Origin of the sequence: Fluviicola sp. (genome assembly GCF_039596355.1) — a bacterium.
Taxonomy (GTDB): Bacteria; Bacteroidota; Bacteroidia; order Flavobacteriales_D; family Crocinitomicaceae; genus Fluviicola.
In genome coordinates this window covers 57,672-115,342 of sequence record NZ_JBCNJW010000004.1, presented here as the reverse complement: position 1 = coordinate 115,342, position 57,671 = coordinate 57,672, and the positions used below count along the sequence as shown (strand labels likewise).

Here is a 57,671-nt window from a genome sequence, read left to right as displayed (position 1 = left end):
CGGGCAGATTTTGTACCGCATTGCGGAAATGCTCGAAGGACGAAAAGCGCAGTTTGTAGAAGAGTTGGTAAAGCAGGGAAGTACGGAAGCAAAAGCGAAGCAGGAAGTGGAACTGTCTATTGACCGCTGTGTGTATTATGCCGGCTGGTGCGATAAGTACCAGCAGGTTTTCAGTTCGGTGAACCCGGTGGCAAGCAGTCATTTCAATTTTTCAGCTTTGGAACCGATGGGAGTTGTCGGAATTATTGCCTCGCAAACAAACAGCTTGATTGGTTTGGTTTCAACAATTTTACCGGTCATTGCGGGAGGAAATACCTGTGTGGTTCTGGCATCTGAAAAACTGCCGTTATGTGCAATCACTTTTGCGGAAGTATTGGCAACATCCGATCTTCCGGGCGGGGTAGTGAATATTCTGACCGGAACTGAGAAAGAATTGCTCGATCAATTCCACAGTCACATGGATGTAAACGCAGTAGTTTATGCCGGTGGAAATGCAGAAAACGCAACAATCATTGAAGCGGGTGCCGATTGCAATGTAAAACGGGTATTTGTTTATGAGAAGGATTTCACAAAAGAAGCCGATGAAAGTCCGTATTACATCACAGACCTGCAGGAATTGAAAACAACCTGGCACCCGATTGAGCAGATCGGCGGAGCTACAAGTAGTTACTAAACCGCAACGAGTGAAGTTTTCAGACGGACATTTGTGTTCTGCAGATTTTTTGAAGTAACCTTTTTGGAAAGATCATCATATAGCAGAAAACAACAGGCATGATTAGACCCGTTTTACTACTTTTTTCTCTTTTGTTGATTCTTGACAGTTTCGGCCAGGATCAAAAATTCGTCAGGTTATTGGGGAATGATTTTGAGCCTATTCAGGCAAGGAAGAGTATTCCGTATATGGAACCCGACCCATCATATAAAACAATCCCAAGCACAACGATTCTTCACGATACTTCGGGGTTGGTGTATCTTAATGAATACCTGCTTTTCAGAAATTACATCCCTGCTCAGAAAGCAGGGGCAAGTTACCTGAAAACAACGTTTGTAAGCAATGCGGAATACCAGGAGTTTCAGAATTGGGTGAGAGATTCGAATGCAAGGGAAAAGATTTATCAGGGGATACCATCAGACGAAGAAGCATTGAAATACCTGGAAACGGATGTGAAGGAGATTCGCAAAAGAACAGGTTCTGAATTAAGTCCTTATCGCAATGAGCGGGCATATCCGTTCAATTGGAAAAAGCAGTTCAACTATACCGATCCTGAATTGATGCCGTTGTTGGCGGATATGTATTTGCCTAAGCCGGAACGATTTTATGGAAAAAGAGAGTTTGATAAAAGAAAATTCACTTATTTCTATCTTGTTCCATTAAAAGAAAGTGATTCTCCGCTGAGGCTTTATACCGTTTTGATTGATCACCCGGCGTTTTGGGCCAATCAATCGGTTTCCTGTAATGATGAGTTTGCTGTTTTGGGGCAAGGGTATGACTGCTTACTTCCCGCTTCTCCCGTAATTGGGCTAACCGGAATGCAGGCTCATGCATTTTGTCGCTGGAAAGAAGTGCAATTGCAGCAGCAGCTGGATCAACAACATATTCCTTACCGGGTTCGGGTGACACTTCCTATGATCCATGAACTCACAGAAATGCCGTCCGGATTAACTGTTCCGGAAAGGAATTATACCACTCAATGGAAAATCCGCGTTCAGGATTACCGTGCTTTTGTAGAAGCTGTTCGTGATTCCGTTTTGATAGAAGCACTGTATGCTGAACTGAGCATTTCTTCACCAGGAGAAGCCGCAAAATTGCTTCGTTCTCAAACCAGTTATTTCGACGAGTATCATTTGGTCTGCAAGGAATTCGATCCGAAAGACACAGCAATGAACCGGGATTATTTTTCATTGAAGCAGGATAAGAATCTGGTGAAAAAATATTCCGGTCTGCTAAAAGCTATTGAAAGCAGGGTGAAAGAAAGGCTCGATTGGTATGTTTATTTCCGAATGGATATTGCAGAAAAAGCCATTGTTGGAACTCCGGAAGTTCGAGAGGTGAGAGCAGGGGAAGGTTATCAATCGGAACCAAAACGACTCGAGATATTGGAGATAAATGACTTAACCGGCGAACCTGTCGGAATGGATATGGAACTTGAGTGGAGCAATCAATTGGGGAATGGAGCCGGAGTAAGAGATCATGAAAACTATTCCCGTTTTATTTTGCGTGATTCGATCCGCACCACTCCGTCTATTCCGATCGAAACACAAAAACCGGAGGATGTGATGAAAGGGATTACCTATGCACAGGCGTTGGCTTATTATCATTGGAAATGCCCGGTTTGGAAAGCAAAAACTTCGGACAACTGGCAGTATTATATTTATCCGGATGAAACACAATTCGGTAAAATTCAGCAGGGAGAGCAGTTGATTATTCCGGAACACCGGTTGAGTTATCCTTCTCCCGTTTTTCGCTATGTAGTTACATTTATTCCATTCAATCAATAATGAAAGACAATTTCTCATCCAATTCTGAAAATTACGCGCAATACCGGCCTTCCTACCCGGATGAGGTCTTTGCGTTTCTCCAAACAATTCTCCCGGATAGCAAGCGCGCCTGGGATTGTGCGACCGGAAACGGACAGATTGCCAAAAAATTGGTCGATTTGTTTGATGCGGTTGAAGCGACAGATTTAAGCGAAAATCAATTGAAAAATGCGGTTTCTCATCCGAAAATCCGCTATTCGAAACAACTGGCGGAAGCAACGAATTTCCCGGATGCCTCTTTTGATTGTGTCACGGTTGGTCAGGCAATCCATTGGTTTGATTTCGAAAAATTCTACCGGGAAGTGCGCCGGGTTTTGAAGCCGGACGGTTTATTGGTGGTGCTTGGTTACGGAAATATCCGGGTCGAAAACGAGGCTGTTCAAAACGTTATTGGAAAATTGTATTCGGAAATCCTGGATGGGTATTGGGATCCGGAACGGCATTTTATCGATGAGAACTACCAAACAATTCCATTTCCCTTTGAAGAAATCGCCCACCCGGAATTTGAGATCCGGAATACCTGGAGCCGTGAACAACTTTTGGGCTATTTGAATACCTGGTCGGCGGTCAAGCATTATTCAGACAAACACAAAATGAATCCGATCGATCTGATCCTTCCCGAATTCCCGGATTTTGATTCCGTAAATAGTGTGTTTCCCGTTCTAATACGGCCAGGGAAAAGGTGAGTTAATTATTACCCGGGTAAGTGGTGGATATCCTTGCACTTATCTCCTTTACTTCTTCATTTCGGAGCTTGTTTTTTCATTTTGAAAAATTTTCACATATTTTTTCATTTTGAAATATACGGCTCAATCCCTTGCTACATCTGCGTTTCCGCTATTTACACCTCGTTGTGGCACAGCCCTTGCCTTTGGTTAAGCGAACCAAAAATAGATGAGTTATGGAAAAGATGAAATTAAAGAACCTGTTCCTGATCGGGACGATCGCAGCAGGTTTGATGGCAGCAACGCCTTCTTTTGCCGGAAATACGGAAGGTTCAATTGAAGGTAACCGATTCCTGCATCGACGGGAATACAAAGACATGAAAGCAACCATGTCGCGGATTGAAAAAGATCGTGAGCGAATTGCGTTCCACAAGGCCGAATTCAAGAAAAACAAAGAAGCCAAACTGGTCATCGAATCGCACATGAGTAAAAAGGAAATCCGGAAAGCAAAAGCAGACTTGAAACGAGACAAAAAATATCTGCGCATCGATAAACGAGATTTGCAATCCGACCAAAACGTAGCAATCCGACAATCAAACCTGGAACGCAAAGAAGCGAAAAAAGAATTGCGTGCCGCGAAAAAAGAGTTGCGTAAAGATACCCGTCAGGGAAACACAGCAGATTTGAAAAAAGACGCTGCCCGAGTAGAGTATCTGACTCTCAAAAAAGAATTGAAAACAAAACAATCTGAGGCTTTGAAAGATGATGTATATGCATTCTTCATCTACCTCGACGACGAAATTAGTGACGTTGTTTAATAGTAGCAGATTAGACACATAAATGGGGGCTGTAAGATAGGGGACAGCCCCTTTTTTATTTCCAAAAAGTTCAAAAGTTGAATCCTTTGAACCGTTTTTTTCTATTTCTTCACCCGCTTCAACGTAAACGGTTCCACATGGATCAAATCACTTTTGTAGTATTTGTCAATTTTGGAATCATCGATCGTTACCACAAATGTTTCGGTCAGTTCTCCGGATTCCTCATCCAGGCTGGTATCCGTTGTCACATTTGAAAAGAAAGACTTCAATTGCTCAGCAGTTACGCCCGATTTCGCATTCATGGAATGAAACTCAAAATCCTTTCCTTTTGCAACCACTTTGAATACATTCAGTACAGGCGCTTTTCCCATGCACAGGTAGTATTGTTTGCCTAGTTTGGTAACAGAAATAGAATCATTGATCTTCATATGTGAATCACCGTCCGGGTTCGATACGATCAGTTCATCGGCTTTAATCTGGATGGTTGTCTTCATATCTGCACCTTCCATCATTCCCTGGAAACTTTCCGGGTAAACCAATTCATACGAACCGATCATGGATTTTGGGAACGACTTTTCTGCCTTTCCGGGAGCATTGGTGGAAGTGACAATGGTACAGGAATTCAAAAAGATCAGAAGACCTGTGATGTACAGCGCTATTTTCATCAGACAATTTTTTGTGAAAGTTACTATTAAAAATTAGTTGAAACGGGAAAATTCAAAAACCATGCCTTGAAAACCATGCCGGGAAATGATCCGTTTTGAATGATCGGGAAGGATTCCACCCTTGATAATTGATAACTACCAGTTTCATAATTAAAAAAAACTCCGACCCGCATCAACGAATCAGAGTTCTCAATTATCTTAAAAGAAATGTGTATTATCCTACCAAAGCCTGGTATCCTGCAGCATCCAGCAACGCCTCTACTTCAGCAGGGTTTGAAATTTTTACTTTGATCATCCAACCGTCTCCGTAAGGATCTGTGTTTACTGCTTCCGGGTTAGACTCCAAACCTTCGTTAAACTCAATGATTTCTCCTGAAAGCGGCATAAACAAATCAGAAACTGTTTTTACAGCCTCTACGGAACCGAAAACTTCTTCCTGATCCAAAGTTTCACCTACCGTTTCAATCTCGACGTAAACGATATCACCCAACTCACCCTGAGCAAAGTCTGTAATACCGATTGTTGCAACATCACCTTCAACACTTACCCACTCGTGGTCTTTTGTGTATTTTAAATTAGCTGGAATATTCATCTTGTTTTTCGTTTAAAGTCTTTTTCCTTTTCTCAGTGCAAATGTAATTTTTTTTAAGTTTTAAAAAAGAATCCGCAGTTCTTTATAGGATTTTAATCCTACTTTTCACATGTTAGCCATTTTATCTGAAACTTCATACTTCTTTCTTTTCAATTATCCATTTTCATTTTTCAATTAACTTTGCGCTATGGTAAACAGTGACCAACTTAAAGAAATTAATCAGCGCATTGACGCGATTGCGAGTTATCTGAAAATTCCGGAAAAGCAACTGGAATTGCGTGAATCCGAGCTGAAAACGCAGGATCCGGGGTTTTGGGACGATCCCAAAAAAGCCGAAGCACAGATGAAAACGATCCGCGGATTGAAATTCTGGATCGAATCATATAACACCCTGAAATCTCAGTCTGACGACCTCGAAGTACTGATGGATTTCGTGCGCGAAGGCGCTGCGGAAGAATCCGAATGCGACGAAGCATACAAAAACCTGCTCGCGACCATCGAAGAAGTGGAGTTGAAAAACATGCTTTCCGGTGAAGAAGATGCATTGAGCGCCGTGCTTCAGATTACTGCAGGAGCCGGTGGAACGGAAGCCTGCGACTGGGCGGGAATGCTTATGCGCATGTACCTGATGTGGGCTGAGAAAAGTGGTTACAAAGTAAAAGAACTGAACTTCCAGGAAGGCGATGTAGCCGGAATCAAAACCGTTACGCTGGAAATCGAAGGAGAATTTGCATTCGGTTACCTGAAAGGAGAAAACGGAATTCACCGCCTGGTGCGTGTGAGTCCCTACAACTCCCAGGGAAAACGCATGACATCTTTTGCATCGGTATACGTTTACCCGTCGGTGGATGACACGATTGAAATCTACGTCAACCCGGCAGACATTACCTTCGAAACCTTCCGTTCCGGTGGTGCGGGTGGACAGAACGTCAACAAGGTCGAAACGGCCGTTCGTTTGCGACACGCTCCGTCCGGAATTATCATCGAAAACTCCGAGTCGCGCTCCCAGCTGGCGAACAAAGAAAAAGCCATGCAGTTGCTGCGCTCCCAGTTATACGAGATCGAATTGCGTAAACGTGCCGAATCACGGGAACAAATCGAAGCAGGTAAGAAGAAAATCGAGTGGGGATCACAAATCCGAAGCTACGTCCTGGATGATCGCCGCGTGAAAGACCACCGGACTGATTACACCGTAAACGATCCGGATAAAGTACTCGACGGGGATTTGCTTCCTTTCCTGAAGTCGTATTTGATGATGTACGGAAACTAATAAAGACTATAGACTCAGGAGGCAAGACAAAAGACTTGAATTCACCTTACAGTCAGAATTTGTCTTGACTCTTTCGTCTTAATAGTCTGATGTCCTAAAAGAAAATGAAAACAATCATATACCACAATAACCGTTGTTCCAAAAGCCGTGAAGGGCTGTGTATTCTGGAAGAAAGCGGCGCAGATGTTGAAATCCGGGATTATTTGCATGTTCCTCCGACTTACGAGGAATTGGACGAATTGTTGAAATTACTGAAAGCAAAACCGCTCGACATCATCCGCCAGAAAGAAGAAATCTTCAAGGAAAAATATGCCGGAAAAACGCGTACGCGGAAACAGTGGATCCAGGCCATGATCAAATACCCGGTTCTCATCGAACGGCCGATTGTCGTGAAAGGCGATCAGGCAGTTGTTGGCAGGCCTCCGAGTCTGATCAAAGACCTGCTTTCCAACAACGATTAATCTTTGATAATCCGTTCTTCGCTGATTCCAGAAGCGGTTTTTACGCGATAAATACTCCTGGTTGATCCTGCTGAATGCAAAAAACGGGGTTCGCAGGTTGAGTGCGAACCCGTTTCTCACTTCGTAAAAAATCAGTAAACCTGAACGGTATGTGAATAGTTGGAACGAGGTGTTTGTATTCTCAGGATGTAAGAACCGGCCTGAACAGACTCGAGGTTCAAACTTGCCTGGTTATTGTCAATGGTCTGATAGAAGACTATTTTTCCGCTTAGGTCGATCAGAACTGCCTGTGCATTTCCGGTAATTGTTTCCGGAATCACCACATTCAGAAGGGTTTCTACCGGGTTCGGGTAGCAGCGAAGTTCTCCCTGGCTTTGAGAAACGATTCCGGCACTGTTTTGTCCTGAAAGAGTCACCAGCAGGGAATCTTTCACATTCGGATTTTCATCAGAAACCGCTTTCGCCCAAACGGTTCCGTTTGTCTGTGCAGTGACCAAGCCGGTCGTTGAAATCATGGCAGACCCCGTTCCGTTTACGAGACTCCACGTTACGTTTTGGTTCGTTGTATTGGATGGAGTGATTACCGCTTCCATCTGCAACGTACCTGCATTGGTGGTAATAACCGCTGCAACGTTGTTTAGTGTCTGAACATCCAAATCCATGATCAGGACAACCTGCCCGGAAATAGTGATTTCCATGGAATCCGCTAATGCTGTATTCGCGACAGAAACCGCTTTTGCCCAAACGGTTCCGTTTGTCTGTGCAGTGACCAAACCGGTTGAAGAAATCGTTGCGCTTCCGCTTGCTGGAACGATAGACCAGGTTACTGCCTGACTCACTGTGGAAGGCTGAATGGTTGCAACCATTTGAAGCGTACCAGCCTGCGTTGTGATGTTTGCTGCAACGTTGTTTTGAGTATTTACTTCAATGCCGGATGCAGTAATAGTTGAATAAATACAACGAAGCGGCATTCCCCCGTCACGTCCACCGTAGTTTGACAACGCCACGTTCGGGCTGATGTATACTGTTTCACCCCATCCGCTTACACTGGAAGCAGTTCCGGACCAAAGGTAAGCCCGCGTTCCGTCAACGAACATCCCGCTGTAATCTCTCATTCCGGATCCAACGATTTTCAGGTTACTTGCAAAAGCTGAATTCAGGTTCGTGATATTTTCTGCACTCATCATCGTTGTCAATTCCACCGTTGTAGGTAGTCTCCAGCCTGCGCCCATTGCTTTACACGGGTCACATCCGTTGGTAGCAGAAACGTCTGCAGGAGTACTTCCTGCCCAGGTATCGGTGCTTGTTCCGTTATACCACCAGTTGTTTCCGTTTGAGTATCCGGCAGAGTAGAAATTGGCCGTTCCGGCACCTAAACCGGAAGGGTCATTCGGGTTTGGAGGAGTAGCGGTGATCGTAGAACTTGTCAATTGGTGCCCGTTGTCCCATCTTCCCCATTGGAAATAATCACCGTATGCTGAAGCATCGTTAGCTGCAACTGCAACCTGGGAACTTCCCAAATTCTGTTGTAACCAAACATTTCCATCCGCAGCACGAACGGTTGTATAAGTCACCGGAGCCTGCTGGTAGTTAAATGTAATACATCCTGTGCTTCCGGTTGCTGTTCCCGGAAGTGTGTTCGTACATCCTGTAACATCGATGAATTCTTTGACAACCGTTACGTCGGCTGTTTCATCGCTGTAGGCAAGAATCGGTTTTCCGGCAAGAACGATCAATGAATTCCATTTTGCTTCCTGATCAGAAACTTCCGTGTTCCCAACAGAAACCCAGTCCGTTCCGTCGAATTTCAGGACGTAATTCTTGTTGTTCGGGCTGTTTTCGAAGTGGCTGTAAGCAACATACGGCGTGTGGTTGTTGTCCAGTGCAATATCAATGTAATGAACGCGGTAAGCAGAGAAATTTTGAGAACCCACATCAGACCACTGCTGCGTCAGGTGATCGTATTTTTTGACATTGATTTTGTTTCCTGCTGCGGAAAGAGATGTAAATGCAGCATACACATCGTTGTTGTTATCCACCGCGATCGCTGAACGGAATTGTTCGGAGCTGGTTGCCGAAAAAGAAGTCGTTCCGACCTCGATCCAGGAATCCGTTGCACTTGCAGAAGCGGCAATCTTGTAGATTTTCATTCCCGAGTTCACAAATCCGGCATAAACGGTGTCGTTTACACATTTAAGGTCGAGGTAGTAAGGAAGTCCGGAAGGCAGATTTGTTCCAAGTACATTCCATGCTGTTCCATCAAAAGCCTTCACTTTCAGGTTTCCGCCGGAAGCATAGGCAACAATCGGCTGATTGGAAGCATTGGTCGTAATGGATTGAAAATTGACCGTAGCCGATTCAGCTGAAGGAAGCGTTGTCCAGCTGGTTCCGTTATACTTCTGAACCGAAATTCCGGAAGCAGGATATCCCAATTGGTGGGAATAAAACACGCTGTTGTCGGAAGCGCACGCCAACGAGCTGTATGTAGCCGTTCCGGGAGTGATTCCCGCGCCGCCAAGGTAGCTCCAGGAAGTTCCGTCGAATTTCATCACGGAACCTTTGGTTACCGAGCCGTCGTAAAAAGAACAGTAGAGATTTCCGTTGTTATCATGGACCAGGTTTTGGAAAGATCCCCAACTGGGAGAAATTCCGCCGGAACTCACTCCGACCAATTCCCAGGTTTGCGCAAGAGTAGAAACGGAGAATAGTGCTGATAACAAAAGTGTAGTCAGTAGTTTGTGCTGATGTTTTGTGCGAAGTAATGATGTTAAAAACATAAATAAAATGATTTGGCACTTCTAAAACTGATCAGATTTTGAGAAATAATTACCCGGCAAAATAAGGAAGTATCTCAAGCTAATTCAATACCGTTTTTTCGCGATTCATCGTCCTTTAAAACAGTGATTATTCCTGATAGGTGTAGCGTAGAAGGGGTAGTACAAGATGAGTAAAATGATTAAAATGACTAAAAAGGTTCAATAGTTCACTATTGAATTTGACCCCTTTTGAACTCATTCATGTTTGTATGTGGCAATTCCAATCCTGATTTAAGCATTCTTAACCCGCCGGGTAGAATCTTTTCCGTATCTTTAGAAAGAATGCAAAAAAAAGAACGATGGCACGGAATTATGAAACGGTAAGTGAAGCGGTGAATGACCTCAAAAAACGCGGATATACGGCAAACCTTTCATTGGAAGCCGAAAAAGACTGCCTGGCAAGTGATTCTCCTTTTGCTGAATTGTCTCCGGACCAGTTTTCCATCGACGAAGTTTATCGCTTTGAAGGAATGACGGATCCCGGAGATGAAATGATTGTTTATGCGATTTCTTCGCACGATAACGAAATCAAAGGAGTTGTTGTAAATGCTTTTGGAATCTATTCTTCCTACCGTTCCAGCCGCCTGGTTGAACATTTGGTGAAAAATTCCTGAATTCCCTTCACATTGACATTATAAACTAAAGTTGCAGGGCTGGGTCAGTCCTGGTGGATTTGCTATGACTTTTTTTAATCTAAGCGGCTTGATAAAAGAGCTGAGATTTTGCTCATGGAGGTTGTTGAAATACAAGGTGCTGGTTGTTGACAATCAGCGAGTTTAAGTGTTGGGGGAAAGGATGAAAAGGCATGTGCAAAAAGTGTGTGCGGTGCGAATCAAATTTTGACACACAATTTTTGATTTTTTACCAGTCATTTCTGAATCTTTCACCTAAATTTGTGCCCCTGATTATACTCAAGTATAATTGCATTTTTAGAACGTTTATTTTGAAATCCCGTACGAAGAGTACTTTATGTAGCGAATGAGAACAAAATACATTGACCTTATCGATCAAACTTTTGATTTTCCGCAAGATGAATTTCACTTGAGAGAAGATCGTTTGATGTTTCATGGTATTGATTTGATGCGATTAATTGAGGAGTACGGAACTCCTTTAAAATTCAATTATCTGCCTCAGATATCCCATAACATCCAACGAGCCAAGGGTTGGTTCAGGGAGGCAATGAATAACCTGGGATATTCCGGGAATTACTATTATTCGTACTGTACGAAAAGTTCGCATTTTTCCTTTGTGCTGGATGAGGTTCTGAAAAACGACGTGCACATCGAAACGTCTTCTGCGTTTGATATCGATATCGTCAAAAATCTCCTGAATGCAGGAAAATTGAAAGAAGGAAGCTATGTCATCTGCAACGGGTTCAAGCCCCCGAAATACATTCAGAATGTAGCGGATTTGATCGATGACAAGCGCCTGAATGTGATTCCGGTAGTTGATAATACGGCAGAAATTCACGATTTGATTGCTGCAACGGGAGAAAACGAATTGAAAATCGGCATCCGGATCGCATCGGAGGAAGAGCCGAAGTTTGAGTTTTATACCTCGCGCCTTGGAATCCGTTACCGCGAGATCGTTCCGTTTTACAAAGCGTTTATCCAGGACAATCCGCGTGTGCAGATCAAAATGCTCCACTTTTTCATCAATACCGGGATCAACGACACATCGTATTACTGGAATGAGCTGACCAAGTGTTTGAGAATCTACTCCGATTTGAAAAAAGTGTGTCCGACACTGGATTCCCTGAACATCGGAGGTGGTTTCCCGATCAAAAAATCACTGGCATTTGATTTCGATTACGCATACATGGTGCGCGAAATCCTCATGCAGGTGAAGCGCGTGTGTAACGACAACGATATCCCTGAGCCGAACATCTTTACTGAATTCGGATCCTTTACGGTTGGAGAAAGCGGAGGTGCTATTTTCAACGTACTGCACCAGAAACAGCAGAATGACCGGGAAAAATGGAACATGATCGACAGTTCTTTCATGACCAACCTTCCGGATACCTGGGCGATCAACCAGCGCTTCATCATGCTGGCAATTAACCGCTGGAATGACGATTATGAACGCGTGCTTTTGGGGGGACTTACTTGTGATTCAGATGATTATTACAACTCGGAACAGCATTCCAATGCCATCTACCTTCCGAAATTTGATAAAAATAAACCGCTCTATATTGGATTCTTTAATACAGGAGCCTATCAGGAAACGATCGGTGGATTCGGAGGTCTGAAACACTGCCTGATTCCCGAACCAAAACACGTATTGATTCAGCGTGATGAACACGGCAAAATCGTTACAGAACTGTTTTCGGGAGAACAAACGGCAGATGACTTCATGAATATTCTGGGTTACAAGTAGTAGAATTTCCTAAATCGAATTAGTAAATATACTTCTAGGTTTTTAGTTGGGAACGTTGTATTTTTCAAGTTTTATAGGACTTGCAGTTAATTATTTCAAAATCAATTCATTTAAAGACTGTTGAATTGCTAAACAAAATAAAAAGCGTAATTAATTGAATTTTAAAGGGAGTTTACTGAAAGTTTACAGTATTTTTGCAAACTCTTTTAAGAAGCGTAAACGAAAAACAACAAATTAAGGGAAGAATGACAACACATATTCAGACCATTTACACCGAAGACAAATCCCCGTTCGCTGATATCGTAAATTCCTGGTTGGAGGGATTAGGCTTTCAGGTTTTGCCGTTCCAGGAAAATGTGGATCTGGTTGAAAAAATTGATGCTGTTGTTATTTTCCACGACAATCACAATTTTGACAAGCGTGCGGCAGAATTGCGTGACCTGTTCGAGGTTCACCATGCACCGATTCATAAAATCGACTTGAGCGGAACGATGAACGTTGCTTTGTCTCACCTTTCCCTGTTTTTTGACCGTACGAAATGCAAAGACGTTTTGTTCATCGGTTGCGAAGGAGTGAAAGACCATCCGAAAATGGAACTCTTCAAAGAGAAGTGGAATCTTTGATCAATTCAAAAGTCAAAATTTTCAAATTCAAAAAGGTTATTCCGGGAGTAGTTTGTTTCTGGATTTGACGATGATGGAGCTTAAAATAAGTAACAACTCGTTTGCCTCTTTTTGCAATCGCATAATCTCATAAGATTTCAAATCTAAAAAAGCACTCAGGAGTTCGATCCAATAGATGCTTTCATTACATTCTTTTTGGGAAATTGTCAGTTTATGGATAAAGTCACGTTTACTGATTCCATTCTGAGCTTCCCGGATATTTGCACCTACTGAAGTGGCAGATCTTGAGAGTTGTTTGGTCATAATGAACTCTTGATGGTTATCAGAAATCGTTTTACACAACTTAAGGCAATCTAATGCAAATTGGAAAGAGCGTTCTTTAATGTCAAAGGGTTTATTTTCAGCCATTTTTATGCGTTTTCTATTTAAGTTAACAAAAAATGACGCTCTATTCAAAAAAATCAACAAACATTTTGCATTTTGCATTTTGCATTTTGCATTTTGCATTTTGCATTTTGCATTTTGCATTTTGCATTTTCAACCTTAATCACCTCACATAATCCTGCTTCAAAACCAGCATATACTGCTCATTATCCAATTTCGTATATCCCTGCTCGTAACAGAAATAATACGTGTTTCCCTTCTGGGTTTGGTACGTATTGGTGAAATAATGGAAGTTGAATCCCTCTTCGGCGAGTGTGATGGCATCCACCGTTCGTTTCCCGGATGGATTTAAGCCTGCCAGGATCCGGCGGTTCTTTCTCAAAATATTGTTGATCCGCCGCACATATTTCGTGGCATCTTCATTCAGCCGGTTGTTGTGTGTATTTCTGCAATAATCCGAACAAAACTTCTGATCCTTTCGTCCGCTCAGTTTTTGTCCGCATTCCAGGCATGTTCTTTCCGACATTTATTCAGTGATTTTATCTATTGAAGCAGAAAAATACTCGATTTAAACAAAAGAGCTTCAATAATCCTGAAAAATGTTGATTGATAAATCTTTATAGAATATGTTTGTTAGCGAAAACTACTGATTATGAAGAAAATTTACCTATTGCTGGTTTCGGCGTGTCCTTTCCTGGCTTTTGGACAGACAAAGGAAATCACCTTCTCCGAATTGACCACCGGTAGCGGAATGTATTTCGGAGCCGTTATGACGACAACGGATATTACCGTAACCGTTCAGGGACCTTCTGACCGCTTTTTGGCTTTTGGTTTCGGAACCGGAATGGCAAGCGGAAATGATGCGATTATCTGGTCTACTTTGGGAACTGGAGCCGCGCCGCTGCAACTACGCGATCACCAGATGATCGGACAAGGAGTGGAGCCATCCGTTGATGCCCAACAGGACTGGACTGTTGTGTCGAATACGATTTCAGGAACAAACAGAACCATTGTGGCAACAAGGGCATTGAATACCGGTGATCCAAACGATGTGGTTTTTAATTTTTCAGCAACCTCACAAAACCTCTTTTGGGCAAAAGGCCCGGGTGCAACAAATCAATTGCAGTATCACGGAGCAAGTAACCGGGCAAGCGGAATTGTTCGGAACTGGGTAGTCCCGGATGTAACGCCGCCTGTGATTTCCACGACTATTCCGGCAGATAACGCAGTCGGAGCAAGTGTTACCACCAATCTCACGATCAATTTCTCTGAGAATATTTCCTGGGGAACCGGATCGCTTACCTTGTATGACGGGAACGATAATGTGATCCAGACGGTTTCAAACGGAACGTTGGGGTCAAGCGTTTCCGGAAGTACTTTTTTCTATAACCCGCCGTCCAATTTGCTGATCAATACCTCCTATTACGTGAAGATCGATCCGACAGCTTTTAAAGATGGAGCCAACAATTTCTTTGCGGGAATTTCGGATAATACGACCTGGAATTTCAACACAAACGATGTAACGCCTCCTGCCTTGACCGCTGCTCCTTTTGTTCCCGCCGACAATGCTGTCGGAGTTGCCGTTACAACACCGTTGAATATCACATTCAATGAAGCTGTTCAGGCCGGAACAGGAGTGATTCAGCTCTACACTGCAGGTGGAACACTGGTTGAATCATACGATGTGCAGTCCAGCCCGTTGATTTCATTTTCGGGTTCAACCGTTTCGATCAATCCTACGGATCTGATCCTGAATACTTCGTATTATGTGAACATTCAATCCGGAGCAATCAAAGACCTGTCAAATAACAACTACGCCGGATTCTCAAACAGTACTACCTGGAACTTCAACACCAATGATCTGATTGCACCTTTGGCAGTTGCACCGTTCTCTCCGGCAGATAATGCTGTTAATGTACCAGTAAACGGCGTTTGCAGTATTTCCTTTAACGAAGATGTGCAGCTTTCTGCAACCGGAGTTATTGAAATCTTTACGGCTGGCGGAACCCTGGTGGAATCGTTCAATTCAGGATCTTCCCAAATCAATGTGACCGGTGCCGTTGTTCAATTTACGACAAGCAGCCCGCTGACAGAAAACACCGCTTACTATATTCACATAACGCCGGGATTCATCCAGGATTTATCCGGGAATGCTTTTGCCGGAATAACTGATAATACGACCTGGAACTTCCAGGTTGGAGATTTTACGCCGCCTGTCATGGTGAGTCTGAATCCTGCGGATAACAGTATCAATGTGCTTTTGGATGTTTTGCCGACCATTACCTTCAACGAAAATATCGTGATCGGAAGCGGGAGTTTCTACCTGGTCAGTGAAAACAATGGGGTGAGCCAGGAATTCAGTAACGCTTTGGGCAATATTACAGTGACAACTAATTCCGTTGCATTGAACCAGCCGGGATTGGATCTGGCCTATCATTACCACATCCTGATCGACAACAATGCGGTAGCAGATCAGGCAGGAAATCTTTTTGCCGGAATTTCGGACACAACGGCCTGGTCGTTTAAAGCTGTTTCGGAAACCGGACTCAATGAATTAACAGCTGACGAGTATTTCTGGAACGGCACGGAGTTGACGATCAAAATTCCGTATTCTTCCGGGGAGATTCTGGATGCGACCGGTAGAGTCGTGCGGAAATTAGATTCCGGAACAACGAACCTGGATAACCTGTCAAGTGGAATCTACAACATTCGCGTATTCACTAATTACGAACCGGCATTCCTGAGAATTTATGTGGATTAAGGCAATTATTGTATTGGGTTTGATGGGGGTGTTTTCCTTTCAGGCTCATTCCCAGGATGTTTTTGAAGCAGCCAGAACCGGGAATGTTGAACGGCTGAAGGAATTGATCAGGTTAGATAAGGATACTATTCAAAAAGTGAACCGGATGGGCTTTGATCCGTTGATGATCGCTTGCTACCGTGGGCAAACAAACTGCGCGAAATTTCTTTTGGAGCAGGGGGCAAATCCGAATAGACCTTCCGCTGAAGGAAGCGCTCTCCAGGCTGCGTGTTATCAGAATAATACGGAATTAGCTGCTTTGCTGATTAAAAAAGGAGCTGATCTGGATGCGCAGGGCCCGGACGGAAATACAGCCTTGATGTATGCGGTCCTGAATCAGAACCTGAAGTTGGTGAAAATGCTTGTAAAAGCCGGTTCGGACTTGAACAAAAGAAATAAAGACAACCAAACGGCACATTCTTTAGCCATGACTTTGTCAAATAGTGAAATTCAGAAGAGTGTGAAGTCTGCGGGAAATTAATCGGAGGCCAAACAGCTTAAGGTGCTTAACATAATTTAACAGCAATTGCAAAGCCCAAAGAACATTCTTTCACATATTTGCGCCCTTAGGCTAAAACTATGATGGACATACCTAATTTATCTCCTTCCGAACAGTTGCAAGTGATTGCAAATGAGATTAAAGCGGAGGGATTGAAATACGATTTATTGCGTCGTGAAATTGGAAAAGTAATCATCGGACAGGAGAATATGGTTCGAAGTTTACTGATTGCGCTGCTGGCCGACGGGCATGTATTGCTAGAAGGTGTTCCCGGATTAGCAAAAACATTGGCTATCCGAACGCTTTCCAGTGCGGTATCGGCAGATTTTTCACGCATCCAGTTTACGCCGGATTTATTACCTGCAGACGTTACCGGAACCCTGATTTACCAGCAGAAATCCGAACAATTTGCCGTTAAAAAAGGGCCGATCTTCGCCAATTTCGTTTTGGCAGATGAGATCAACCGTGCACCTGCAAAAGTGCAGGCGGCGCTTCTTGAAGCCATGCAGGAACGCCAGGTGACCATCGGTGATTCGACCTACCAGTTGCCGAAACCCTTTTTGGTGCTGGCTACACAAAACCCGATCGAGCAGGAAGGAACCTATCCACTGCCCGAAGCACAGGTAGACCGTTTCATGCTGAAAGTGTTCATGGGATATCCGTCCAAGCAGGAAGAACAATTGATTCTCCGCTCCAATGTGCGCCCGGAAGGACTTGAAAAAGTGTCGCATGTGATGCACCCGGACGATTTGATCAAAGGAAAACAACTGACGCGTTCCATCTACCTCGATGAGAAAGTGGAGCGTTACATCGTAGATATTGTAGACGCAACACGGAACCCGGCTACCGCAGGAGTTTCCGAAATTTCCAAATACCTGCTTTACGGAGCGTCGCCAAGAGCTTCCATTAACCTGGCGCTTGCAGCCAAGGCAAATGCCTTCCTGGAGCAACGTGGTTTCGTGATCCCGGATGATGTACGTACGGTAGCGATGGATGTGCTCCGGCACCGCATCGGGTTGAACTACGAAGCAGAAGCCGACGGAGTGAAGCCGGAACAAATCATCGAACGTTTATTGCAGCGTGTAGAAGTTCCATAACAACCCCATGGATAAAGACGCTTTACTGAAACGCATTCGTACCATCGAGCTTCAAACTCGCGGTATGACGGAACAGGTTTTCGCCGGACAATACCAGTCGGCGTTCAAGGGCCGTGGCATGTCGTTCAGTGAAGTGCGGTCTTACCAGGTCGGAGACGATGTGAGAACCATCGACTGGAACGTAACAGCCCGTTTCCGGGAGCCGTTCATCAAGATTTTTGAAGAAGAGCGCGAACTGACTGTTTTGCTCATCATCGATGTTTCGGGTTCCATGTACTTTGGTCAGGGAGCCGATTCCAAGATTTCCCTGGCGGTAGAACTCGCGGCAACGCTGGCTTTTTCCGCTGCAAAAAAGAACGATAAAGTGGGAGCGCTCTTTGTTTCGGATGAAGTGGAATATTACGTTCCGCCGAAAAAAGGCTTCGGACACGTTCACTTCCTGTTACGCAAACTCATTAACCTGAGTCCGAAATCTGCCGGAACGAGCCTGGATACCGGATTGAAATATGCACGAAACATCTTCAAACAACGAAGTATTTGCTTTGTTATAAGCGATTTTTCCCAGCTCGAAATGAGCAAGGAAGGATTTGCAAATACCGCCAGAAAACACGACCTGGTTGCGCTGGGAGTCAGCGATCCGGGAGAAGCAAAACTACCGGATGTAGGATTTGTGCGCTGGGTCAATGCTGAAACCAATACGACCAACTGGATCGATAGCTCATCGGCTGTGGTTCGGCGGGATTACGAACGAAATTACCATCAACGGAGAGAAAAGAATGAACTTTTTTTCCAGCAGCTGGGAATCGATGCGGCCTTTTTTGAGGTTGGTGACCACGTGTACCGCCCTTTACTTCAATTATTCAAACGCCGGAAATGAAAGGGGTTTTGTCCATATTGGCCTGTTGGTGTCTGGTAGCAGTTCATGCTCAGACAACGCACGTTTTTTGGGCAGAAGATTCCGTGCGGGTCGGCGACAAGGCAAAACTGACCATCCTGGTTAAAAACAAACCGGCTAAATTCGATTACAACCCGATTACCGGAATTTTCAGTTGTGAAGAGATTCACAAAGGAGAAACACTCTGGAAACCGGGTGCTGAACTGGAAATCGCATCCTTCCGTGATTCAACATACACACAGAAAGGAATTAAGTACTGGAAAGGAGTGTACACGCTCATTGCCTGGGATTCGGCGAAATACCGCCTCCCGGATTTGTGGATGAGCTGGGGAGATTCTACGTTCTCGTTTCGTGCACCGAATTTGTACGTCGGATTTATCAAGAAAAAAGTCAAGGAAGGAATCGAGGAGATCCCCGTTGATCCGGTCAACGATTACCTGAAATTGCTGAAAGACTATTGGTGGGTTCTTGTCATTGTAACGCTGGGAATTGTGTTCGCGATCCGCTGGAACAGACGCCGGAAGGTGAGGAAAACAGAAGAATTGAGTTTGCGTGAACGAACCTTGTTGACGATTCATCAATTGCGGAAGAAGGAAGACTGGCTGCATGGAAAAACGAAAGCGCATTATGTGGCATTTTCGGCCGTTTTGAAAATGTACCTGAGTTCCCGTTACGAATTGAACCTGATGGAACGCACGACCCAGGAAACAATCACGCTGTTGAAGTTAAAACAGTTGGATTTGAGGATGGTCAAGCGCATCGAAGTCTTGCTGAAAGAGGCAGACATGGTGAAATTTGCCAAAACCGAGCTGGATGATATCCGCGTTCGTTCAAGTCTCTTACGACTCGAAGAAATAGTTACCGAATTAAGTCCTTTGGAAATCCCGGAATGAGCCGCTACTTCAACATATGTTTTTGGGAATATGATTTCTACAAACCGCAGATGCTTTGGCTGCTGCTGGCAATTCCGGCATTGTTGTTTCTGTGGGAATACCTGCAGAAGAATCGTTCCGGTCAGCTGAAATATGCCAGTTCCGAGCAGGAACAATTATCGTATTCCATCGGTTGGGTGCGTTACGTGCGTTGGGGAGTCAATGCGTTTTACGCGCTTTCCATGGCGTGTCTGGTGCTGGTACTGGCCGAACCATACAATACCTCCATCGATCCTCCGAAAATCGATTACAAGAACGGAATCGACATCATTTTGGCAATTGACGCATCCGGATCGATGCTGGCGCAGGATTTTGATCCCAACCGCCTGGAAGTAGCCAAGCGCGTTGCCAAAAAATTCGTGGATTCCCGGAAAGGAGACCGCGTAGGATTGGTCGTTTACGAGGGGGAAGCATACACCGCTTGTCCGGCAACACTGGATTACAAACTTCTGAAGCAGCAGATTACGGAAATTGAGCCGGGCTACCTCGAGCCCGGAACGGCAATCGGAAGCGGATTGGGAGTGGCGGTTACGCGCCTGAGAAGTGACAGTCTTCCTTCTAAAGTGATTATTTTACTCACAGACGGAAGTAGCAATACCGGCCCCGATCCGATGGAAGCTGCTGCATTGGCCAAAGCGAAAAAATGCAAGGTGTATACGATTGGAGTGGGGGCAAAAGGAATGGCTCCGGTTCCGGTTCAAACACCGTTCGGGATCGTATACCAAAACTCGCCCGTGGAAATCGATGAAGGAATTCTGAAAGAAATCTCGAAACTGACCGGTGGAAAATACTTCCGGGCACAGGACGAAAAATCACTCGAAAAAATTTACGCCGAAATAGACCAACTGGAGAAACGGAAAATGGAAAACCAGCACCTGGCTTCCGAACCTCCGCTCACCTTGTTTCCCTTTTTTATCTGGAGTATGCTGTTCTCGCTGACTGCATGGGGTGTTCAACGACTGAAATTCAGACTGGATGACTAAAAAACAGACCACATATCAGCAGTTGATGAAGCTTTTGTTTATTTCCGAGGGAATCTGGTGGATGCTCGTACTGGTTTGCTATGCCGTTTTCCCGTTTGGAAAGTGGGGAGTGAAACTGCTTCACCCGGAAATGCTTCCGTTGTGGCTGGTGATTCCCGTTTTGGGTGTACTGACCTGGTTTCAGTGGAACTGGAAGGCGAAAGTGTACGAACAGTATTCCGGTTTTGGTTCCACCCGCATGCTGTGGGTCAAATTTGAACCCGTAAAAGCCTTTTTACATTACTTCCTGCTTCGAAGCACGTACTTTTTCATCGTTCTGGCGATGGCGCAGCCCGTGGCGGGATCGCGGAAAGTGAACGGCTCGAAACGCGTGCTGGATTTGGTCATCTGCCTGGATATTTCCAATTCCATGAACACCAAAGACATGGGGGGCGGACAAACAAGTCGTCTCACGGCTGCCAAGCAAGCTATCGGGGAATTGCTGAATCAGTTGAAAGGAGAACGCATCGCAGTGGTGGTCTTTGCCAACGATGCCTACACGCAGCTCCCACTTACGATGGACTATGGTGCGGCGAAACTCTTCATTCCGGATATCGAAACCTCGATGATTACCGATCAGGGAACGAACATCGGAAGAGCGCTGGAGCAGGCTCAGGAGCAATTCAAAGACACGGAGTCCGGGAAAGCGGTTTTGGTCATTACGGATGGAGAAGACCACGAGAATCTCTGGAAAGAGCAGGTTGCAGCTTTGCAGAAGAAACACATCGAACTGGCATATCTTGGTTTGGGATCTCCGAAAGGCGGATTGATTCCGAATAACCCGTATGACGCTTCGGAAGGATACAAGCGGGAAAACGGTGTGGCAGTTGTATCAAAACTGGATAAGACGGCACTGGCGCGCATGGCGTCGGCATCCGGAAGCGTGTTGGTGGTTTCAAACAGCGCATTCCCAAATATTTACGATATCGCGGCTAATTACAAGAATTCGAAGAATAAACAGTTGATGAAAGTGGAATTTAATGTAGATAAAAACTATTTTTATATTCCTGCAATACTGGCACTACTATGTATGATCTGCTACTTCTTTTTACCAATCCTTATCAATCCCGATAAACGATGAAACAGTTGTTGCTAATTGCTATGTGTTTTTGGGGTTTCGGAGCTTTCAGCCAAAACTGGGAAGAAGATTTGAATCATGCCCGTAAGTTGTACAAAGAAGGGAATTACAAAGAAGCGTTAAAGTATTATAAAAGAGCCGAGAGTTCTGCGCCAAATGATGTAGATTTGTCTCAGGAGATTGGTCAGACTGCATATCGCGCAAACGATTTCAGAACTGCTTCGGAAAGTTTTGAACGTCAGGCAAATAACGCAAATACTAAAGAAAAAGAGATTCGTGCCCGAACAAGTTTGGGAGAATCCCGTATGAAGCAGCAGGATTACCAGGGTGCGGTGGATACTTACAAACAGGTGTTGAGGCTCGATCCGGATAACGAAAAAGCCAGACAGCGCCTGATGGAGGCAAAACGACTGCTTGAGCAGCAGAAAAAACAACAGCAGAATAAGAATAACGAGCAACAGAATAAAGAGAATAATCAAAATCAAAACAATCCGCAGCAGAACAATAACCAAAATCCGCAGCAGAAGGGCGATAAGAATCAGAATCAATCGCAGGATAACAAGCAAAACCAGGATCAGCAAAATCAGAATTCCCAGTCTCAAAATCACAAAGGTGGTGGAGATAAGCAGAAACTGCAGGATAAGGAAACTGAGCGGAAACTGGATGAGTTTGCAAAGCAGGAACTAAATACGAAGAGACGAATAGATGGTTCAAAAGGTACAACAGGTGGTAAGAAAGCACGTAAAGACTGGTAATCAATGGCAGCTGCTGTTGGTTCTGTTCACGTTAGTGAGCCAGATTTCCGTTGCCCAGAAAACTGTGGTAGCCTTAACCTGCGATAAGAAAGAAATCGGGCAGGATGAACATTTGACTTTTACGGTTACTTCCAATGTGGAGGGTTCGATGAAAATTGATTTCCCGGTTGAATTTGAAGTCGATTTCGGTGTAATGCACGGAATGGAACAGAAAATGGATCCGAGCGGAAAAATCAAAACGTATTATTACATGCAGCAGTCGGGTGCATTCAAGAAAGAAGGAACGTATTCCTTTTATGCTTACACGACCCACCGCAACAAAACCTACCGTTCCAATAAAATCACTGTCAAAGTCACGGAATCTGCTCCGGAAGACAATAAAGTCAATTCCAATGACCCGGTTTTCGGGTTGATCCAGTGTAAAAAACAATGTGTTTATGAAGGAGAACCGGTCTTGCTGAAAGCGAAGGTGTTTTCCTACATGAATATCGAGTACCTGGAAGGTTATTCAGATTTCAAAGCAGACGTTTCCATGGAAGAACACGTGTTCCCGAACGGAAGAGTGGAAGTAGAACAGACCCGGGTGAACGGAAAAGACGCCCTGACGTTCGAATACGGAAAACAACTATTGATCCCGGTTGCAACGGGTAAATGTCATGTGAAACCATTTGAAATGGCGGTAAGATGCCACGGATCGATTTTTTCGAAAACCATTCGTTTCCGTTCCGCAGGGTTGACAATCAATGTGAAACCTTTGCCGAACAATGCGCCGAAAGACTTTATCGGGGCAGTAGGAGATTACCGTCTGACGCAGAAAAATCCTACCGGAGAGATCAAGGAAGGTGATGTATTTACGCTGGAGCTGATCGTTTCAGGTTTTGGAAACATCCATAATTCCAATACGCCGAAACTGGTTCTCCCGAAAGGATGTTCCATTTACGGAGATCCGGAACGCGTGGAGGACATTGACTTTACAGAGAGTGGGGCGGAAGGAATGATCACGTACCGTTTCAATATCCAGGTACTGGACGGGAAAGATTTGGAATTCCAGGCGCCTTCCATTAGCTATTTCGACCCGGAAAAAGAAAAATACCAAACGATCAAAGGAAATCCGTTTCGCATTAAAGTGATTCCGGACAAGAGCTTCAACCCGGTTGTAGCAAGCAATCCCGGATCAGGAACACATACGGATCTGGTGAGTGTGAAAAACGCCAAAACAACGACTACAAAAACGTCGTCCTCAGAATCCGGATCCAAAACCCGTTTGTGGGTAGGAATTGTTGCTCCGACCAGTTTACTGGGATTGTTGTTCGTTTTACTGATGGCCAGAAAACGCAAAAAACAGGAAGACGGAACCATTTCCGTAGAGCACATTGAATTGCCGAAAGGTCCGGTATTCCTGAATGACTTGAAAGAAGAGCCGGTAAAAGAAACAATCAATTACTGGAAAGATGCAGCTGATGCGCTGGGCGACCCGGGTTCTTTTGCAATCCTTCTTCCGAAAGCGATTATTCAACGCATTGAGCAGTGTGAAAAGTGTAATTTCCAGTCGCGCGAGAAGGCTTTTGACCGCCTGATCGACACCAAGCCGGAATTGGCGAAAGGCCTGCGGGAGATCATCGAAACATGTGATCAGTACCGTTACGGATTTGGAACTGAGAATCTTGAAACGGAAGAATTACTCACGCGTGCAGAAAGTCTCTTGAGCCAACTGGCTTCCTGAGGCATTTTTCTCAGAATATTTCCGGAGAAAGCGATATACTTTTGATTTTTTTACTACTTTTACCCACACAAAACACAAATTAGTACGCCATGAGTATTTTCGGTATTGTATTATTTCTTTTGATTGGAGGTATGGCATTTTGGATGTTGTTATTCTTGATGGGATTTGTTCTTCCTTTCTGGATTACCTTGGGAATTGGTCAGCAAATGCGTCCGAAACGTGTTTTTGAAAAGGACGAAACGGCAGATAAGAAATAATCTGATCAAACATATTTGAAGAGCCTTGCAAGTTTTGCGAGGCTTTTTTTATGTGCTGAAACCACCTTTCTCCTATCTTCGCACCACTATGTAAAACTATGAAACAAACCATCGCCCTATTTTTAGTACTTCTTCTCATTGCTTCCTGCTCTTCCAAACGGAAAGACAACCTGGTAGATATTATTCTTGTGAATGGTAAAGGTGAAATTCGCATTGGGGAAGACACGTATCGGAACACTGATTCGATCAGGGTTGAAATTAGCGAATTGACTGCTGTTTCTGCTTCTGTTAAGCATTACGAAGAATTGGATGTGACCATCTTTCCATACAGTACTCTGACACGCGATAAAGACCGGGTTGGCAAAGTTTACCTGACGCTGGTGCCGGAGAATTTAGTGGTAGAGAAAAAAGAGAATCAGCGTTTCTTTGAGTTAAAAGATGCAGTGGTTACACTCCCGACCTACAGTTCATACGCATTTGAAAGTGAAGAGGAATATGAGGAGAACAGGGAGATTTTTGATGGCTTTTTTGGAAATCCGGATTTGACAAACAGGTTTGATTCGTTCAAATACCTGCAAGTTAAAAAAGCGCTTTCATCCTTTGAGGTGTCGGATTACCTGGATCCATATCTGGTGCTGGGAAACTTTGATCATCCGGGAGTTTTTGGTTCTCCTGAAGACTTGTCCGTTCAGCTGGTCACGGAAAACGTTCGGATCATGTCTGTTGAAGGCGGAGATGCTTCTATTCAGATTAGGGGAGAGTGGAGACTTTTGAATACTTATGATGAGGTACTTTATAGAAGTCCCATGAGAACGTACAATTCAATTTCGGGGTTCATTCCGGAGAGTATTCATGGAAGGTTCAGGCACGGTCTTTTTTTTGGAGATGGCTTGGCTGCTGCCATCGAAGATGCTATCAGGGGGAGTTTTTATCGTTTTCTGCAAGCTGAAAGAACACAGTATTTCCTGGATAAAAGGAATCCGCTTTACAAGGAAACGCGGGAGTCTAATCAAAAACTTCCACCGATTCAGCTGAAGGGGACAAAAAATACGAATCGGAAAGTGAGCCTGGAAGAAAACCTGGAGAGTACGGTTTTGGTTACCGATTCGGACAAAAGCAGTTTTGGTTCCGGAAGTGTTATCTCAGAAGATGGGTATATCCTGACAAATTACCACGTGGTAAATGATTTGGAAACCATTTTTGTCACTTTGAACTCAGGAAAACGGCTAAAAGCAACCCTGGAAAGGTGTGATAAGGAACTGGATGTGGCGCTCATCAAAATTGATTGTAATTCCTGTAAGCCTATTGGTTTTAGTGATACGTATCGTTTGGGAGAGGCGGTGTTTGATATCGGAACACCACTGGAAATCGAGCATTTCAATTCTGTGTTTTCGGGAATTGTTGCCGGAATCAGAAAGATTAACAACCAGCAATACATCCAAACGAATTCGGTTAGCTCAAACGGCATGAGCGGCGGTCCTTTAGTGAATGTAAACGGCCAGCAGATCGGGGTTCGTGTTTGGGGAATTGTAGATGGCGAAGGGGACAGGATTTATGGATTTTGCTATTACATTCCCGTTTCGGAGGCGTTCAAGAGTTTGAATATCCAACGATAATTGAAGCAGCAGATAAGAACTAATCTGATCAAACATATTTGAAGAGCCTTGCAAATTTTGCGAGGCTTTTTTTATGTGCTGAAAAATCCAAAAGCAAAGTTCCGACGTAGGTCATTCATAACCTTAAAAAAACGAATTATGAAAAAGTCAGTTTTATCAATTGCTATTGCATCATCGATCACTGTTTTCGGAGTGACAAGCTGTGGGGGAGGAAACGAAGAGAAGAAGTCAGAAGAAACCACGATGGAGGCTTCTGAAAAGATGCCTGTGAAACCGGAAGCAGAAAAAGAAGAGCCTTATGTGATGGTTGGAGGAGCTAAAATGGTTCCATCGAAAGATATTGTGGACAATGCGGTCGGATCTGCGGATCACACAACACTCGTTGCGGCGGTTAAAGCTGCCGGTTTGGTAGAAACATTGAAAGGGGAAGGCCCGTTTACTGTTTTTGCACCAACAAATGCCGCTTTCGATAAATTGCCGAAGGGAACAGTGGAAAACTTATTGAAACCTGAGAACAAAGCAAAGTTGACAGCTGTTTTGACGTATCATGTGGTTCCGGGTGCAATCAAATCAGGAGATTTGAAAAATGGGCAGAAGCTGAAAACGGTTCAGGGAGAAGATTTGATGATTACCGAGAAAGATGGAAAATGGTTTGTGAATGGTGCTCAGATTACTATTGCAGATGTTATCTCGTCGAACGGTGTGACGTATGTCATTGATGGGGTTGTGCTTCCGAAGAAAATGTAATTGACAATCAAAATATACCTTTTGAGTTACCAACCGGTCTGTCAGTCTGACGGATCGGTTTTTTGTTTTTTTGACCGGGATAAACGATATCTTTGATTTGCTTATTGAGCTCACCAGGTTCTATTGATCTTGAAATGACCGGAATTCCGGGAATAACAGAAAACTACCCGGGTAAATGGTGGATAAGCGTCCACTTATCCACTGAAGCTGAAAACGGAGGCGAAAGATGAGTAAATCGGTGAATTTCATGAAGAAAAATAATCGGAACACGTAAATTGTTGAAAAAGTTTTCTATCTTTGCCCTCCAAATTAAATTTTAAAACATCTGTTATGTACGCAATTGTAGAGATAGCAGGGCAGCAATTTAAAGTGCAAAAAGACCAAAAAATCTTTGTACACCGTCTGGATGCTGAAGCAGGATCAAAAGTAGAATTTGACCGTGTTTTGTTAGTAGACAATGGTGGGAAAGTAAATATTGGCGCCCCAGCTATAGCAGGAGCTAAGGTTACTGCTCAAGTTAATGATCACGTGAAAGGTGATACAATCATCATTTTCCGCAAAAAACGCAGAAAAGGATATGTGAAAAGAAACGGTCACCGTCAATCTTTTACACAAATTACAATTACAGATATTAAAGGGTAATTATTTCGTCTTCGGACGGATCAAAATTTTAAAGAAATGGCACACAAAAAAGGAGTCGGTAGTTCCAAAAACGGTCGCGAGTCAGAAAGCAAGCGTCTTGGAGTGAAAATTTTTGGTGGACAAGCTGCAATCGCTGGGAACATTATCGTTCGTCAACGCGGTACTGCACACCACCCAGGGAACAATGTGGGTATTGGAAAAGACCACACATTGTATGCATTGACTGACGGAACAGTTGAGTTCCGTAAGAAGAAAGATAATCGTTCGTTTGTATCGGTAGTTCCATTTGAAACTGCGGAGGCTTAATCGAATACTATAACATTCTGAGAAAGGCGAGTTCCGACAGTTACGGAATTCGCCTTTTTATGTTTTATAAATCACCATTTTTTGAAACCATAAATTCATTCATTTATGTTAGAAATGACCAAAATCCGCGCTGAACGGGATGAGATCATCACCGCACTGAAAAAGCGCAACATCGATGTAACAGAGACAATCGATGCAATTATTGCTAAAGACCAACAATGGCGTGCTGCGAAAACGTCCATGGAGTCTATCGCGTCCGAGTTGAATAAAATTGCAAAGGAAATTGGTGAATTTTTCAAAAGTGGTAAAGCTTCGGAGGCGGAAGCAGCGAAAACAAAAACAGCTGATCTGAAGCAGGAAGAACACCAGTTGAAATTGCAGGTGGATGCATTGGAAAATGAAATCACCCATTTATTATACCAGATTCCAAATGTGCCGCACACACAGGTGGTTGCCGGAAAGAACGAGGAAGATAACGAAATCATTGAAGTGATCGGAGAGCCTGCTGTATTGCAAAATAACGCGCTTCCTCACTGGGAATTAGCGAAGAAGTTCGATTTGATCGACTTTGAGCTGGGAGTGAAAATTACCGGAGCAGGTTTCCCGGTTTACAAAGGAAAAGGAGCGAAATTACAGCGTGCCCTGATTCGTTTCTTCCTGGAAGAAGCAGAAAAAGCAGGCTACGAAGAGTTTGTGGTTCCCCACGTGGTAAACGAGGCGAGTGCATACGGAACCGGACAGTTGCCGGATAAAGAAGGTCAGATGTACCACATGCCCGTAGATGATTTGTACATGATTCCTACTGCAGAAGTGCCGTTGACGAATATTTACCGCGATGTGGTTCTTCCGGATGAGAATTTCTCTATCAAAATGACAGGTTACACGCCTTGTTTCAGACGAGAAGCGGGAAGCTACGGAGCGCATGTACGTGGTTTGAACCGTTTACATCAGTTTGATAAGGTTGAAATTGTACGCATCGAACACCCGCGTAATACGGAAAGAGCATTGACTGAAATGGTAGATCACGTGAAAGGATTGCTGGAGAAGTTGGGCTTGCACTACCGCATTTTGCGCCTGTGTGGAGGAGATACCGGTTTTGCTTCTGCCATGACGTACGATTTCGAAGTTTACTCTGCGGCACAGGAAAAATGGCTGGAAGTAAGTTCTTGTTCCCGCTTTGATACGTTCCAGGCAAACCGTTTGAAACTGCGTTTCAAGGGAGCGGATAAAAAAAATTACCTGGCGCATACCCTGAACGGTTCGGCGTTAGCACTGCCACGTATCCTGGCATCTATTCTGGAAAATTACCAGACCTTGGATGGAATTGAAATTCCGGAGGTGTTGCATCCGTATACGGGATTCACAAGAATTGATTAATTCACAATAGGATAATGAGATCCCTTCTGTCGATTGGCAGAGGGGATTTTTTGTTTGTTCCTGATGCATATTCGCGATATTGCATACAGCCCTTGTTACTACTCGCTTTCCGACGGAAAACACACACATTTTTAATCCATTTTTTGTTTTGAACTCCCCAACTCACCCCAACCCAATCATTTTACGTAACTTAGTCTCATGCTCAGAAATGGTTCCTTTCTTTTACTGCTCGCCCTGCTGCTTTCCTGTGAAAGCAAGCTCGGAAAGTTTGAGGATGATGTGCTGTATACCAAAGCGACCAACGATTCCGTAGTGCACTTACTACGGGAGTTGGACACAAACCAGCTGTTGAAACTGCGCGGACAATCCAAGATGATTTTGCTGGATTTCAACATCGAATTGGGAAATGACACGCTGGATATGAAAACTGCCGGGGAAATTGACGGATTCATCCGGGCATACCGGGCAACTGATTTCTTCACTTCAGAATTTAAAAAGCTTGGAAAAGCACAGCAGGAACAGCAAAAACGGTTGAAATCACTGCAGTCGGATCTGGAAAACGGAGCGGGAGACCGGGCGCAGTATTATGAATACGTTCAATTTGAACTCAAAGAAGCGAAAGAAATCCGGAAACACAGCCTGATTTTAGAGAAACAATTTATAGAATTTAAACATTCTTACGAGCAATTTAAACCTATTTTTGAACGTTTTAAGGACGAACATTCACCTTCAACGCAGTAAGTACTTTGATGAAACACCTGATTATTTTTTGTTGCCTGTTCTTTTCCCTTGCTCTTTCTGCGCAAACGAGCACAGACCAGCAATTGGCTAATTTATACTACAATAACGGCGAATTCGACAAGGCACTTCCGTATTTCGAAAAAATCATCAACAAGCAGAGCACCAAGTTTGACCAACTGCGTTATGTGGATTGCCTGGAAAAAACGAATCAGCAGAAAGACGCGGAGAAGTTTCTCAAAAAACTCATTTCCAACTCAAAAGATTTTGACTACACCATTGCGCTGGGGGATTTGTACGAACGAACCGAACGAACGTCTCAGACAGAGAAACTCTATAACGACCGCATCAAGCAAGTCGCATCAAACGGGTATGAAGTAGTAGAGTTGTACAATTCCTTTGTGAAAAAAGGGAAAGTAAATTGGGGATTGAAAACGCTGGAAGCAGGCAGGAAAGAACTGAAGAAAAACTATCCGCTGCAGGTTCAGTTTGCAGAAGTATATGCATTACTTGGACGTACGGATGAAATGATCGATGAGTATTTTGATGTGTTGGATCAATACCCGAATTATGCTTCCAACATTCAGAATGCGCTGACGAAACAAATCGACTTCTCGGAGGACAAAACAGGAGTATACCAAAAGCTGAAAGAGAAACTGCTTGTACGGATTCAGAAGAAACCCAACGATTTCATTTATGCCGAAATGCTGATCTGGTTGTTCATCCAAAAGAAAGAGTTCAAAGCGGCGTTGACGCAGACACAGGCACTTGACCGCAGAGAAAAAGGAAACGGCTACCGGGTGATGGACTTGGCTGAGACGTGTGTGGAAAACAGTGATTATACAACGGCACGTGCGGCATACAATTACATCATTGAACAAGGTTCGCAGAATCCGAATTATTATACCGCGTACAGTGCATTGCTCAATATCCGTTACCGCGAAATCACGATAGAGAAGAAATACCAGCCCGAAGACATTGCTGCGGCAGAAAGAGAATACCGCCAGGGATTGAAACTGCTGGGTTGGGGACGAAATGCCGTTTACACTGCAAAAGAACTGGCAGAAATCAAAGCATATTACGGAAACGATGCCGAAGGCGCGGCGCAACTGCTCGATAGCTGTCTGGCTGTTCCCGGCTTATCCGACTTTGAAAAAGCACAGGTGAAAATGGCACTGGCAGACGTATTGGTACTGAAAGACGATATCTGGCAGGCATCCCTGTATTACATGCAGATCGACAAAGACTTCAAATTCGAAGCCATCGGTTCCGAAGCGAAATACAAGAATGCACGCGTGTTTTACTACGACGGAGATTTCAAGTTTGCACAGTCGCAGTTAGACATCCTCAAAGAATCGACCAGTAAACTCATTGCCAATGACGCAATGAAACTGTCCGTTTTGATCACTGATAACCTGGGACTCGACAGTAACTACACAGCCATGTACCAGTTTGCACAAGCCGATTTGCTTCTGGAGCAGCACCAGTTTGACCGTGCCTTCAAACTCTACGATTCGATCAATGCAGCGTTCCCCGATCACGGACTGGCAGATGAAATCCTGCTGCGCAAAGCACAAGCCATGGAATACCAGGGAAAATGGAAGGAAGCGCTTGATTACCTGAACCGCATTTACACCTATTATAAAAACGATATCCTGGCAGACGATGCCGTATTCCAGATGGCGGAAATCTATGAAAAGAACCTCCACGACAAGGAAAAAGCCACAGAATACTACAAGAAAATCCTTTTCGAGTGTAAAGGAAGTCTTTTAACCGTCGAAGCACGGAAACGTTACCGGGCATTGCGCGGCGATGTTTCAGATTCGGAAGATTTGTAAGTATTTCCCGGAAGAAGCTCATCAATGGTTATTACTCACTTGTGAGTAATCTGATCGCCGGATATGCCTCGTTTATCCTGATGAAATTCGAGTCTTTCAGTTAAAAATCAGTGTTTTAGTTGGTTTTGTCTAAAAAAATAGTTAAGATTGTACAGATTGAAACCATAACTATTACTTCACAGATATGCAAAACACTATTCACGGACGCCTTTGGGCACTTATTTGCTGTAACCTATTACTTCTTTGCAACCACACCATCGCACAAACCAATACGCTTCCTTCCAATGGAAATGTAGGAATCGGAACGACCGCTCCGTCAGCGAAACTACAAGTCAACGGTTCTGCCCGCATCGACTCCATGCTGACCATCAAAGATTCCATTATTGTCAATAAAACGGCGCACATCAAAGGAGATTTGAAAGTAGCCGGAAAAGCAGTCTTCAAAGACGATCTGAAAGTTTCGGGAGCAACCACGCTGGTCGGAACCACAGTCATTAAAGAAGGAGACTTGAAAGTGAAGTCCCTCGGTGATTCCACGCTGGCCGGAGACGGAGTGCTGCTGATCAATGCAAACGGGAAATTCAAAAACGGGGGAGATTTGAAAAGCCTGGTTTATTCCGAATCAGCTACGGCAGCATCTCCGTGTAAAGACGATGCAGACGGTTACATTTCACCCGCAGCTCCTACCTGGCTAAACGGCCCGGGAAAATTGTACACGAGCAGCCAATGCGCCCCGGATGTAAAAGTCGGAATAGGGCAGAACAATCCGGAATCGAAGCTCCACATCACGACCGCAGTCAATAGAAATACACATCCGCTGATTGTCGATAAACTGGTTCAGGGAAATCCGGTTCCATACAAATTACTGGAACTGGACAACACCGGACTGCTTTATGCACGGGAAGTGAAAGTCAACCTGGAAGCCTGGCCGGATTATGTTTTTGAAGAATCATATAACCTGATGCCCCTGGAAGAATTGGGAGCTTACATCCGGGCAAACAATCACCTTCCAAACGTTCCGGAAGCTTGCGAACTGGAAGAACAGGGAATCAACCTGGCAGAAAGCAACGTCATGCTCATGGAAAAAGTGGAAGAATTGACGCTCTACCTGCTTCAGATGAAAAATCAGCTGGATCAGCAGTCTCAATTAGTGAATCAACAGCAGGAATTGATTTTGCAGCTGCAACAACAACTAAAGCCGTAACCCATGAAACAGTTGATTGCAGGATGGCTATTGTTAATGAGTTCCCCGGTTTGGGGGCAATCAGATACGCTGGTTTTTGAAAACCCGTTGAAGATGATGCAGTATGCTTATTCCAATACCGATTTCAGCCAGTGGCCCAATCCGTATTTCCGGAATGCGACTCTTGAATTGGAAGATTCCGTTTTCAACAAGTTGGTTTATCACAATCAACCGATTCAATGCAGTGGAAATGGAATTTTAGGTCTGTTCACCCTGATGAACTGGTGGGATAGGTCAGGAAGTTTTCACCGCGACTCGGTGCTGTTCCCGGTCTACGATCATTTCTATTCCCTGGATGAATACGGTCAGTTGCGCATCCCGTTCTATGTGGTCGATTTAAACATTAACGCATTGAAACCCGCTGTTTCGGAAGAATTCAGAACAACTTCGGGCGCGAATCCTTACCGGAAAGTGCTTCCGAATGATCTGGTCGAAAATAAAGTCTTGTATGCTTCCGTTTTCCTCGATTCCTTCGCCTACAACAACGTGTTGTTGGAATTAAATGAAAACACCTTCTTCGGAAATGCCGGCAGAACTATTGATTTTGTGGAAGTGCAAAGCCGCAATGAAACCAAATTGCTGTATTTCAATTCCAGCATAGATCTGAGCGATTGGCTGCGGGGAAAACAGAAACTGACCTTTATCATTCATTTCTCCGACCAGGAACTGGTTCAGGTAACGCAGGAAGTGGAGATGAATCCGAGAAGTGTTTCAAAGTCTGTTGTAAATCAGCATTTTATTGCTTACGAAACACTTTATCCTGATAATTATACATCTTCATCCATTTACTCCCCTGATTTGAAATTCTCTACCTATTACGCCTGTTCGGACAATAAACTACGGAAGCCATTCATTATGGTGGCGGGTTGGGGAACACATACAGATAAGGCATCAATAAATAATGCCAGAAATTGGCCTGCATCTATAGGAAAGCTAGCGAATCAATTCAATCAGGCTGGGTTGATCGAGAACTTACATGACGAAGGATTCGATGTGATTATTTGCCAGTTCTTTCCTCCGAATGCTTATGTGGAGAAAAATGCTGAATTATTGGAACAATTGATCAGCTTGGTAAATAACCGGAAATTTCAAAATGATTCCTACCAGGAAAATGTGATTATGGGATTCAGTGCCGGTTCGCTTGCGACCCGCCTGGCGTTACAAAAAATGGAGTACAAACATTTGCATGCAAACGGTCCGCATCCGCATACCCGCTTATACATTTCCAATGACGGAGAACACGGTGGAGCCAATGTCCCGTTGGGAATGCAGCATGCCGTAGAATATTTATGGGAGTACGAGTACAATAATATATTTACAGATTATACAACCTATGCTTTACATTATATTTTGAATGCGCCTTTGTCGAAGCAGCTGCTTCACTATTTTCATACAAGTACTGGTTCCGGGGATAATCCGGGACAGGGTCCGAGTGATTACCGAACATCTTATCTGGCGAAACATACTACTTACAATCATTCTAAGAATGGCCATCGCTTAGGGTTTCCTTCCTTCCAGCGGATGATTTCTATTTCAAACGGGTCGTCCACACCGGATTACGATTTTTCAAATTTTTCGTGTAATCATCTTCCTTATCCCAATGAAACGGGAGCGGTCTTTTTCAAACAAAATGGTTCGCTGATGGGTTGGGTAGACCGGAGGTTTGAAGCGACTTTCCTCAAACACGGAATACAACGGGTGTTTTATTACGAGTTCAAACAGCTTTTCAAGCCCTGGAAAGTGGCCTATGAAGCCAAAACAAAGGATCCGTTGGTATTGGATAACGCTCCCGGAGGAATCATTTTCATTGAAGACAACCCGATCCGGAATATTATCGATGAATTGCAATCGGAATTAACAGGAGCTCCGGATATAACAGAAGATTACCTGTTTTCATTTACACCGACCGTGTTGACTCATGATGTAAAAGATTTGAATAGCAGTTTAAATAATGGATACCCGGATTACAATTTTAAAAATCGGAAATTAATGTATGATAATGAAGTGAGTGCAAATTTGGGAAACCCTATAAATGCATCAAACTACTATGGTTATCCGCATTTGGGTTATCCCGGGAATCATTACGACTATACTGTATTTGATGCCTTGTTTTGCTGGAATGAAAACACGGAACACCTCACCGGGAACCGGAAGGATCCAAATGCATACGCGGGAATCGACTCACCGATCAAGGCTATCCAGAAAAATTTTGTGATGGAGGAATCCGAACCGGATCATGTGTTCCTGCAAAACTTGCGGATTGGGTTCTATACCCGTTCGGGATATTCTTACCGGGTAGATTACGAGGCGGGGAATACCATTCATTTGGGAAATCATGTTACTCAAAAGACGGATTTTGTAGATCTGGTGGTGGAACCCAATGCTGTGGTGGATGCACAAGCTGTAAAAGAAATCCATTTCACACCGGGAGTACACATTCAAAATGGGTCTGATTTTCATGCTTATATCGGGGACATTACCTGTGAGAAGTCATTGTCGAACCATTCGAATCCGGGAACTTCGGAAAACAATTTGGGAGAAGAGGATGAATACAGGAATTCCCTCACAGACAAGCCGGAAATGGTCTCACTCTTTCCGAACCCGTCGAAACACAGTTTCTTTATTCGGTGGGGAGAAATTGCTTCGGGAGAACAGGTACTAGTTCAAATTTTCGATCTTTCAGGAAAAGAATTGTTCCAAAAGGACGTATCTTTCGGAGAGGAAGTGATGCATGAGCTGAAACCAGGATTCTATATGGTCAAACTACTAAAGAACGGATTATGTGTTACAAAGAATATATTGGTAGAACAGTAATCGCTTGTTGTTTATTGTTTTCATTCTTTTCCTGTAAAAAGTTGGACAAGGATAATCCCATTGAATTTACAATCAAGGCACATATTCCCTATAGCGGTGAACCCATTTCAGGAGTGAAGTACACGATCCGTGAATACAAATCCAAGAAGGGAAAACTGGGAGAGGTGGAGTACACGGATTTTGTGCTGGAAGGAATGACGGATGCAAATGGAGTTGCTTCTATTGCCTTTGCACCTCGTAAGAGCAAGAATTATTATTATGATCTGACGTTTGATTATTCTTCGATGCAATTTGCAAATTATTCCGGTTCTTATTCGTTAATCAAAGCACCAACCTATGTGCATTTGGTTAGAAATGATCAACAAGATTATGAGATAAGAGCTTTACCACATTGTGGTATGCATTTTAAGATTGAGAATGTGAATTGTTTTGATGCAAATGATAAAATGAGATATAGAGTATATCATTTGGAAGAAGAGCCAAATCAACAATTTCAATATATTCCTTACAGTAACTATTTTAACGGATGTGGTTTTTTGGGTGAGATTACGAATAGTAGTATTTTATCTGGTCATCAAATTTACCAAATCGAAGTGACCCGAAACAACCAGATTACAACCTATATCGATACATTTTTCTTGCAGCCTGGAGTGATGAATGAAGTTTTTTTGCAGTATTAACGATCAAGTACGGAAAATCGCAACTCATAACTGGGAAATTATGCTCATTTTTGAGAAAAAATTGCTATGAAACTGCTACTATTCGTTTTTGTCGGAGTTACATGCTTTTCCTGTAAAAAGTTGGACAAGGACAACCCCATTGAATTTGCAATCAAGGCACATATTCCCTATAATGGTGAGCCTATCTCAGGAATCAAATACACGATCCGGGAATACAAATTCAAGAAAGGAAAACTGGGAGAGGTGGAATACACGGATTTTGTGCTGGAAGGAATGACGGATGCAAATGGAGTTGCTTCCATTGCTTTTGCTCCACGAAAGAGCAAGAATTATTATTATGATCTGACGTTTGACTATTCGTCTATGCAATTTGCAAATTATTCCGGTTCTTATTCGTTAATCAAAGCACCAACTTATGTGCATTTGGTACGTAATGATCAACAAGATTATGAAATCCGAGCCTTACCACATTGTAGCGTACACTTCAAGGTTGAAAATGTGAATTGTTTTGATACCAATGATAAAATGAGGTTTAAAACATTCAATTATGATGAGTTTCCAAATCAGTCTTTTGAGTATATTTCGGTTTGGGGTAACTACTTTAATGGTTGTGGGTCTTTGTTTGATGGAGTATTTGATGATAGATTATCAGGGACATTATTTTACCAAATCGAAGTGACCCGAAACAACCAGGTCACAACCTATATCGATACATTTTTCTTACAGCCTGGAGTGACGAATGAAGTTTTCCTGCAGTATTAACGATCAAGTACGGAAAATCGCAACTCATAATTGGGAAATTATGCTCATTTTTGAGAAAAACAATTGCTATGAAACTGCTACTATTCGTTTTTGTTGGGCTCACATGCTTTTCCTGCAAAAAGTTGGATAAGGATCATCCCATTGAGTTTGCGATTAAAGCACATATTCCGTATAGCGATGAGCCTATTTCAGGAGTAAAATATACCATCCGGGAGTACAAGTCTAAAAATGGAAAGTTGGGAGAGATAGAATATACGGATTTTGTGCTGGAAGGAATGACGGATGCAAATGGTTCTGCTTCCATTGCTTTTGCACCTCGTAAAAACAAAAATTACCACTATGATCTTTCTTTTGATTATTCTTCGTTGCAATTTGTTAATTATACTGGTTCTTATTCGTTAATCAAAGCACCAACCTATGTGCATTTGGTTAGAAATAATCAACAAGATTATGAAATCAGGGCTTTGCCATTAATGCAAATGCGATGGAATTTTAAAAACCAATCTTGTTTTGATGGGAATGATACCTTTAGATATAAGGTGTGTAATTTAGATGAGACTCCAAATTATAATTTTAATAGTGGAGATCCTTGGATTGAAGGAATAGTATTGAATGGATGTGTAGATCTTTCCGGAGATTATTTGCAAAGATTGTCAGGTCATTACATATTTAAATGGGAGGCTGTTAGAGGAGGAGCAACTACTACAGGTATTGATACTTTTTTGTTTCACCTGGAGGAAATGATGATGTGAATATGTACTGGTAACAAGTGTGTAAAAACGCAACTCATAATTCATATAAATCGCTCCATCCCGTCCCGCTGAAAACCAAGTACGGAAAATCGCAACGCCCTTTCTTTCCAATCCCGCTATTTTCGCTGGAACCTTTTTGTATATCAGCGATGAAAAATGGAATTTTGGGACTAGTGATTGCAGCTGCTTTGAATGCCTTTGGGAGCAGGGGAAATGTTCTTCCGGATAGTCTTATATTGTATGATTCCCTTGCTGTTCGCCGCACGCTGGGAGTAAACCCGGATTATGGACACAGATACAACCGCTTCTCCGTTGAAGCCCGCGTGAACTACATGAAGGGAAAATACGACTACCTCGGGGTGGCTGTTCCGGTGATCTGGTGGTGCAGAAGTTACGACTTGCCCATCGAACACATCGGATTTTCTGCCGGAATCGACTTCAAAATCTCCGGCGCAGAAACCGTTTACGCGCCGAAACTCTCTTTCGAATACCGTTACCTGGTTCTGGTCGGAAGAGTGGGGCATCAATACTATACCGACTTCAGGTCGCGCTCGGAACACCGCCTATTTATCGAAGCCGGGTTTTCCATCCTGGGATTTTTAGATATTACCTACCTGCATGCGTTCGGCTTCAACGGAGATCCTTTCCGGATGCGTTCCTCCAACCTGAATGTGACCTTATCCATCCCGATTTCGAATCATTTCTGGAAAACCGGGGCCTTGTGGAAATAACATGATTCAACCAAAACAGCTAAATTGAAACAGATGAAAAAGTACATGACCTTATTTCTGCTGGTTTTCCTGGTCTTTGAACCGGTTCAGGCGCAAAGCAGAGAATCCTTCGGAGAAGAGTTTGGCATAGACCCGGATTTCCGGATCGGAGGTTTGCGGGTGAACTACATGCAGGGAAAAGATGGATTCGTTGGCGGAGCCTTCCACTTCGGGTGGCACGAAACGGAATATCTGCCGTTTAAGCATGTGGGATTTGCTGTCGGCTCGGATTTCAGGTTGTCGAAGGATTTACTCATGGCGCCGAAAGTAACGCTGGAATACGGGTATTACTTCGGTGTGATCCGTGCGGGATATCTCTGCTATACGGATTGGAACGGCAGAACCGACAACCGGATTTCTGCAGAAATCGGTTTTTCTTTGCTGAGTTTTGTCGACCTGACCTACATCCATACCTTCGGTTTCAACCACAATCCCTTCAACCTCGGAAACGATTATGTCAACCTGACTATCAACGTTCCGTTCATCATGCGCTGATAAATTCAGCATTTCATTACCATTTCACGACACGCGCTATTTTTTTACCCGATTCGGTATCCAGCGTAAAAATGTAAACTCCGGCCTCCTCATGTTGCAACGAAACTTTTTCTCCGGTTGCTATTTCTTTTGAAAAAATGGACTTCCCCTGAGCGTCATGAACGGTTAATTGAGCCTTTCCGCCCGGAAAATCAATTGTGACCAAATCCACTGTTGGATTCGGATGAATGGATGCGTTTGATAAAACACCTTTGCTCAGACCTAAATAGTCAATCACGATGCAGGACGAAGTGTCTTCGCAGCCTTCCGTATCGGTGATAATTACCGCGTATGATCCGTCTGAAGTTGGAGTAAACAAGGCATTGGTTTCGTTCACCAGAATCGTGTTTGTAGCACAATCGATCCATTGGTAAGTCCCGAAGCCTGAAGCACTGATTGTTCCGTCTCCATTCTCTAACGCGGAAACCGCAGGTAGGGGATGGATTGTCAAATGAAGGGAAATAACAGAGTCGCAGCCCGCTGCATTTGGAAATACAAGCGTCGGTGAATTGGTAGAAGCCGTGTATGTTACTCCATTGATCCAGGTGTATTCTCCACAAGCGCTTACTTCTTCCACACTTCCTGATAATGGAAGGATCGTCAAGTGAAGTGAAATCACAGAGTCACAACCCAGAGCATTGGGAAGTACACGAGTCGGTGAATTGGTGGAAGACGTATATGTTATCCCATCGGCCCAGGTATATTCTCCGCAGGCAGTTACCTCTTCCACGCTTCCGGATGATTGCAGGATGGTCAATTGAAGGTTAACCACAGAATCACAGCCAAAACTGTTTTGCAAATGATATGTTGCAGAAGAATTATTGGAAGAATACGTAATTCCGTCTATCCAGGTATAGGATTCGCACGCTGAAACGACCTGTGTTCCGGAAGTAGGTACATGAATGGTCAAATGGAGTGTTACAATTGAGTCGCAGCCTTGTGAATTGGTGAGGGTATAAGTCGGTGTAGAAGTACTTGCATAATAAATAACTCCGTTGATCCATACGTACGAATCACATGCTGACACAACCTGGATTCCGGAACTGGGTTGATGAACCGTTAGCTGTAACGTAACGATTGAATCACATCCTGCCTGGCTGCTTAATGTCTGTGAAACGGTTGTATTACTGAAGTAGGTCACGCCATTACTCCAGGTGTAAGGTCCGCAACTTGTCACAACATCCGAATGATAAATAGTAGGATTTATGGTAAGTTGAAGCGTGATGATACTATCTGTACCTGCAGCATTCGGAATCACATCCGAATAAGTCCCCGATGAGGTATAATTTGTTCCCGAAGGGCCGGTATACGAGTTACACACCGTTTGAGTGATTGTATTGTACGTGTTCGCCGGACTGTTTAACCAGGCCATCCGGTTGCGACCGATTTCATTATAAGAAGTGAAATCACCTCCGATTAGCATTTTGTTGTTGCTCAACTGCAAAATAGATCGGACATCGGTATTGGCAGTTACTCCCGTTCCGAATTGAAACGAAGTATTCTCGGAGCCTCCCGGGTTCAGGCAAATCACACCTTTTCGTGCATTCCCGTTAAAGGTGGTAAACTGTCCGCCAACAAAAATCTTCCCGTCATCCTTTAAGTAAATTTCAGAAACGGTTGTGTTGAACCCGGTTCCAATGGCAAATGACGGATCAGGGCTTCCGTTTGTTAAAACCCGCGTCAATCGGGGTGCAATTGTTGAGTTAAAGGTGTTAAACTTTCCGCCGATCAGAATTTTTCCGTCCGGCTGAACAGCGATTGAATTCACAACATTATTGCAGCCATTTCCAACATTGAATGTGGCATCTAATGTTCCGTTGGTATTTAAGCGTGCAATGCGGTTGATCGCGGTTGAAGCGTAATAGGTAAAATCTCCGCCGACAAGTACTTTCCCATCCGATTGAAGTGCCAGGGAACGCACCGTAAGAAGAAAGCCGGATCCGACCGTAAAGGTTGCATCCAGTGTTCCGTCTGCATTTAATCGTGCGATATTTGACCGGGAAACTCCATCAACCGCAGAAAATTTTCCTCCGATGATTATTTTTCCGTCCGGTTGAAGCACCATGGCATGGATGGTGTCCGAGATGGTTACGTTCGGACTAAATGCCGTCTCAAGAGTCCCATCGGCATTCAGGCGCGCAATACATTTCCGGGATGAACCATTGATCCCGTAAAAACTTCCTGCGATCAAAATTTTTCCATCCGGTTGAATAATGACTTTTCGCACACATCTGAAATCTCCGCCGGTAGCAAAATTGGTTATGGGAAAAGATGTATTGAGTGTTCCGTCAGCGTTCAGTTTTACCAATCCTTCCCTGGTAACGCCATTGAACCGGTTAAACTCGCCTCCAACGATCAATGTACCATCCGGTAGTTCTTTGACACTATTTACTGCGCCACTATTGAAACCGGAACCGGAATTGAAAGAAGGGTCCAGTGTTCCGTCGGCATTCAAGCGCACTAAATTCCGGTAGTACTGGCCATTCAGATATTTAAACGTTCCGCCTACCAGTATTTTTCCATCTGCCTGTGGCAAGCTGATGTCTACATACGTACTGTAACCCGGAGAAGTGAAACCGGTTCCGGTGCTAAATCCGGCATCCAGTGATCCGTCAGCATTCAAACGGGCTATTTTGGAAATCGTTGTTCCGCTATAAGCTGATGCCTGACCGCTTGCAAGGATATCGCCGTCGGGTAATATGTTCACTGTGCGCAATCCATTGTTGAACCCGATGGATGAACTATAAGATGGATTCAGAGTCATATCAAGCGTCCCGTCAAGGTTAATGCGTGCGATAAAGTTTCGTGCAATACCGTTGTAATTGTTAAAATCACCAATGATGACCAATTTTCCATCGGGTTGCTGAATTGCATCCTGAACGGTTGCGTTAGGTCCTCCGGTTCCGGATCCTGTTACGAATGTCGGATCAAGTGAACCGTCAGCATAGAGAATGGCTTCACGAATGCGGGTATTGCCGTTGTAATACGTAAATGCTCCGCCAATATAGATTCTGCCATCAGTCAGAACGGTGATGGCGCATACGGTATTCGAATAACTGCTTCCGGCACTGCTCACACCACTTCCGCCCGAATTAAACGTCGGATCGAGACTTCCGTCGCTGTTTAACCGGGCGATACCAACACAGGGCGTTCCATTGACGGTTGTGAAAGAACCTCCTACCAGCATTTTGCCGTCCGGCAGCAAAACGATTTCTGAAGTGAGATTATTCAGTCCGGTTCCGGGATTAAATGACAGATCTAATGTACCATCTGCATTCAAACGGGCAATCCGGTTTCGGGTCACCCCATTGTATTTGGTGAAATCACCTACAATGATGATTTTACCATCCGGCTGAACGTCGATATTGTAAACCTCTCCGTATGTTGAGGTTGTTGCTCCGGTTCCGCCAACATTCCACGTCGGGTCAATCGATCCGTCGTGATTGATGCGCATGATTCCCTCGCAGCGCACATCGTTGTATTTTGCAAATGCCCCTCCGATTAAATATTTGCCATCCGGTAATAAAACAGTTGCATCTACCCAATTATCCGCACCGTCACCAATTCCAAAACCGGGATCGGCAGTATTGAATAAGGGATCATTGGCGCCTGCCTGGGAAAACCCATAAAAACAGGAAAATCCAACGTAAAAAATCAATAATGTAAGGAATGATTTAGAAGAGATTAGTAATCGTTTAGCCATGTTACATGCAGTTAGAAGTGCAAATATATGTAGATTGTAATACGATGCTATCTGGAAATCAAAGTTTAACAAGCCTCCGGTTCTTTCTTCCCGGGTGCATTTTACCGGAGCATACTAACGTCATAAGAAAGAAAAATTTCAACCGCCATACTGATCTTACGAGGCATATTTCAGGAAGGTTGCATGAAAGCTTTCTTACCAATCAGCCATTATCTTCGCCCGACCAACACTTTTCATCGACCAGCGATTTCGGGGCGTTTGGGAATTAGTTACCGGTAATTTAGATTAAATCTAAATAGATTTTTGCGCCGGGTGTTCTTGTTAAAATGTATTAAATTCGCGAGTCTTAAAACTAGTGATTATGTCTTCTGCAGAAGATTACTTACCAATATTGCTTCAGGCAGCCGTTGCTTTAGGATTTGTTATTACAGTTCTGGTGGTGGCTCCTTTGCTTGGTCCTAAACTATTAGGTAAAAAGAAAAATTCCAACTGGGAGTGTGGTATTGAAGAAGTTGGAAACGCTCGTTTCCCGATCTCCATCCGTTATTTGTTAACTGCAATTTTATTCGTGCTTTTCGATGTGGAAGTGATTTTCTTCTACCCGTATGCAGTGAATTTCCATTTCCTGCAGTCAGACGGATTGATCGCAGTAATTGTTTTCGTGGCATTCTTCCTTACAGGATTTTTCTACGTACTTAAAAAAGGTGCTTTAGAATGGGAAAAGTAGAAATTATCAATGGTGTAGAAACCATTAATGGAGAAGGGTTTCAATTGACATTGCTTGACAAGGTGATTGGAGCTGCTCGTGCAAACTCGGTTTGGCCGCTTCCTTTCGCTACCTCTTGCTGTGGTATCGAATACATGGGGACCATGGGAAGTAACTACGACGTGGCGCGTTTCGGAATGGAACGGATGTCCTTTTCTCCCCGCCAGGCAGATTTATTGATCGTTGCCGGGACAATCTCGAAAAAATTAGCTCCTGTCCTGAAACAGGTATATGAGCAGATGGCAGAGCCAAAATGGGTTTTGTCTGTCGGTGCATGTGCTTCTTCAGGAGGGATTTTTGATACTTACTCGGTATTGCAGGGAATTGACCGCGTGATTCCGGTAGACGTTTACGTTCCGGGATGCCCGCCAAGACCGGAGCAAATCATCGAAGGCTGTATGAACATTCACCGCTTGGTGAAAAGCGAATCATTGCGCCGCCGTTATTCGGATGAATACAAGCATTTGTTGAAGAAATACGATTTGAACGATGAGCAATAAATTGACAAATGAAATGGTCTTGGCTCGTCTGCAGGACAAGTTCGGCGATGCAATCCTGAAACACGAAGAACCGTACGGTTTTTTGACTGTTGAAGTGCCTGCTGACAAAGCACACGATTTGATTTCCTGGTTGAAAACAGATGAGGTGCTGAAAATGTCGTTCCTGACACTACTTGGAGCAGTGCATTACCCGGATAACAAAGGTCGTGAAATCTGTATAAACTACCAGGTTCATTCCTTCATCCACAATGTGCGTCTGCGGATTCGTGCATTTCTTCCGATTGAAAATCCATCCATTCAGACTATCACAGACATCTATGTAGGTGCAAACTGGCTGGAGCGTGAAACATACGATTTCTTTGGAGTGATCTTCGAAGGACATCCAAATTTGACGCGAATCCTGAATGAAGATTCAATGGATTACTTCCCGATGCGTAAAGAATACCACCTGGAAGACGGAACGAGAGAAGATAAAGACGATCGTTACTTCGGTCGTTAATTAGTAAATCAAGAATCAGAGTAGCTAATAAAGAAACTATGAGCGATACTCCCAAAAATAAAAGCTTGTTTGCCGATGAAACCATCGACGGACAAATTGCAACGCTGAACTTAGGGCCTACGCACCCGGCAACGCACGGAATTTTCCAGAACGTTTTGACGGTTGACGGGGAGAAAATCTTAGGTTCCGTTCAAACTGTAGGGTACATTCACCGCGCTTTTGAAAAGCTGGCTGAACGCAGACCTTACAACCAGATCACTCCGATCACAGACCGATTGAATTATTGTTCTTCCCCGATCAACAACATGGGATGGGAAATGACGATGGAAAAACTGATCGGTGTGGAAGTTCCGAAGCGCGTAGACTATATGCGTGTGATCATCATGGAATTGTCACGTATCGCAGACCACCTGGTATGTAATTCCGTCATCGGGGTAGATACCGGAGCATTGACAGGATTTACCTACATGTTCCAGGAACGCGAAAAAATCTATGAATTGTTTGAAGAAGTATGTGGGGCACGTTTAACAACCAACATCGGTCGTATCGGTGGGTTTGAGCGTGATTTCTCACCGACTTTCCATACCAAACTGCAAAAGTTCCTGAAAGAGTTCCCGAAACGCTTCCAGGAATTCGACAACCTGTTGTTGCGCAACCGCATCTTCATGGATCGTACAATCGGAGCCGGAGGAATTTCAGGGGAACGTGCAATGGACTACGGTTTTACAGGGCCAAACCTGCGTGCAGCAGGAGTTGACTACGATGTCCGCGTGATGAATCCGTATGCATCGTATGAAGATTTCGACTTCATCATCCCGGTAGGAACACAGGGAGATACCTACGACCGTTTCTGCGTGCGCCAGGAAGAAGTGCGCCAGAGTTTGCAAATCATCGAACAAGCCTATAAAAACCTTCCGGAAGGGAAACATTTCTCACCGGATGTTCCGGAATTCTACCTGCCTCCGAAAGCAGACGTATATACGAAAATGGAGGCCTTGATTTACCACTTCAAGATCATTATGGGTGAAACACCTGTGCCGGTCGGAGAAGTATACCATGCCGTAGAAGGAGGAAACGGAGAATTAGGTTTCCACCTGATTTCAGACGGAGGAAGAACACCATACAGACTTCAGTTCAGAAGACCTTGTTTTATTTATTACCAGGCATATCCCGAAATGATTACCGGTCAAACCATCTCAGATGCAGTATTGACATTAAGTAGCTTGAACGTGATTGCAGGAGAATTGGACGCATAAGATGAGTACGATAGCAACAAATGAATATGTGAATCAGCCGGAACCGGAGTTCAGTGCTGAGAAAATGAAAGAAGTAGAGCGTATTATCGGGCTCTTTCCGGAAGGAAAGCAAAAAAGTGCCCTGATGCGTATTCTTCACATAGCGGAAGAAGAATTCGGAGGCTGGTTGAGCGTACCGACCATGAATTACGTAGCACGCCTGTTGAATATTCAACCGATCGAAGTATATGAGGTAGCCACTTTTTACACGATGTTCAATATCGAAAAACCGGGAAAAGTGGTGTTGGAAGTATGCCGTACAGGACCTTGTATGCTGGTTGGTTCAGACCAGATCATCGAACACATCGAACAAAAATTGGATATCAAAGTAGGGCAAACCTCTGCTGACGGAATGTTTACGCTGAAAACAGCAGAATGCCTCGGAGCTTGTGGTTACGGCCCGATGCTGCAGTGCGGAAAACACTACCACGAGCATTTGACTCCTGCGAAAGTAGATGAGTTGTTAGATACTTTGCGTAAAGAACATTCAGATAAATAGGAATGGGAAGAAAACTATTATTGGAACATGTAAACGTTCCCGGAATTGAAACTTTTGAAGTTTACCGCAAAAACGGAGGTTACCGTTCTGTAGAGAAAGCTTTGAAAACGATGTCGCCGCAAAATGTGGTTGAAGAAGTTCAGGCATCCGGACTGAGAGGTCGTGGTGGTGCAGGATTCCCGACAGGAATGAAATGGTCTTTCCTGGCAAAGCCGGAAGGAGTTCCGCGTTACCTTTTGTGTAATGCTGACGAATCCGAGCCGGGAACCTTCAAGGATCGTTATCTGATGGAAAAAATCCCGCATTTGCTGGTAGAAGGAATGATCGTTTCTTCCTACGCGCTGGGATGTAACCAATCATACATTTATATCCGCGGAGAATACATGTGGGTCCTGGAAATCGTGGAAAAAGCGATTGCAGAAGCCTATGCAAACGGATTCCTTGGAAAAAATATCCTGGGTTCGGGCTACGACCTGGACCTGGCAATCTGTCCCGGAGGAGGAGCATACATCTGTGGTGAAGAAACCGCATTGATCGAGTCCCTGGAAGGAAAAAGAGGAAACCCGCGTATCAAACCGCCGTTCCCGGCTGTAAAAGGTTTGTGGGGATGCCCGACCGTGGTAAATAACGTAGAATCCATTGCTGCTGTAGTTCCGATTGTGAACGACGGTGGTGCTGAATATGCAAAAATCGGGATTGGTAAAAGTACCGGAACCAAATTGATCTCTGCTTGCGGAAACCTGGTAAAACCAGGAGTGTACGAAATCGAGCTGGGACTTTCCGTAGAAGAATTCATCTACTCCGATGAGTGGTGTGGAGGAATCGCAAACGGGAAGAAAATCAAAGCGTGTGTACCGGGAGGATCTTCCGTTCCGATCCTGCCTGCAAACCTGATTACCAAAACAGCAGAAGGAACAGACCGTTTGATGTCATACGAAAGTTTGGCAGAAGGAGGTTTTGCAACCGGATCCATGCTGGGGTCAGGAGGATTCATCGTATTCGACGAAGATCAGTGTATCGTACGAAACACGTGGAATTTTGCACGTTTCTATGCGCATGAATCTTGTGGACAATGTTCCCCTTGCCGGGAAGGAACCGGATGGATGGAGAAAGTACTCCGCCGCATCGAACACGGACAAGGACACATGCACGACATCGATTTGTTGGCAGAAATCAATAAGAAAATAGAAGGAAACACGATTTGTCCGCTGGGTGATGCTGCTGCATGGCCGGTAGCGGCGGCAATCCGTCACTTCAGAGAAGAATTTGAATGGCACGTGACGCACCCGGATGAAGCTGTAAAACGCAACTTCGGAATTGCTTCCAATCACATGCCTTTAGTATAAAATAGTAGCTCGATTATGGTAAAAGTTATCATTGACGATATTGAAGTAGAAGTAGAACCGGGAACAACGATCCTGAATGCTGCTCGCAAGATCGGCGGAGACGTAGTTCCTCCTGCAATGTGTTACTACAGTAAACTGCAGGGGAGTGGTGGAAAATGCAGAACCTGCCTGGTAGAAGTTGCTGCCGGTTCAGCTGCAGATCCGCGCCCGATGCCGAAATTAGTGGCTTCCTGCTCTACTCCGGTAAACGATGGAATGGTGGTGAAAAACAAAACTTCGGAACGCGTGTACGATAACCGTGCGGCTGTAACGGAGTTCTTATTAATCAACCACCCGTTGGATTGTCCGATTTGTGACCAAGCCGGTGAGTGCCACTTGCAGGATTTGGGTTTCGAACACGGAAAAGAAGGAACGCGCTACGAAGAAAAACGCAGAACGTTTGACCCGATCGATATCGGCGACAAAATCAAGTTGCACATGAACCGTTGTATCCTGTGTTACCGGTGTGTTTACACGGCAAACCAGTTGACCAACCAGCGCGTTCACGGGGTCATGCACCGCGGAGACCATGCGGAAATCTCCACATACATTGAGAAAGCAATCGACAACGATTTCTCCGGAAACGTAATCGATGTGTGTCCGGTAGGAGCTTTGACCGACAAAACATTCCGTTTCAAAAGCCGTGTATGGTTCCTCAAACCGATGGAAGCATCCTGTGAGTGTACCAAATGTGCCGGAAAAGCAGTGGTTTGGATGTTCGGAGACGAAATTTACCGCGTAACAGGTCGCAAAGACAAGTACGGTGAAATCGAAGACATCGACGGGAAAACAGCCTGGATTTGTAACGAATGCCGTTTCGACAAAAAAGACAAGAGTCAGTGGAAAATCGAAGGACCACGCGTGATTAACCGTCACTCCGTGATTTCCCAGAACCAGTACATTGCTGACGATAAAATCGAAGCTAAAAAACTAACTGGAAAGTAAGATGATCATAAAATTAATCATAGTTGTTGCGCTCTTCGCAATTACATTGGGAATTGCAGCTTACCTGACGCTGATGGAGCGTAAAGTTGCAGCGTGGATGCAGGATCGTATCGGTCCGGACAGAGCGGGGCCTTTCGGTTTGTTGCAGCCGTTGGCAGATGGTGGAAAAATGTTCTTCAAGGAAGATTTCCGTCCAACGAATGCCGACAAGTGGCTCTTCATTATCGGGCCGGGAATCGCCATGTTTACTTCCCTGATCACCGGGGCGGTTATTCCATGGGGGCCGGATTTGAAAATCTTCGGAGAAACCATTGCACTGCAGGTTGCAGACGTAAACGTAGGAATCCTCTTCATCATGGGAGCGGTTTCCATCGGGGTATACGGAATCATGATCGGAGGCTGGGCTTCCAACAACAAATTTGCCCTTTTCGGAGCAATCCGTGCGAGTTCACAGATGATCTCCTACGAATTGGCCATGGGAGTTTCCGTCATTACCATTGTGTTGATGACCGGATCACTGAGCCTGCGCGAGATCGTAGATCAGCAGCATGGTTTCTGGCAGGACGGATGGTTCTCCTGGAACGTATTCAAACAGCCGATCTGTTTCGTCGTATTCCTGATCACAGCATTGGCAGAGTGTAACCGCGCTCCGTTCGACTTACCGGAATGTGAATCCGAGTTGATCGGTGGTTACCACACAGAATACGGTGCGATGAAACTGGGGTTCTTCCTGTTCGCAGAATATGTAAACATGTTTATTTCCTGTGCAGTCATTTCCGCATTGTTCTTCGGAGGATACAACTTCCCGGGAATGGACAATTTCTCCGGAAATACACTGGCAATTTTAGGAACACTGGTTTTCTTCGGAAAAACATTCTTCTTCATCTTCGTATTCATGTGGATTCGCTGGACATTGCCGCGTTTCCGCTACGATCAGCTGATGCACATCGGTTGGAAGAAAATGATTCCGATTGCGTTGATCAACCTCCTGGTTACAGGGGTGGTAATCGCATACACATCCGGATGGTTCTCTAAAGACAAAGCAAACGAATCTGCTGGTGTTGTGAAAACAGAGCAGCCATTGGGATTGAACACATCCTTAGAAAAGAAAACCGGAAATAGCTTATAGATAGTAGAATGGAAAGTTTATCAAATCGCAAAAAAGTTGTTTCGAACAAGCAAATGACCTTCAAGGAGAAACTCTACTTCCCGGCAATTTTGGGAGGTATGTGGATTACCCTGAAGCACTTGTTCATGAAAAACAACACGGTAAAATACCCGGAGCAGAAACGCGAATTTGCACCTGTTTACCGTGGACAGCACGTGTTGAAGCGTGATGAGCAGGGACGTGAAAATTGCACGGCTTGCGGATTGTGCGCAGTAGCATGTCCGGCGGAAGCAATCACCATGACTTCCGGAGAGCGCCAAAAAGGAGAAGAGCATCTGTACAGAGAAGAGAAATACGCCACCACATATGAAATCAATATGCTGCGTTGTATTTTCTGCGGATTGTGTGAGGAAGCTTGTCCGAAAGAAGCGATTTTCTTAACAGATCGCATCGTTCCGACCTATTTTGAGCGCAATGATTTTGTTTACGGGAAAGACAAACTGGTAGAACCGGTTGATCAGCGCGTAGACATCAGTAAGAGACAATTAACCGGAAAAAGACCAGCATAATGAATTTATTGTATCTATTTTACATTCTGGGCGGATTGACAATCGGGACGGCTTTGATGGTCGTTTTGAGTAAACACCCGGTGAGAAGCGTGTTGTACCTGGTACTGACATTCTTCCTGATTTCGGCAAATTACGTATTGATGAACGCACAGTTCATCGCAATCGTAAACATCATTGTATATGCCGGAGCGATCATGGTATTGTTCCTCTTCGTATTGATGCTGTTAAACCTGAACAAAGAAAACGAACCCAAGCATTCCCCGTTGATGACTATCGGTGCGGCAGTTGCAGGAGGTGGGTTGTTCCTGGTATTGGTAGCAGCTATGCGCGATGCTGTTCTGGCAGCTCCGATGATCGATGAGAACTCTCCGAAAGTGGGATTGGTAGAGAACCTTGGACAGGTATTATTTACAAAATACGTACTTCCTTTCGAAGTTTCTTCCGTCCTGTTCCTTGCAGCAATGGTCGGAGCAGTTCTATTAGCGAAACGTGAAAAACAAACGATAGAGTAATTATGTTATTAGCGACATTATTTGAATCAGGTGTAAAGATCCAGCACTACATGGTCCTTGCTACGGCATTGTTCATCATTGGTGTGTTCGGAGTACTTTACCGGAAGAATGCAATCATTTTGTTGATGTGCATTGAGTTGATGCTCAATGCGGTGAACTTGCTTTTAGTGGCTTTTTCAACGTATTTTGGTCAGGCAGACGGACAGTTATTCGTGTTTTTCGTCATGGTAGTGGCAGCGGCAGAAGCAACGGTGGGATTATCGATCCTCGTGCTTTTGTTCCGAAATACACGCTCTGTAGATATTCGATTGTTTAATAAATTAAAAAACTAAAACATGTCGGTATCACAACTACTCCCGTTAATTGTGCTGCTTCCATTGATCGGAGCATTCATTAATGGTACTCTCGGAAAAAATTTATCCAAAACAATCGTAGGAACGATCGCAACAGGCGTAATGCTGGTTTCGTTTATCCTGGCAACCATGGCTTTCATGGGCGTACAGCACGGAAAACCGGTAACGGCTCATTTGTTCACGATGATCCAAACAGAATCGTTCTCGCTGCACGCGCGTTTATACGCAGATAACCTGTCCATGTGGATGACGATGATCGTTACAGGTGTGGGAACATTGATCCACCTGTTCTCCATGGGCTATATGAAACACGATGCGGGTTATTATAAATTCTTTGTATACCTGAATCTCTTCATCTTCGCGATGTTGGTGCTTGTATTGGGAAGCAACTACTTCATGCTGTTCTTCGGATGGGAAGGTGTAGGTATCTGTTCGTATTTATTGATCGGATTCTGGTACCAGGACTTCAAAAACACCCTGGCGGCACGAAAAGCATTCATCATGAACCGGATCGGGGATTTGGGCTTGCTGATCGGGTTGTTCCTGATCTTAGGAAAATTCGGAACGCTGGAATATGCTGAAGTAGCAAAAGCAGTGATGGCAAAAGGATTTGAAATCTCCGAGTGCCTGATCTTCGGAATCACCATCTGTTTGTTCATCGGAGCAACCGGAAAATCGGCTCAGATTCCATTGTTCACGTGGTTGCCGGATGCGATGGCTGGACCAACTCCGGTTTCAGCACTGATCCACGCGGCAACGATGGTAACAGCAGGTATTTTCCTGACTGTTCGCTCAAGCTACTTGTTTGAACACGCAGAACTGACCAAAGAAATCATGCTGTACATCGGATTGGCAACGTCCATCGTGGCGGCTTTCATCGCGATGCGTCAAAACGATATCAAAAAAGTACTGGCTTACTCAACCGTTTCACAGCTGGGGATGTTGTTCGTAGCACTGGGAATGGGAGCTTACACGGCGGCTATGTTCCACGTTACAACGCACGCTTTCTTCAAAGCCTTGTTGTTCTTAGGTTCAGGAAGTGTGATCCACGCGATGTCTGACGAACAGGATATCCGCAAAATGGGTGGATTGCGCAAGAAAATTCCGATTACACACTTCACGTTCCTGATCGGAACACTGGCAATCTCCGGGATTCCATTATTGTCCGGATTCTACTCCAAAGATGAAATTATCGGTCATGCATTCGAATCACACAAATTCGTGTATTTCGCATTGATGTTCAGCTCAGCTCTGACAGCGATTTACATGTTCCGTTTATACTTCGTTACTTTCTTCGGAACATTCCGCGGAACACACGAGCAGGAGCACCACGTACACGAAGGACCGGCTTCCATGACCCTGCCGCTGATTATCCTGGCAGTATTGTCTGTATTCGGAGGATTATTGAATTTACCGGGAGTATTCCTGCACAACGGAACACACTGGCTGTCTCACCACTACGCACAGAACGTAGACGGATTGATGACTCCTGTTGAGCACGGAGACCCGAATACGACTTTGATGCTGATGGTTGCGGCCGGAGCAATGGCAGTGATTATTGCAATTGTAACATACATCGTATACGTGAAGAAAAACAGCGTTCCGGTTGCAGACGAGCAATTGAAAGGTTGGGAGAAAGCTTCCGCGATGAAATTGTATTTCGATGAAATTTACGACTTCCTGTTCGTGAAACCGACACTTTGGTTGTCCGAAAAAGGAGCACACTATTTCGAAGGAGCATTCTTGCACAGAAGCGTTGTCGGTTTAGGAAAAACCATTGGGAAATCCGGTGATTTGATCCGTAAGATCCAAACGGGAAGAACAGACAACTACATCTTGTGGATGGTCTTCGGAATCATCGGGTTGATTGTTTATTACATTATCTATTATAAAAACTAAGACGTGGAAGTACTTTTATTTATTTTACCAGTTTTCTTTGCGTTATCGGTATTGATTATCCCGAAACAGGGAGTCCGTGCATACGGAATTATCGGTTCGCTTGCCGTTTTAGTTGTTGTAATAGCCTGTATGATGCAGTACAACAATGATGGAACGATGCATTTATTTATGCAGAAGCCGTGGTTTTACGGAATTACACTGAGTTTTGGTTACGACGGAATTTCCCTGTTGATGTTATTGTTGACAGCGGTTTTGGTTCCGTTGATCCTGGTTTCAAACTTCAAAAACGAATTGGCTGAAAACCGCTTGTTCACAAGTATGGTCTTCTTCATGCAATTAGGGTTGATCGGGGTATTTATCTCCATGGACGGATTGTGGTTCTATGTATTCTGGGAAATCACCCTGATCCCGATTTTCTTAATTTCCTGGTGGTTCGGAGCTCCGGAAAGAAAAGCGGCATTGACCAAATTCTTCATCTACACCTTTGTAGGATCCCTGGCGATGCTTGCTGCATTGATCGGAATCAAAGTAAACGCACCGACGTTCTTCATCGAAGATTTGAAAGCAGTGGTCTTTACGGGTAAAACAGCTTGCTGGTTAGCTCTTGGATTCTTCCTGGCATTTGCGATTAAAATTCCGGTATTCCCGTTCCACACATGGCAGCCGGATACCTATACGAAATCACCGATGGCAGGAACCATGCTGCTTTCAGGGATTATGCTGAAAATGGCCTTGTACGGAATGATCCGCTGGATGCTTCCGTTGTTCCCTGAAGCCATTCACTGCCTGCAGTACCCGGTGATTATCCTGGCAACAATCGGGGTGGTTTATGCAGCAATCATTGCCGTCAAGCAGAAAGACATCAAGCGCGTGTTTGCTTTCGCATCCATGTCGCACGTCGGATTGATCGCAGCGGCTATCATGACCTGTAACTTCGATGCACTTTCCGGAAGTATGGTTCAAATCCTGAACCACGGATTGGTTGCAGTAGGTTTGTTCCTTGCAGTAGAAATTATCGAACGCAGAACAGGAACCCGAAACCTGGATGAATTGGGAGGATTTGCAAAACAAGCTCCGAAATTCGCATTCTGGTTCGCAGCATTGGCTTTCGCATCCGTTTCCGTTCCGTTAACAAGCGGATTCATCGGGGAATTCCTGATGCTGAAAGGCCTGGTAGGATTTGACATGGTCGTGGGAATCGTTGCGGGAACAACCCTGATTCTCGGAGCTGTTTACACGTTCCGCGCATACCAGTTGAGCATGTACGGACCGGTTACCAGAGATCATTTTGCAGACTTACACTGGTCGGAACTGATCGTTTTGGCACTGATCATTATTGCTGTGGTCATCTTCGGAGTTTACCCGGCAGCTATCACGGATTTTGTAAATCCGAGTATCAAAGTAGTTTTAGAAACCCTTTCAACACCTTCAGGTTTATAATATGGATGCATTATTAATTGTTTTTGCCGGTGGATTGATTTCCTTATTTGCTGCCTTTGCAAAGAAACCATTCTTAGTTGTAGGTTCTGCAATGGCGGGTCTGTTAGGCGGGATCATCGTGATGATCAACCAGCTGCAGACCGGAAAGGCGTTTTTCGACTTCCTGAAATACGAAGGCTTGTTGTTTGATGAACTGGCATTGATTTACAGCCTTGCAATTTGTGTCCTGGCCTTGTTGATTATCGGGATCGGTTACGAGCGTTTTAAAGAAAACCCGGTACACACCGGAGAGTATATCGGATTGCTGATGTTCTCAACAGTAGGAGCGATGATCATGACCGCTTACACGGATATGTTCATGTTCTTCCTCGGGTTGGAGATTCTTTCTATTCCGATCTACGTGATGGCGGGAAGCAACAAATCAGATGCCCGTTCTTCCGAAGCATCGTTGAAATACTTCCTGACAGGTTCATTTGCTTCCGGGATTTTCTTATTCGGATTGGCATGGGTATACGGAGCTACCGGAACCTTCAAATTATTGGAAATTCAGGCAAAAATCCAGGAAATGGAATCCCTGAGCCCGATTTTGATGATCGGTGTGCTGTTGATCATGGCTTCGTTCATTTTCAAGATCGGTGCAGCACCGTTCCATTTCTGGAGTCCGGACGTGTATGACGGAGCACCGCATGCGGTAACCGGTTTCATGGCTTCGGTAGTGAAGATCTCTGCATTCTATGCCTTCCTGAAAATGTTCGCAATCTGCTTCGGAATGGGTGAATTGTATACGTTCTGGAAAGATGCGCTCGTGGTGATGATCATCATCACACTGTTTGTCGGAAACCTGTCTGCACTGCGCCAGGTGAAATTCAAGCGTTTATTGGCTTACTCTTCCATTACGCACGTTGGATATACCTTACTCGTATTTGTGAGCGGAAGCATGAATGCATTCACGGATTTGTGGTTCTACATGTTCGCTTACGGATTCTCCATCGTTGGAATTATCGCGGTAGGATTGGCTGTAAACGACCAGGAAGACCGCATCGAAGCATTGAGAGGTCTGGGGAAACGCAATCCGTTCCTGGCAATTGTGGGAATTGTTTCCCTCTTGTCTTTGGCCGGAATTCCTCCTACATCCGGATTCTTCGGAAAGTACATCGTGTTCTCTAATGCCTGGGCAAGTGCTTCCTGGCTGGTAATTATTGCGCTGATCAATTCTGCGATCAGTATTTATTACTACCTGAAAGTGATCGGAACGATTGTTTCTCCGGCAGAACACGAACAGGAAAAAATCAAATTATCGCCATTGACAGTCATTGTATTGATCATTGCATTGGTCGGGATGCTTGGATTTAGCTTCGTTATTTCCTGGCTGTAAACAAGATTGCAATTTTTCTTAAAATTGAGCTATGCTTCAAAATTCAACCCATTTTTGCGTTATGTTTTTGAAGTATAGCTTTTTTTTCATCCTTACTTTACTGGCAAACAACGTATCGGCGCAGCTTTTTGATAATTCGAAAGGTGTGGCTTTAACCGATGCACCCTTTTTCAATACGAGATTTATCAAAGGAAGTAAAATCAAGGAGATCCGCGGAACATTTACTTTCAAAAAGCAGGGGGATATCATGCGCGAATCGAATTTTGTGTATGTATTCGACTTTGATACGCTTGGAAACCTCGTACGTCATTACCAAACGGCAAAAGGGGAAGGTGCGACCGACACCACGGTACGCTTCTACGATTATACGCGGGACGGAAGAATGGTTCGGAAGCGAATCAGCCAGAAGAAAGGCTTTTTGTCGACCTATTACTCTTACAACGGTGACGGTCAGGTGGTAAAAGAGGAAGTGTACCGCGATATTGACACGATGCACAGCCTGTTGAATCCCTTCATCGAACGCAGCATTCTCTGGAACACCGAAACGATGGATTACCAGGTGTATGAAGGGCAATACCGCAAAAAAGTCTTCAACAGTTACGGAAACCAGTACATGGAAGTAACGAAATACTACGACAGTCTGGGTTATTTGTCGCGGGAAGAGGAATTGTTTACCATCACCCGGAACCGCATCACGACCAAATACAAATATTCCGATAAAGGCTGGATCGAAAATATTTCAGTCTACAAAAATACCGACCCTGTTCCGACCTCCGAATGCCGTTTTACCTATGATGCGTTCGGGAATCTTCAATCAAAACTGGTTTATAAAGATGGGGTGTTCATCACCGAGTACCAGCTTGTTTACAGTGGTTTGACCGGTTTGATTTATTCGATCATCATCCGGGAAGTGAGTACCAATTTCATGTCAATTATCCGCTTCAAAGAACCTACTTTTTGGGATAAACCGTAACTTCGAAGGATGATTCAATTCCTCCGGTCGCACGTCCGCATTCTTCTTCTGGCTTCGATTTTCCTGCTTGCGGGAGTTCTCGTGCTGAAAAGTCATGGAAAGCACTGGCGGAACGAGGTCATCAATTCGGACGGAAAAGGCTATTATTACTTTCTTCCGGCGCTGTTTCAGGGCGAGAATGATTACCGGAAAACGCTGCAGCAGGAAGAACAGGTGATGGGGAAACCTCCCCAGAATTACATTCTCAAAACCGAAGAAGGAAAGCATGTCAATAAATGCTACCCGGGAGTAGCTATACTGCAAACCCCTTCGTTTCTAGTGGCTTGTGGTATGGATTTCCTGCTCGGAAATGCCTTTCACGGTTACTCCGACACCCATTTGTACTTTTTCTTCTGGACGAATGTATTGCTCCTGTTTCTGGCTGTATTGCTGTTGAAATCCAACCTGGCGAATTACTTCGGGCAAACGCGTTTTACGTGGCTGATCGCCTTTCTGACGGTATTTGCGACCAACATCGGCTACCAGGCATTCTTTTATCCTGCATTATCGCACCAATACACCTTTTTCTTGGTCAATGTCTGGATGTATTACTTCCTAAAGTGGAAAAACGAAGGAAAAACAAGCTCGTTGCTGTGGTTTGCAGGAGTAAGCGGAGTATTGTTCCTGGTGCGGCCCACAAACTTGCTTTTCTTCCTGATCCTGCCTTTCCTGGCAAAGGATTGGAAGACGCTGAAAGCGTTGTTTACGGATTTATTTGCGCTCAGA

At 44.3% G+C, this 57,671-nt stretch carries 55 protein-coding genes (2 of these 55 cut by a window edge); 49 read left to right on the top strand and 6 right to left on the bottom strand.

Annotation, left to right across the window (positions count from 1 at the left end):
- The 4 genes from ABDV94_RS10420 to ABDV94_RS10405 form a co-directional block, all read left to right on the top strand.
- Positions 1–673, top strand: partial view of an aldehyde dehydrogenase family protein gene (locus tag ABDV94_RS10420; protein WP_343747114.1) — the 3' portion only. 209 nt of this gene lie to the left of the window's left edge; the window shows 673 of its 882 coding nt (coding positions 210–882); its start codon lies beyond the left edge, outside the window; its stop codon occupies positions 671–673.
- A gap of 98 nt (positions 674–771) precedes the next feature.
- Positions 772–2,499 carry a hypothetical protein gene (locus tag ABDV94_RS10415; RefSeq protein WP_343747113.1) on the top strand — a complete coding sequence of 576 codons (1,728 nt, stop codon included), beginning with the start codon at positions 772–774 and terminating at the stop codon, positions 2,497–2,499.
- Complete coding sequence (locus ABDV94_RS10410; RefSeq protein WP_343747112.1) at positions 2,499–3,224, top strand: class I SAM-dependent methyltransferase; 726 nt, start codon at positions 2,499–2,501, stop codon at positions 3,222–3,224. Before ABDV94_RS10415 ends, ABDV94_RS10410 begins: the two co-directional genes overlap by 1 nt.
- Before the next feature lie 215 nt (positions 3,225–3,439).
- Positions 3,440–4,021, top strand: a complete 582-nt coding sequence (locus tag ABDV94_RS10405; RefSeq protein ID WP_343747111.1) for a hypothetical protein — start codon at positions 3,440–3,442, stop codon at positions 4,019–4,021.
- A gap of 101 nt (positions 4,022–4,122) precedes the next feature.
- Here ABDV94_RS10405 and ABDV94_RS10400 read toward each other — a convergent pair whose 3' ends face one another.
- Positions 4,123–4,686 carry a hypothetical protein gene (locus ABDV94_RS10400; RefSeq protein WP_343747110.1) on the bottom strand — a complete coding sequence of 188 codons (564 nt, stop codon included), beginning with the start codon at positions 4,684–4,686 and terminating at the stop codon, positions 4,123–4,125.
- A 214-nt stretch (positions 4,687–4,900) separates the two neighbouring features.
- A complete protein-coding gene (gene gcvH, locus ABDV94_RS10395) occupies positions 4,901–5,278 on the bottom strand; it encodes a glycine cleavage system protein GcvH (RefSeq protein ID WP_343747109.1) in 378 nt (125 codons plus the stop codon).
- 187 nt (positions 5,279–5,465) lie between these two features.
- On the opposite strand from gcvH, the gene prfB reads away from it, so the two are divergent.
- Together prfB and arsC are read left to right on the top strand one after the other, a co-directional pair.
- Complete coding sequence (prfB, locus tag ABDV94_RS10390; protein ID WP_343747108.1) at positions 5,466–6,548, top strand: peptide chain release factor 2; 1,083 nt, start codon at positions 5,466–5,468, stop codon at positions 6,546–6,548.
- Positions 6,549–6,652: 104 nt separating this feature from the next.
- Complete coding sequence (gene arsC / locus ABDV94_RS10385; protein ID WP_343747107.1) at positions 6,653–7,009, top strand: arsenate reductase (glutaredoxin); 357 nt, start codon at positions 6,653–6,655, stop codon at positions 7,007–7,009.
- 131 nt (positions 7,010–7,140) lie between these two features.
- Here the strand turns inward: arsC and ABDV94_RS10380 are convergent, their stop codons facing one another.
- Positions 7,141–9,786 (bottom strand): T9SS type A sorting domain-containing protein, encoded by a 2,646-nt coding sequence (locus ABDV94_RS10380; protein ID WP_343747106.1) that lies wholly within the window; start codon positions 9,784–9,786, stop codon positions 7,141–7,143.
- Positions 9,787–10,124: 338 nt separating this feature from the next.
- Between ABDV94_RS10380 and ABDV94_RS10375 the strand changes: the two genes are divergently transcribed.
- The 3 genes from ABDV94_RS10375 to ABDV94_RS10365 all read left to right on the top strand — a co-directional run bounded on the left by ABDV94_RS10375 (position 10,125) and on the right by ABDV94_RS10365 (position 12,824).
- Entirely contained in the window at positions 10,125–10,439 is a 315-nt protein-coding gene (locus ABDV94_RS10375) for a phosphoribosylpyrophosphate synthetase (RefSeq protein WP_343747105.1), read from the top strand.
- Positions 10,440–10,803: 364 nt separating this feature from the next.
- Positions 10,804–12,201: an arginine decarboxylase gene (locus tag ABDV94_RS10370; protein WP_343747104.1), complete on the top strand. Its 1,398-nt coding sequence runs from the start codon at positions 10,804–10,806 to the stop codon at positions 12,199–12,201.
- Positions 12,202–12,446: 245 nt separating this feature from the next.
- On the top strand, positions 12,447–12,824 hold the full coding sequence (locus ABDV94_RS10365) for a hypothetical protein (RefSeq protein WP_343747103.1): 378 nt from the start codon (positions 12,447–12,449) through the stop codon (positions 12,822–12,824).
- Positions 12,825–12,860: 36 nt separating this feature from the next.
- Here the strand turns inward: ABDV94_RS10365 and ABDV94_RS10360 are convergent, their stop codons facing one another.
- Together ABDV94_RS10360 and ABDV94_RS10355 are read right to left on the bottom strand one after the other, a co-directional pair.
- Positions 12,861–13,232: a four helix bundle protein gene (locus ABDV94_RS10360; RefSeq protein ID WP_343747102.1), complete on the bottom strand. Its 372-nt coding sequence runs from the start codon at positions 13,230–13,232 to the stop codon at positions 12,861–12,863.
- Between the two features lie 139 nt (positions 13,233–13,371).
- Positions 13,372–13,734 carry a hypothetical protein gene (locus ABDV94_RS10355; protein WP_343747101.1) on the bottom strand — a complete coding sequence of 121 codons (363 nt, stop codon included), beginning with the start codon at positions 13,732–13,734 and terminating at the stop codon, positions 13,372–13,374.
- A 126-nt stretch (positions 13,735–13,860) separates the two neighbouring features.
- Here ABDV94_RS10355 and ABDV94_RS10350 point away from each other — a divergent pair, with 126 nt between their 5' ends.
- The 24 genes from ABDV94_RS10350 (at position 13,861) to ABDV94_RS10235 (ending at position 39,046) form a co-directional block, all read left to right on the top strand.
- Positions 13,861–15,969 (top strand): Ig-like domain-containing protein, encoded by a 2,109-nt coding sequence (locus ABDV94_RS10350; RefSeq protein ID WP_343747100.1) that lies wholly within the window; start codon positions 13,861–13,863, stop codon positions 15,967–15,969.
- The gene (locus ABDV94_RS10345; protein ID WP_343747099.1) at positions 15,959–16,489 is read left to right on the top strand and encodes an ankyrin repeat domain-containing protein; all 531 of its coding nucleotides are present in this window, start codon (positions 15,959–15,961) and stop codon (positions 16,487–16,489) included. The genes ABDV94_RS10350 and ABDV94_RS10345 overlap by 11 nt, the downstream gene beginning before the upstream one ends.
- Before the next feature lie 98 nt (positions 16,490–16,587).
- A complete protein-coding gene (locus tag ABDV94_RS10340; RefSeq protein WP_343747098.1) occupies positions 16,588–17,604 on the top strand; it encodes an AAA family ATPase in 1,017 nt (338 codons plus the stop codon).
- A gap of 7 nt (positions 17,605–17,611) precedes the next feature.
- Positions 17,612–18,481, top strand: a complete 870-nt coding sequence (locus ABDV94_RS10335) for a DUF58 domain-containing protein (protein ID WP_343747097.1) — start codon at positions 17,612–17,614, stop codon at positions 18,479–18,481.
- Positions 18,478–19,392: a hypothetical protein gene (locus tag ABDV94_RS10330; RefSeq protein ID WP_343747096.1), complete on the top strand. Its 915-nt coding sequence runs from the start codon at positions 18,478–18,480 to the stop codon at positions 19,390–19,392. The genes ABDV94_RS10335 and ABDV94_RS10330 overlap by 4 nt, the downstream gene beginning before the upstream one ends.
- Positions 19,389–20,414 (top strand): VWA domain-containing protein, encoded by a 1,026-nt coding sequence (locus ABDV94_RS10325; protein ID WP_343747095.1) that lies wholly within the window; start codon positions 19,389–19,391, stop codon positions 20,412–20,414. The genes ABDV94_RS10330 and ABDV94_RS10325 overlap by 4 nt, the downstream gene beginning before the upstream one ends.
- On the top strand, positions 20,407–21,534 hold the full coding sequence (locus tag ABDV94_RS10320; RefSeq protein WP_343747094.1) for a VWA domain-containing protein: 1,128 nt from the start codon (positions 20,407–20,409) through the stop codon (positions 21,532–21,534). Before ABDV94_RS10325 ends, ABDV94_RS10320 begins: the two co-directional genes overlap by 8 nt.
- The gene (locus ABDV94_RS10315; protein WP_343747093.1) at positions 21,531–22,286 is read left to right on the top strand and encodes a tetratricopeptide repeat protein; all 756 of its coding nucleotides are present in this window, start codon (positions 21,531–21,533) and stop codon (positions 22,284–22,286) included. The genes ABDV94_RS10320 and ABDV94_RS10315 overlap by 4 nt, the downstream gene beginning before the upstream one ends.
- The gene (locus ABDV94_RS10310) at positions 22,237–24,009 is read left to right on the top strand and encodes a hypothetical protein (RefSeq protein ID WP_343747092.1); all 1,773 of its coding nucleotides are present in this window, start codon (positions 22,237–22,239) and stop codon (positions 24,007–24,009) included. Before ABDV94_RS10315 ends, ABDV94_RS10310 begins: the two co-directional genes overlap by 50 nt.
- Positions 24,010–24,098: 89 nt before the next feature.
- Positions 24,099–24,266 (top strand): hypothetical protein, encoded by a 168-nt coding sequence (locus ABDV94_RS10305; RefSeq protein ID WP_343747091.1) that lies wholly within the window; start codon positions 24,099–24,101, stop codon positions 24,264–24,266.
- Positions 24,267–24,364: 98 nt separating this feature from the next.
- Positions 24,365–25,882, top strand: coding sequence for a trypsin-like peptidase domain-containing protein (locus tag ABDV94_RS10300; protein ID WP_343747090.1), 1,518 nt, complete (start codon positions 24,365–24,367; stop codon positions 25,880–25,882).
- 243 nt (positions 25,883–26,125) lie between these two features.
- Positions 26,126–26,629, top strand: a complete 504-nt coding sequence (locus tag ABDV94_RS10295; protein WP_343747287.1) for a fasciclin domain-containing protein — start codon at positions 26,126–26,128, stop codon at positions 26,627–26,629.
- A 330-nt stretch (positions 26,630–26,959) separates the two neighbouring features.
- Positions 26,960–27,271 (top strand): 50S ribosomal protein L21, encoded by a 312-nt coding sequence (gene rplU, locus ABDV94_RS10290; protein WP_343747089.1) that lies wholly within the window; start codon positions 26,960–26,962, stop codon positions 27,269–27,271.
- A 36-nt stretch (positions 27,272–27,307) separates the two neighbouring features.
- Positions 27,308–27,577 carry a 50S ribosomal protein L27 gene (gene rpmA, locus ABDV94_RS10285; RefSeq protein WP_309281440.1) on the top strand — a complete coding sequence of 90 codons (270 nt, stop codon included), beginning with the start codon at positions 27,308–27,310 and terminating at the stop codon, positions 27,575–27,577.
- A gap of 105 nt (positions 27,578–27,682) precedes the next feature.
- On the top strand, positions 27,683–28,954 hold the full coding sequence (gene serS / locus ABDV94_RS10280; protein WP_343747088.1) for a serine--tRNA ligase: 1,272 nt from the start codon (positions 27,683–27,685) through the stop codon (positions 28,952–28,954).
- Between the two features lie 198 nt (positions 28,955–29,152).
- Positions 29,153–29,695: a hypothetical protein gene (locus ABDV94_RS10275; protein WP_343747087.1), complete on the top strand. Its 543-nt coding sequence runs from the start codon at positions 29,153–29,155 to the stop codon at positions 29,693–29,695.
- Between the two features lie 8 nt (positions 29,696–29,703).
- Positions 29,704–31,530 carry a tetratricopeptide repeat protein gene (locus ABDV94_RS10270; RefSeq protein ID WP_343747086.1) on the top strand — a complete coding sequence of 609 codons (1,827 nt, stop codon included), beginning with the start codon at positions 29,704–29,706 and terminating at the stop codon, positions 31,528–31,530.
- Between the two features lie 184 nt (positions 31,531–31,714).
- Complete coding sequence (locus tag ABDV94_RS10265) at positions 31,715–32,734, top strand: polymer-forming cytoskeletal protein (RefSeq protein ID WP_343747085.1); 1,020 nt, start codon at positions 31,715–31,717, stop codon at positions 32,732–32,734.
- Between the two features lie 3 nt (positions 32,735–32,737).
- Positions 32,738–35,587, top strand: coding sequence for a T9SS type A sorting domain-containing protein (locus tag ABDV94_RS10260; protein ID WP_343747084.1), 2,850 nt, complete (start codon positions 32,738–32,740; stop codon positions 35,585–35,587).
- Complete coding sequence (locus tag ABDV94_RS10255; RefSeq protein WP_343747083.1) at positions 35,554–36,267, top strand: hypothetical protein; 714 nt, start codon at positions 35,554–35,556, stop codon at positions 36,265–36,267. The genes ABDV94_RS10260 and ABDV94_RS10255 overlap by 34 nt, the downstream gene beginning before the upstream one ends.
- Positions 36,268–36,333: 66 nt before the next feature.
- The gene (locus tag ABDV94_RS10250) at positions 36,334–37,029 is read left to right on the top strand and encodes a hypothetical protein (protein ID WP_343747082.1); all 696 of its coding nucleotides are present in this window, start codon (positions 36,334–36,336) and stop codon (positions 37,027–37,029) included.
- A 68-nt stretch (positions 37,030–37,097) separates the two neighbouring features.
- Positions 37,098–37,781 carry a hypothetical protein gene (locus tag ABDV94_RS10245; protein WP_343747081.1) on the top strand — a complete coding sequence of 228 codons (684 nt, stop codon included), beginning with the start codon at positions 37,098–37,100 and terminating at the stop codon, positions 37,779–37,781.
- 149 nt (positions 37,782–37,930) lie between these two features.
- Entirely contained in the window at positions 37,931–38,512 is a 582-nt protein-coding gene (locus tag ABDV94_RS10240) for a hypothetical protein (protein ID WP_343747080.1), read from the top strand.
- A gap of 33 nt (positions 38,513–38,545) precedes the next feature.
- Positions 38,546–39,046, top strand: coding sequence for a hypothetical protein (locus ABDV94_RS10235; RefSeq protein WP_343747079.1), 501 nt, complete (start codon positions 38,546–38,548; stop codon positions 39,044–39,046).
- Between the two features lie 16 nt (positions 39,047–39,062).
- Here ABDV94_RS10235 and ABDV94_RS10230 read toward each other — a convergent pair whose 3' ends face one another.
- Positions 39,063–42,788, bottom strand: a complete 3,726-nt coding sequence (locus ABDV94_RS10230; protein WP_343747078.1) for a T9SS type A sorting domain-containing protein — start codon at positions 42,786–42,788, stop codon at positions 39,063–39,065.
- Positions 42,789–43,149: 361 nt separating this feature from the next.
- On the opposite strand from ABDV94_RS10230, the gene ABDV94_RS10225 reads away from it, so the two are divergent.
- The 16 genes from ABDV94_RS10225 to ABDV94_RS10150 form a co-directional block, all read left to right on the top strand.
- A complete protein-coding gene (locus tag ABDV94_RS10225) occupies positions 43,150–43,515 on the top strand; it encodes an NADH-quinone oxidoreductase subunit A (RefSeq protein ID WP_343747077.1) in 366 nt (121 codons plus the stop codon).
- A complete protein-coding gene (locus tag ABDV94_RS10220; RefSeq protein ID WP_343747076.1) occupies positions 43,503–44,054 on the top strand; it encodes an NADH-quinone oxidoreductase subunit B in 552 nt (183 codons plus the stop codon). Before ABDV94_RS10225 ends, ABDV94_RS10220 begins: the two co-directional genes overlap by 13 nt.
- On the top strand, positions 44,044–44,553 hold the full coding sequence (locus tag ABDV94_RS10215) for an NADH-quinone oxidoreductase subunit C (RefSeq protein ID WP_343747075.1): 510 nt from the start codon (positions 44,044–44,046) through the stop codon (positions 44,551–44,553). Before ABDV94_RS10220 ends, ABDV94_RS10215 begins: the two co-directional genes overlap by 11 nt.
- 38 nt (positions 44,554–44,591) lie before the next feature.
- The gene (locus ABDV94_RS10210) at positions 44,592–45,809 is read left to right on the top strand and encodes an NADH-quinone oxidoreductase subunit D (RefSeq protein WP_343747074.1); all 1,218 of its coding nucleotides are present in this window, start codon (positions 44,592–44,594) and stop codon (positions 45,807–45,809) included.
- Position 45,810: 1 nt separating this feature from the next.
- Positions 45,811–46,347 carry an NAD(P)H-dependent oxidoreductase subunit E gene (locus ABDV94_RS10205; RefSeq protein WP_343747073.1) on the top strand — a complete coding sequence of 179 codons (537 nt, stop codon included), beginning with the start codon at positions 45,811–45,813 and terminating at the stop codon, positions 46,345–46,347.
- A 2-nt stretch (positions 46,348–46,349) separates the two neighbouring features.
- Complete coding sequence (nuoF, locus tag ABDV94_RS10200; protein ID WP_343747072.1) at positions 46,350–47,693, top strand: NADH-quinone oxidoreductase subunit NuoF; 1,344 nt, start codon at positions 46,350–46,352, stop codon at positions 47,691–47,693.
- 15 nt (positions 47,694–47,708) lie between these two features.
- Positions 47,709–48,677: a 2Fe-2S iron-sulfur cluster-binding protein gene (locus tag ABDV94_RS10195; protein ID WP_343747071.1), complete on the top strand. Its 969-nt coding sequence runs from the start codon at positions 47,709–47,711 to the stop codon at positions 48,675–48,677.
- Between the two features lies 1 nt (position 48,678).
- Positions 48,679–49,806: an NADH-quinone oxidoreductase subunit NuoH gene (gene nuoH, locus ABDV94_RS10190; protein WP_343747070.1), complete on the top strand. Its 1,128-nt coding sequence runs from the start codon at positions 48,679–48,681 to the stop codon at positions 49,804–49,806.
- Positions 49,807–49,859: 53 nt separating this feature from the next.
- Positions 49,860–50,354: an NADH-quinone oxidoreductase subunit I gene (locus tag ABDV94_RS10185; protein WP_343747286.1), complete on the top strand. Its 495-nt coding sequence runs from the start codon at positions 49,860–49,862 to the stop codon at positions 50,352–50,354.
- On the top strand, positions 50,354–50,866 hold the full coding sequence (locus tag ABDV94_RS10180; protein WP_343747069.1) for an NADH-quinone oxidoreductase subunit J: 513 nt from the start codon (positions 50,354–50,356) through the stop codon (positions 50,864–50,866). Before ABDV94_RS10185 ends, ABDV94_RS10180 begins: the two co-directional genes overlap by 1 nt.
- A 2-nt stretch (positions 50,867–50,868) precedes the next feature.
- A complete protein-coding gene (gene nuoK / locus ABDV94_RS10175; RefSeq protein WP_343747068.1) occupies positions 50,869–51,198 on the top strand; it encodes an NADH-quinone oxidoreductase subunit NuoK in 330 nt (109 codons plus the stop codon).
- Between the two features lie 3 nt (positions 51,199–51,201).
- Positions 51,202–53,118, top strand: a complete 1,917-nt coding sequence (gene nuoL / locus ABDV94_RS10170; protein WP_343747067.1) for an NADH-quinone oxidoreductase subunit L — start codon at positions 51,202–51,204, stop codon at positions 53,116–53,118.
- A gap of 3 nt (positions 53,119–53,121) precedes the next feature.
- Complete coding sequence (locus ABDV94_RS10165) at positions 53,122–54,558, top strand: NADH-quinone oxidoreductase subunit M (RefSeq protein ID WP_343747066.1); 1,437 nt, start codon at positions 53,122–53,124, stop codon at positions 54,556–54,558.
- Position 54,559: 1 nt separating this feature from the next.
- Positions 54,560–55,933, top strand: a complete 1,374-nt coding sequence (locus ABDV94_RS10160; protein ID WP_343747065.1) for an NADH-quinone oxidoreductase subunit N — start codon at positions 54,560–54,562, stop codon at positions 55,931–55,933.
- 61 nt (positions 55,934–55,994) lie between these two features.
- A complete protein-coding gene (locus ABDV94_RS10155; RefSeq protein ID WP_343747064.1) occupies positions 55,995–56,906 on the top strand; it encodes a hypothetical protein in 912 nt (303 codons plus the stop codon).
- A gap of 9 nt (positions 56,907–56,915) precedes the next feature.
- On the top strand, positions 56,916–57,671 hold the beginning of the coding sequence (locus ABDV94_RS10150; protein ID WP_343747063.1) for a hypothetical protein. 1,008 nt of this gene lie beyond the right edge of the window; only the first 756 of its 1,764 coding nucleotides appear in the window; the start codon lies at positions 56,916–56,918; its stop codon lies beyond the right edge, outside the window.

What these genes read in the sequence shown, in the direction of transcription:
- ABDV94_RS10415 (WP_343747113.1), top strand. Translation starts at nt 772, where the DNA reads ATGATTAGACCCGTTTTACTACTTTTTTCTCTTTTGTTGATTCTTGAC.
- ABDV94_RS10410 (WP_343747112.1), top strand. Translation starts at nt 2,499, where the DNA reads ATGAAAGACAATTTCTCATCCAATTCTGAAAATTACGCGCAATACCGG.
- ABDV94_RS10405 (WP_343747111.1), top strand. Translation starts at nt 3,440, where the DNA reads ATGGAAAAGATGAAATTAAAGAACCTGTTCCTGATCGGGACGATCGCA.
- ABDV94_RS10400 (WP_343747110.1), bottom strand. Translation starts at nt 4,686, where the DNA reads ATGAAAATAGCGCTGTACATCACAGGTCTTCTGATCTTTTTGAATTCC.
- gcvH (WP_343747109.1), bottom strand. Translation starts at nt 5,278, where the DNA reads ATGAATATTCCAGCTAATTTAAAATACACAAAAGACCACGAGTGGGTA.
- prfB (WP_343747108.1), top strand. Translation starts at nt 5,466, where the DNA reads ATGGTAAACAGTGACCAACTTAAAGAAATTAATCAGCGCATTGACGCG.
- arsC (WP_343747107.1), top strand. Translation starts at nt 6,653, where the DNA reads ATGAAAACAATCATATACCACAATAACCGTTGTTCCAAAAGCCGTGAA.
- ABDV94_RS10380 (WP_343747106.1), bottom strand. Translation starts at nt 9,786, where the DNA reads ATGTTTTTAACATCATTACTTCGCACAAAACATCAGCACAAACTACTG.
- ABDV94_RS10375 (WP_343747105.1), top strand. Translation starts at nt 10,125, where the DNA reads ATGGCACGGAATTATGAAACGGTAAGTGAAGCGGTGAATGACCTCAAA.
- ABDV94_RS10370 (WP_343747104.1), top strand. Translation starts at nt 10,804, where the DNA reads ATGAGAACAAAATACATTGACCTTATCGATCAAACTTTTGATTTTCCG.
- ABDV94_RS10365 (WP_343747103.1), top strand. Translation starts at nt 12,447, where the DNA reads ATGACAACACATATTCAGACCATTTACACCGAAGACAAATCCCCGTTC.
- ABDV94_RS10360 (WP_343747102.1), bottom strand. Translation starts at nt 13,232, where the DNA reads ATGGCTGAAAATAAACCCTTTGACATTAAAGAACGCTCTTTCCAATTT.
- ABDV94_RS10355 (WP_343747101.1), bottom strand. Translation starts at nt 13,734, where the DNA reads ATGTCGGAAAGAACATGCCTGGAATGCGGACAAAAACTGAGCGGACGA.
- ABDV94_RS10350 (WP_343747100.1), top strand. Translation starts at nt 13,861, where the DNA reads ATGAAGAAAATTTACCTATTGCTGGTTTCGGCGTGTCCTTTCCTGGCT.
- ABDV94_RS10345 (WP_343747099.1), top strand. Translation starts at nt 15,959, where the DNA reads ATGTGGATTAAGGCAATTATTGTATTGGGTTTGATGGGGGTGTTTTCC.
- ABDV94_RS10340 (WP_343747098.1), top strand. Translation starts at nt 16,588, where the DNA reads ATGATGGACATACCTAATTTATCTCCTTCCGAACAGTTGCAAGTGATT.
- ABDV94_RS10335 (WP_343747097.1), top strand. Translation starts at nt 17,612, where the DNA reads ATGGATAAAGACGCTTTACTGAAACGCATTCGTACCATCGAGCTTCAA.
- ABDV94_RS10330 (WP_343747096.1), top strand. Translation starts at nt 18,478, where the DNA reads ATGAAAGGGGTTTTGTCCATATTGGCCTGTTGGTGTCTGGTAGCAGTT.
- ABDV94_RS10325 (WP_343747095.1), top strand. Translation starts at nt 19,389, where the DNA reads ATGAGCCGCTACTTCAACATATGTTTTTGGGAATATGATTTCTACAAA.
- ABDV94_RS10320 (WP_343747094.1), top strand. Translation starts at nt 20,407, where the DNA reads ATGACTAAAAAACAGACCACATATCAGCAGTTGATGAAGCTTTTGTTT.
- ABDV94_RS10315 (WP_343747093.1), top strand. Translation starts at nt 21,531, where the DNA reads ATGAAACAGTTGTTGCTAATTGCTATGTGTTTTTGGGGTTTCGGAGCT.
- ABDV94_RS10310 (WP_343747092.1), top strand. Translation starts at nt 22,237, where the DNA reads ATGGTTCAAAAGGTACAACAGGTGGTAAGAAAGCACGTAAAGACTGGT.
- ABDV94_RS10305 (WP_343747091.1), top strand. Translation starts at nt 24,099, where the DNA reads ATGAGTATTTTCGGTATTGTATTATTTCTTTTGATTGGAGGTATGGCA.
- ABDV94_RS10300 (WP_343747090.1), top strand. Translation starts at nt 24,365, where the DNA reads ATGAAACAAACCATCGCCCTATTTTTAGTACTTCTTCTCATTGCTTCC.
- ABDV94_RS10295 (WP_343747287.1), top strand. Translation starts at nt 26,126, where the DNA reads ATGGAGGCTTCTGAAAAGATGCCTGTGAAACCGGAAGCAGAAAAAGAA.
- rplU (WP_343747089.1), top strand. Translation starts at nt 26,960, where the DNA reads ATGTACGCAATTGTAGAGATAGCAGGGCAGCAATTTAAAGTGCAAAAA.
- rpmA (WP_309281440.1), top strand. Translation starts at nt 27,308, where the DNA reads ATGGCACACAAAAAAGGAGTCGGTAGTTCCAAAAACGGTCGCGAGTCA.
- serS (WP_343747088.1), top strand. Translation starts at nt 27,683, where the DNA reads ATGTTAGAAATGACCAAAATCCGCGCTGAACGGGATGAGATCATCACC.
- ABDV94_RS10275 (WP_343747087.1), top strand. Translation starts at nt 29,153, where the DNA reads ATGCTCAGAAATGGTTCCTTTCTTTTACTGCTCGCCCTGCTGCTTTCC.
- ABDV94_RS10270 (WP_343747086.1), top strand. Translation starts at nt 29,704, where the DNA reads ATGAAACACCTGATTATTTTTTGTTGCCTGTTCTTTTCCCTTGCTCTT.
- ABDV94_RS10265 (WP_343747085.1), top strand. Translation starts at nt 31,715, where the DNA reads ATGCAAAACACTATTCACGGACGCCTTTGGGCACTTATTTGCTGTAAC.
- ABDV94_RS10260 (WP_343747084.1), top strand. Translation starts at nt 32,738, where the DNA reads ATGAAACAGTTGATTGCAGGATGGCTATTGTTAATGAGTTCCCCGGTT.
- ABDV94_RS10255 (WP_343747083.1), top strand. Translation starts at nt 35,554, where the DNA reads ATGTGTTACAAAGAATATATTGGTAGAACAGTAATCGCTTGTTGTTTA.
- ABDV94_RS10250 (WP_343747082.1), top strand. Translation starts at nt 36,334, where the DNA reads ATGAAACTGCTACTATTCGTTTTTGTCGGAGTTACATGCTTTTCCTGT.
- ABDV94_RS10245 (WP_343747081.1), top strand. Translation starts at nt 37,098, where the DNA reads ATGAAACTGCTACTATTCGTTTTTGTTGGGCTCACATGCTTTTCCTGC.
- ABDV94_RS10240 (WP_343747080.1), top strand. Translation starts at nt 37,931, where the DNA reads ATGAAAAATGGAATTTTGGGACTAGTGATTGCAGCTGCTTTGAATGCC.
- ABDV94_RS10235 (WP_343747079.1), top strand. Translation starts at nt 38,546, where the DNA reads ATGAAAAAGTACATGACCTTATTTCTGCTGGTTTTCCTGGTCTTTGAA.
- ABDV94_RS10230 (WP_343747078.1), bottom strand. Translation starts at nt 42,788, where the DNA reads ATGGCTAAACGATTACTAATCTCTTCTAAATCATTCCTTACATTATTG.
- ABDV94_RS10225 (WP_343747077.1), top strand. Translation starts at nt 43,150, where the DNA reads ATGTCTTCTGCAGAAGATTACTTACCAATATTGCTTCAGGCAGCCGTT.
- ABDV94_RS10220 (WP_343747076.1), top strand. Translation starts at nt 43,503, where the DNA reads ATGGGAAAAGTAGAAATTATCAATGGTGTAGAAACCATTAATGGAGAA.
- ABDV94_RS10215 (WP_343747075.1), top strand. Translation starts at nt 44,044, where the DNA reads ATGAGCAATAAATTGACAAATGAAATGGTCTTGGCTCGTCTGCAGGAC.
- ABDV94_RS10210 (WP_343747074.1), top strand. Translation starts at nt 44,592, where the DNA reads ATGAGCGATACTCCCAAAAATAAAAGCTTGTTTGCCGATGAAACCATC.
- ABDV94_RS10205 (WP_343747073.1), top strand. Translation starts at nt 45,811, where the DNA reads ATGAGTACGATAGCAACAAATGAATATGTGAATCAGCCGGAACCGGAG.
- nuoF (WP_343747072.1), top strand. Translation starts at nt 46,350, where the DNA reads ATGGGAAGAAAACTATTATTGGAACATGTAAACGTTCCCGGAATTGAA.
- ABDV94_RS10195 (WP_343747071.1), top strand. Translation starts at nt 47,709, where the DNA reads ATGGTAAAAGTTATCATTGACGATATTGAAGTAGAAGTAGAACCGGGA.
- nuoH (WP_343747070.1), top strand. Translation starts at nt 48,679, where the DNA reads ATGATCATAAAATTAATCATAGTTGTTGCGCTCTTCGCAATTACATTG.
- ABDV94_RS10185 (WP_343747286.1), top strand. Translation starts at nt 49,860, where the DNA reads ATGACCTTCAAGGAGAAACTCTACTTCCCGGCAATTTTGGGAGGTATG.
- ABDV94_RS10180 (WP_343747069.1), top strand. Translation starts at nt 50,354, where the DNA reads ATGAATTTATTGTATCTATTTTACATTCTGGGCGGATTGACAATCGGG.
- nuoK (WP_343747068.1), top strand. Translation starts at nt 50,869, where the DNA reads ATGTTATTAGCGACATTATTTGAATCAGGTGTAAAGATCCAGCACTAC.
- nuoL (WP_343747067.1), top strand. Translation starts at nt 51,202, where the DNA reads ATGTCGGTATCACAACTACTCCCGTTAATTGTGCTGCTTCCATTGATC.
- ABDV94_RS10160 (WP_343747065.1), top strand. Translation starts at nt 54,560, where the DNA reads ATGGATGCATTATTAATTGTTTTTGCCGGTGGATTGATTTCCTTATTT.
- ABDV94_RS10155 (WP_343747064.1), top strand. Translation starts at nt 55,995, where the DNA reads ATGTTTTTGAAGTATAGCTTTTTTTTCATCCTTACTTTACTGGCAAAC.